Origin of the sequence: Thaumasiovibrio subtropicus (assembly GCF_019703835.1) — a bacterium.
In the GTDB taxonomy this organism is placed as follows: Bacteria; Pseudomonadota; Gammaproteobacteria; order Enterobacterales; family Vibrionaceae; genus Thaumasiovibrio; species Thaumasiovibrio subtropicus.
In genome coordinates this window covers 633,765-691,435 of the sequence record NZ_AP023054.1, presented here as the reverse complement: position 1 = coordinate 691,435, position 57,671 = coordinate 633,765, and the positions used below count along the sequence as shown (strand labels likewise).

The window sequence follows — 57,671 nt, the reverse complement described above, 5'->3', positions numbered from 1 at the left end:
CAAGTACTAAAAACCGATATCGCTAACCAAGAAGAAAACTATACGCGCTTTATCATCGTTGCTCGAAAAGCTGTGGATGTTACGCCATTGGTGCCTGCGAAAACGACACTCATAATGTCAACAGACCAAAAGCCGGGCTCTTTAGTCGAATGCTTGTTGGTGCTGCGCAATCAACATATCAATATGGCAAAACTGGAGTCTCGCCCGGTGATGGGCAACCCATGGGAAGAGATGTTCTATCTGGACGTTGAAGCTAACATCAAAGCCGACAACATGCAGCAAGCAATGGAAGAGTTAACCCGACTAACCCGAACTATCAAAGTGTTAGGCTGCTATCCTTCAGAAAACGTGAAACCCGTTGATCCACAAACGGGTGAGTTAATTGACAGCTAACAGAGTCAACGAACTATAAAAAAGCGGGCCTCGCTATGAGGCCCGCTTTTAATCACAACCCATTATCCACGATGAGTGGCATCATTCGCTTGCTTCAGTAATCCCTGACTCTCTTTTAAGAAGCGACCAGCAAAATCTCCAAACCACAACTCAACTTGATCAAACGCTTGCTTGAAGCCTGACTTGTCTTGTGACTCCAACAGCTTAATCGCTTCACCAAAACGTTGATGGAAACGTTTGATCATCGCTAGATTTTGCGGGGAAGACATAATGATGTCGCCGTACAACGTGCCGTCTTGTGCAAACAAGCGCCCAACCATCGCCAACTCTAAGCGATAGATAGGTGAACTCATTGCCAACAGTTGCTCAAGACGCGGATCTTCTTCTGCTAGGTGCACACCATAAACAAAAGAGGTGAAGTGACGTAGTGCTTGAATCAAGGTCATACCTTGATCGTGCTCGATCGCACTGATCCGCTCAATGGTTGCTCCCCAAATCTGGATCTGCTCTAACAACCATTGGTATGTTTCTGGCATTCGGCCATCACAGTAAATAACGACCTGCTTCGCTAAACTTGGGATATCCGGACCAAACATCGGGTGCAAACCAACCACAGGACCATTGTGTACTTCAAGCATGGCTTGCAATGGCTCACTTTTGATAGAGGTAAGATCAGCAAGAATACAATCGTCAGGCAGTGACGGTAGTTTTCGAATCACACTGTCAGTGAGATGGATCGGCACTGTAACCACCACCATGCCCGCATCTGCGACCATTTCTTCAGCTTTATCCCAGTCCTTGCTGCCTAGCACTCTGACTTGGTAGCCAGAGAGCTCAAACAGTCGTCGAAACAACCGCCCAAGTTGACCATGGCCACCCACGATAACGATCGGGCGCAATTCAGGATTCAGGCATTTAAAGCCAGAGTCATTTTCGCTAGCGTAAGACTCACGCATGGTGCGGCGCAGAATATCTTCAATCAAATCGGGTGGCACCCCTTGTAAAGAGGCTTCTTCACGCCGTGACGCTAACATCGCAGCTTCGCGATCGGGGGCGTAGATAGGCAAACCATGTTCACTCTTCACTTCCCCCACTTCTGCCACCAGCGCTAAACGCTCCGCTAGCAACGCCACCATCTGTTTGTCAACTGCGTCGATCTTGTCCCGTAGCTGTGATAACTCTGCAACCATGAAATGCTCAATCCTTTATGCTTTTATTCTTTCTTCTAAAAACGGCGTCAACTCTTGGTGGGTATGACGCAGTAATGCTTCCGTACTTTGCCAATTAATACAGGCATCTGTGATTGATACACCATATTGCATCTCATCGCGAGGAATATTCGACGGCTGATTTCCCTCATTGAGATGACTCTCTAACATCACACCTATGATTGAACGATTGCCTTCACGAATTTGGTGAAGTACATCCTCAGCCACTAACGGCTGACGGCGGTAGTCCTTGCGTGAATTTGCATGACTACAGTCAATCATCAACGCAGGATCTAAGCCTGACGCCTGCATTTCAGTCTCACATTCAGAAACAGAGACTGAATCATAATTGGTCTGCTTCCCGCCGCGCAGAATCACATGACCATCTGGGTTTCCTTGTGTACTGAGCAAGGCGACTTGCCCTTGACGGTTAATGCCCATAAAGCGGTGACCATTTGCCGCCGCCTGCATCGCATTAATTGCAGTACCTAAACTACCATCGGTACCATTTTTGAAACCCACAGGCATAGAGAGGCCGCTCGCCATTTCACGGTGAGTTTGTGACTCCGTTGTTCGCGCGCCAATCGCAGCCCAACTGAACAGATCCCCCAAGTATTGAGGACTTATCGGATCCAAGGCTTCTGTTGCCAATGGAATTTCCATTTCGGTCAAATCAATCAACAATTGACGTGCTTGATGCAGGCCTTCTTCAATCTCAAAGCTGCCATCAAGGTGCGGGTCGTTGATCAAACCTTTCCACCCCACAGTTGTGCGTGGTTTCTCAAAGTAAACCCGCATCACAATATAAAGTTGATCGCTGAGTTGATCAGACAGTGCTTTGAGTTTCTGCGCGTAGGCTTTCGCTGCATCAATATCATGAATGGAGCACGGGCCACACACAATCAATAACCGATGGTCACGTTTGTGGATAATATCGGCAATCTCTTTGCGAGACTGGCATATAAAGGCATTCCCTTTTTCACTCAAAGGCAATTTGTCTTTAAGTTGCTGAGGTGTAATAAGTACTTGCTCATCGCTAATGTGTACGTTGTTGAGTTGATCTCTCTGCATCAGTCTTCCTTGCGAATCTTTTCCACGCGCTGGCGTGATCTTGAGCACACCATATCAAGACTTTCCTACCCATCGCAATAGCCTGTAAATAAAAAAATCCATACGTAAATAAAAATTTACACAGCGTTGTTTTTTACTCCCTTTCGCTAGCGGCGTATGATGCAGCCATTACATCACGAACATGAGTACTGAGATGGATCTGATATTTTCACTATTGCAACAACTGAGTGTGTATCTGGTTATCGCCTACCTCCTCAGTAAAACCCCACTCTTTATGCCCTTAATGAGTGTGTCTGGCAGCGGCTCACAGCGACTGACCTGTTATGTCTTGTTTTCATTGTTCTGCGTGCTTGGCACTTACTTTGGCTTGCAAATTCAAGATGCCATTGCCAATACCCGGGCAATAGGGGCCGTCATGGGCGGCCTATTAGGCGGGCCAGTGGTAGGTTTTGCGGTCGGCTTTACGGGCGGAATGCACCGCTACAGCATGGGAGGTTTCACTGATGTCGCCTGCGCGATTTCAACGACGGTGGAAGGCCTCATGGGAGGCCTACTCCATATCTATCTTGTTCGTCGCGGCCGAGTAGAAGATATCTTCAAACCTGGGATCGTGTTTGCGATAACACTCGCCGCAGAAATTTGCCAAATGGCGATTATCTTGTTAGTAGCCAAACCTTTTGACCAAGCTTACGAACTGGTTAGTGCTATCGCATTACCCATGATCATTGCTAACTCGGTCGGTGCCGCGCTATTTATGAGCATCATTCAAGACCGAAAGGCGATCTACGAAAAATACTCCGCCGCTTTCACTAGCCGTGCGCTAAAAATTGCCCAGCGCAGCGTCGGAGTTTTCAGCGATGGCTTCAATCCCAAAAGTGCCGAACGCATCGCGCGGATCATTTATGAAGAGACAGGGGTTGGTGCTGTTTCGATCACCGATAGAGAAAAGATCCTCGCGTTTATTGGCATCGGTGACGACCATCACTTACCGGGAACGATGATTTCATCTCACTGCACACAACGCGCTATTCTTGGCAAAGAACTCATCTATGCCGATGGCTATGAAGAGCCTTACCAATGCTCCATCGATCCCAACTGTAAACTCGGATCGTCACTCGTCATTCCATTAAAAGGGGGGGACGATGACGTCATCGGTACCATTAAGCTCTATGAGCCTAAGCGAAAACTCTTTTCGACCATTAATCTGACGCTAGGGGAAGGCATCGCAAAACTGCTCTCCAATCAGATTCTCACTAGCCGCTTTTTACAACAAAAGTCCCTGCTCACCAAAGCAGAACTCAAGCTATTGCAGGCTCAAGTTAATCCACATTTTTTATTCAACGCTTTGAATACAATCAGTGCCGTTGTGCGTCGAGACCCAGACCGAGCACGAGATTTGATCCAACATTTATCACAATTTTTCCGTCGCAACCTGAAACAAAACAGCGACACCATTACGCTAAAAGAGGAGCTAGAGCACATACAGTCTTACATGAAGATTGAGCTCGCCCGCTTCTCTGACCGTCTCTCGTTAGATGTGCAGATAGAGCCGAGTTTACTCAACATCACAGTACCGACCTTCACACTGCAACCCTTGGTAGAAAATGCCATCAAACATGGCACCTCTCATCTGCTCGACAGTGGTCAAGTGACGGTGAGTGCGCAAATCACCGCGGAAGGCGTATTGCTGCAAGTTGAAGATAATGCAGGTAATTACAACCCTGAAACGCCCAGTAAAGGCGGTTTAGGGACAAGGATCGTCGATAAACGGATTAAAAACCTTTTTGGTGAGCAATATGGTCTGACATTGAGCAGCCAGCCTGAAAGCTGGACTCGTGCTTCTATTTTGCTGCCGCACTCAGTGAGAACCGATATATGATTACTGCCCTTGTCGTCGATGATGAGCTGTTCGCGCGAGAAGAGTTAATTGAGCTGCTTGAAGAAGCGGGTGACATTGAGATCATTGGTCAATGTAGTAATGCGATAGAAGCATTAAAGAAGATCCATCAAGATAAACCCGATGTTGTCTTTCTCGATATCCAAATGCCTCAGATCACCGGGATAGAGCTTTTGAGTATGATGGACCAAGACACCATGCCAAAAATTGTCTTTGTCACCGCCTATGATGAGTACGCGATTCAAGCTTTCGAAGAGAATGCGTTCGACTACTTACTCAAACCCCTAGAAGAGCATCGGTTACGCAAAACACTCGAAAAACTCAAACGTTCTACCGCACAAGATGTCACGCCATTGACACAAGAGACGTTAGAGCAGATACCGTGCTCTGGGCACAATCGTATTCTCATTGTGCCGACACATGAGATTGAGTTTGTCAGTAGCAGCCTAAGTGGCGTCACGGTGTACACGGCTGAACAGCAAGCGACAACACAGCTGACACTGAAAACCCTCGAAGACAAAACACCTCTTTTTCGATGCCATCGTCAATATCTGGTTAACCCGAAGCAAATCCGTGAAGTTCGTCTATTGGAGAATGGATTAGCGGAGGTGATTACCCCATCCAACCATCAAATTCCGATCAGTCGTCGCTACTTAAAACCGCTAAAAGACCTCTTAGGCCTGCACTATTGATATTTCCTCTCCGGGGTATTCCGCGTCAGCCCTTATCTGACGCGGCTTCATCCAATTTTTGAGCCAAGTCACACGCTGAACTGCCGCTGAACCACTTAATCCCTATATCGACCACTCGCACGGCTATACCTCCACTCGGCTATTCCGAACGCGCATTTCGAAAATAACGAAGTATCATGGCAAAAGTACTCAATTTAACCCTCAACTTGCAGAAGGATAACCGCGATGACTTGGTTCCTGCTTTGTGTTGCCGCTCTAATCGGTGGATATTTTATCTACGGCAGCTTTGTTGAACGCGTATTTGGCATCAACGAAAACCGTAAAACTCCCGCTCACACTAAAACTGACGGCGTTGACTACGTGCCAATGTCGAACAAAAAAGTGTATCTGGTTCAATTATTGAACATCGCTGGCGTAGGCCCCATTTTCGGTCCCATTCTCGGCGCACTATACGGGCCTTCTGCACTCCTTTGGATCGTGTTTGGTTGTATCTTCGCTGGTGCGACACACGACTACTTCTCAGGCATGCTATCCGTTCGCAACGGTGGTGCTTCTGTACCAACTTTGACCGGACGCTACTTGGGCAACGGCGCTAAACACTTTATGAACATCTTTGCGCTCGTGTTGTTGATCCTTGTCGGTGTTGTTTTCGTTTCTGCACCAGCAGGCATGATTACTAACCTCGTGAATGAGCAGAGCTCAATGACGGTCTCTATGGGTACCATGGTCGCCATCATCTTTGCTTACTACATCATCGCTACTATCGTTCCTGTCGATAAAATCATTGGCCGCTTCTACCCATTCTTCGGTGCATTGCTTATCTTCATGTCGGTTGGTCTGCTAGGTGCTATCGTTTTCTCTAGTGACTACACGCTACTCAATGGCTTCACTGCTGGCGATTTCATGAGTAACCTCAACCCGAACGACATGCCACTTTGGCCTGCGCTATTCATTACCATCGCTTGTGGCGCAATCTCAGGTTTCCACGCAACGCAATCACCCTTAATGGCACGTTGCATGGAAAACGAAAAGAATGGCCGTTTTGTCTTCTACGGAGCAATGATCGGTGAAGGGGTTATCGCACTAATCTGGTGTACCATCGCACTCACTTTCTTTGGTGACCTTGGTTCGCTTTCTGAAGCCGTGGCAGCGGGTGGCCCAGGTAACGTTGTTTACTCTGCATCATTCGGTCTACTGGGTGTGTTTGGTGGTATCATTGCCTTCCTTGGGGTTGTTATCCTCCCTATCACGTCTGGCGATACCGCTTTCCGTTCAAGCCGTCTCATTCTTGCTGAATACTTCAACATGGGTCAGAAGCAAATTAAGAACCGCCTGATTATTGCCGCACCGCTATTTGTCATCGGCGGCATCCTGACGCAAGTAGACTTCAACGTCATCTGGCGCTACTTCGGTTTCGCTAACCAGCTGACTGCGGTAATGATGCTTTGGACTGCGTCAGCATACTTACTCCGTCACAACAAGCTACACTGGATTACCTCGGTACCAGCCATGTTTATGACGACGGTTGTTACAACGTTCATTCTTAACAACGGCCAACTAGGCTTCGGTCTACCGATGACGATCTCTACAGCAGCAGGCGTTGTTGTGGCAGGCACCGTCATTACATTGCTTATTACGAAGTTCAAAGGTATTGGTGAGCCAGAGGAAGAAGAAGTAGAGCAAGCCAAAACCGCTTAATTCCTATCACAAGTTATATAACAATAAAGCCACTCATTGAGTGGCTTTATTCATTACATACCGATATTCATTTAAGTCGTTAATAAAATCAATCTTTGAAATTCGTTAATTTAAATGAGATTTCAAAAATATACTTTTACACAACCGACAAATTTCAATGTAATAGCGTAAATACTGCCTCTCGACAGAAAGTGTATTTCAAAATGTAACACAACAGAATAAGCAACCCATTTTATATATAAATACAGCACTCACCTAAATCCATTAAAACATTTTTAAAATCAAACCATTAACATTACAGCTTCATCTTCAGCTCGCTTAAAATCCAAGCTTAGAGGCAGTTCAAAAAAATATCTTAGATTAGCCTTGATAAAACCCCGCCAAACATTAGTCATTGTTTTTCATATAAAATATTTTGTTACATCGACTTAAAGCAGTACGAATTAATACCTCTTTGGGTTTGATATAAATAGCCTGTAAAACTAATCAGTGAGGCTACAATGAAAATCAAAACTCTAACCCTATTTGTCGGTGCTGCATTACTGGCGGGTTGTAATAGCTCGTCTACTAGCGAGTCTCCGGCACCAGTGGTAAACAATACTCTGACGGTAAAAACCGTTATGACTTCAACAACTGAAGATGTAAATGGTCATAACAAGCGCAACTTCGAGTGTGCCATTTCCGATTTTGAAGTACTCGTTCACGATGAAAACGGTGATTACGCGAAGACGTTGACTACAGACTCGAATGGTGAGATTTCATTCAAAGATGTGCCTGCACATCACTATGTCACTCTTAATCCATCCCAAGCTCACTACAAGTTAGCAGCAAATGAAACGATTTACTCTTTCCAAAAAGAGATCGTGACTGCTAATGCCGCTCTATACATCGATGATTACAAAGGCACTTCTCTCGAACATTGTGTTGAAATGATTGACGAGCCTGAAATCGAGCAGCTTCGTTACATTGACATCGCGTTTGCTCTACCTAACCTACCAGGGCTACACACCATCCCGGAACTAGACGAAGCGGGTCGACTAGAGCTAACTAATGACCTACCTGGCGTTATGGTTTACACCACAGTCTCAACTGACCGCTATGATGAACCGCGCCAAGCTGCATTCGTTTCTATTGACGAGTTACGTGACAAAGAGTTCTTCAAGTTTGACGCTGATCGCCTTCAAGATGTCGATGGTGTTACTTTGAATTCAGAAGCACTCGCAAATTGGGATTCTGCTTCTTACCGCGTAGATGGCTACACTTACTTCAGTAATGCCAATACTGCGATTGAAGATACTCAATCACCACTACAAACCCTTATTCCTTTCCCTCAAATTGAAGGCGGAATGGGTCAATTTGATGTTGCGAGCTCTGAACACCAAGATCACAACATGAATGTGTTTAGTTTTGGTTCGACATTGTTCTCTAACGAGCGCAATGTGACTGTACCGAATCGTTCAATCGACACCTTTTACGTAAGAAATAACTCACCGCAAGTTTTTGAGTTCGAACTTAATGATTTCAATGCTGATCTAGTAGAACTATTTGTAACCTATGCAAGTGGTGAAGAAGTCACATTATCACACGTTGTATTGGGTTCTGGTTACAACAGCACTATTGCAACGCCTGTTGTGCGCCCAACTCCAGAAATTGCAGATCAATACATCGGCAAATCTCTTTTCATTGCTAACTTTGAGCAAAACGGTAAGTACGCTGCGTTCTTCGATGGTGAGCTCGATCTAAACTTAGAGACTGTTTCAGATAATGTTGTTGATAGCGTTGAAGCACTACAAACAACAGATCGTCACTACATCTGGACTGGTAACCTTCCTCACTAACTCCCGTGGGAAAATGACTAGTAAAGAGCAGCCTTTGGCTGCTCTTATTTTAGCGACTCTACTTGCTATTTCTAAACCCACTCTTGGTAGTCAACAGCGTATAGCCTAATCTCCTACCCCACACTCTTCAGCCAAATAGCCCACTTTAAAGCTATAGATTGTAAAAATTCTCAGTCGCTATCTATATTAAACCACCCCGATAAAAGCACCTTTTAGCATCTAGAGCACCTAAAAGCTGCACGCTGTCACGAACATCACCAGTACATAGATTAAACTATTGATTTTTAAGTGATTTTTATAAGGTGCAGCTTTTCGAGTTTTTACCTACTGAAGTCCAAAAGCTAACAATGCTGTACATACCTAAAGGTTAAATAAGTAAGCTACTGTTTTAATTATTAAAAATGAGAATATCGCGATAGAACCTTTTGAGCACCTGCAGACCAAAAGCTACCCAAGCTGTACATGTAAAGCCAAGATATAAAAAAACCCGCCTCATTGAGGCGGGTCTCTATCTCACTAATTAATCGCGAACGATTACTTAGCCAGCTTCTCACGGATACGTGCTGATTTACCAGAACGCTCACGTAGGTAGTACAGCTTGGCACGACGAACTGCACCACGACGCTTAACAGTAATGCTGTCAACTAGTGGAGAGTGAGTTTGGAATGCACGCTCAACACCTTCACCGTTAGAGATCTTACGAACGGTAAATGCAGAGTGCAGACCACGGTTACGCTTAGCGATAACCACGCCTTCGAACGCCTGAAGACGCTCACGCTCACCTTCTTTTACTTTAACCTGAACAACAACTGTGTCACCAGGTGCAAAAGCAGGAATGTCTTGTTTCATTTGCTCTTGTTCGAGCTGTTTGATGATGTTACTCATTTCTATACCCTAGAATAAACTGATACTAGTTAAATTGATTATCTGCTCGGTATTCGCGAATAAATTCGCTGAGCAATAATTCCTGATCGTCAGTCAGAGCTAGGTTTTCCAGGAGCTCTGGTCTTCGTAGCCAAGTGCGGCCTAACGACTGCTTGAGTCGCCAGCGGCGAATGTCCTTATGGTTCCCTGAAAGTAAGACTGCAGGAACAGTTTCACCATCCAAGGTTTCAGGACGAGTATAGTGAGGATGATCAAGCAATCCGTTAGCAAAAGAGTCTTCTTCTGCTGAGGCCATGTCACCAAGGACACCGGGTACAAAACGTACTACAGCATCAACTAATGTCATGGCTGGTAGCTCGCCACCAGTCAGCACAAAATCCCCAATCGACCACTCTTCGTCAATCTCTTGCTGGATAATGCGCTCATCTATCCCTTCATATCGGCCACAGACAAGAATCAAATTCTCGTTCGCGGCGAGTTCCTCAACACCCGCTTGATCAAGCTTGCGTCCTTGAGGAGAAAGGTAGATCACTTTCGCCGTTTCGCCTACATGCTGTTTTGCTGTCTGAATGGCATCGCGCAGAGGCTGTACCATCATTAGCATTCCAGGTCCGCCACCATAAGGTTTATCATCAACCGTACGGTGTTTGTCATGGGTGAAATCACGAGGATTCCAAACATCCAATGACAAAAGGCCTTTTTTTACCGCCTGGCCCGTCACCCCAAAATTAGTAATGGTATCGAACATCTCCGGAAACAGGCTTACAACGCCAACCTTCATCTGTTCGTTCCTTTACTAGGGTTAGAATCCAGGATCCCAGTCAACTTCGATCCGTTGAGCAGCGCGATCAATCGACTTGATGACCTGCTCATCGAGGAACGGGATTAAGCGTTCCTTTTGGCCAAAAGCGTCTTTCAGGTTAGCTTTAACTACCAATACATCATTTGAGCCAGTTTCCAGTACATCGGTCACTTTGCCCAAGTCATAACCTTGTGAGGTTACCACCTTCATCCCAACCAACTCACGATGATAAAACTCATCATCAGATAGCGCAGGTAATGCATCCGCAGGAACAGCGATTTCAGCGTTAGTAAACACCTGAGCTTCTTCTCGAATCTCAATGTTATCCAACTTCACTATCCAGCCCTGATTGTGACGTTTCCAGCTTTCAACAGAAAACGTTTTCCACTCACCATGCACATGAATGAACCATGGTGTGTAGCTAAAAATGTTTTCGGCTTCTTCTGTGTAGGAAAAAATCTTGAGCCAGCCGCGGATACCATAAGTAGCACCTAGCTTGCCGACTACAACAAGTTCTTGCTTGCTCATATTTCCCATCTACCAATCAATTAAGCTTTAGCAGCGTCTTTGATTAGTTTAGCGGCACGGTCAGAAACCGTAGCACCTTCGCCAACCCAGTGGTTAACGCGGTCTAGGTCCAAACGTAAACGCTCTTCTTGGCCTTTAGCCAGTGGGTTGAAGAAACCAACGTTCTCGATGTAACGACCGTCACGCTTGAAACGTGAGTCAGCTACAACGATTTGATAAAATGGGCGTTTTTTCGCACCGTGACGTGCCAAACGAATGGTTACCATATCGTCCTCTTTGCATTACTGAAATTAAATTGGCCCCGATAAAACGGGGCCCGTGCCAAATTAAGCTCGGGAATTTTACTCTTTATCTCGGTGATTGCAACTGCTTTAGCTAATTTTTCGCCAGCAAAATGACTCACAGAGAATAAAAAGCTTAGCGGCCCGGGAACATACCACCGCCAGGCATCATGCCTTGCATGTTTCGCATCATATTGCGGATACCACCCTTCTGCATTTTCTTCATCATCTTTTGCATCTGGGTAAACTGTTTCAACAGTTTATTCACATCTTGTACCTGTGTCCCTGAACCCGCAGCAATACGCTTTTTACGCGAACCTTTAATCAGGTCAGGACGTTGACGCTCTTTCGGTGTCATGGAGTTGATGATCGCCTCCATCTGTTTAAACACCTTATCATCCACTTTATCTTTCACATTCGATGGCAAGTTAGACATACCGGGCAGTTTATCCATCATACCCATCATGCCGCCCATGTTGTTCATCTGCTGCAACTGATCGCGGAAGTCTTCAAGATCAAAACCTTTCTTCTCTTTAAACTTCTTCGCTAACTCTTGCGCTTTGTCTTTATCAACATTGCGCTCAAGGTCTTCGATCAACGATAGGACATCACCCATACCGAGAATGCGTGATGCGACACGGTCTGGATGGAATGCTTCAAGTGCGTCGGTCTTCTCACCAACACCTAAGAATTTGATTGGTTTACCGGTGATATGACGAACAGAGAGTGCCGCACCACCACGCGCATCACCATCTACCTTGGTCAATACAACACCGGTCAATGGCAGAGCATCGTTAAAGGCTTTTGCGGTGTTCGCCGCATCTTGACCCGTCATTGCATCGACAACGAACAGAGTTTCGACCGGGTTAATCGCGGCATGGACGTCTTTAATCTCGTCCATCATCGCTTCATCAACCGCAAGACGACCAGCGGTATCGACGATCACGACGTCATAAAACTTCAGTTTGCCGTGTGCAATCGCCTCTTTGGCAATCGCAACAGGTTTCTGATCGGCTGTTGATGGGAAGAAATCAACCCCAACATCGGTTGCCAAGGTCTCTAGCTGTTTAATCGCCGCAGGGCGATAGACATCCGCAGAAACCACCAGCACTTTTTTCTTGTGCTTCTCTTTTAGCAGTTTACCCAGTTTACCGACACTGGTGGTTTTACCCGCACCTTGAAGGCCCGCCATCAAAATCACAGCCGGGGGCTGTGCTGCTAAATCTAATGCTTCATTGGACTCACCCATCACAAGTTCAAGCTCAGCTTGAACAATCTTGATGAACTCTTGTCCTGGTGTCAGGCTTTTAGAAACCTCAACACCTACCGCACGCTCTTTGACGCGCTTGACGAAATCACGAACAACCGGCAAAGCAACGTCTGCTTCCAGCAGCGCCATGCGTACTTCACGCAGGGTATCCTTAATATTGTCGTCAGTTAGACGGCCACGCCCGCTGATATTTTTTAGCGTGCGCGACAGTCGGTCGGTTAAATTCTCAAACATAATGCAACTCGCTCAATACGCGACCAAAAGACAAAATATTGCTCAGTATACCTTAATCAAGGCGATGCGGATATCTACAGATAGCCACTCATCCAATCGCGCGGTATAATTCTTGGTCTATGTGCTTATTATCAACGAGTTGTTGACTATGGAAATCATGCTAGCTGTTCTTGCAGCCTGCTTTTATTGCTTAGCGTTAACCCAGGTCCTACCCGGCCTGACGAACAGTGATGGTATCCAATCTCGACGCGTTCTCAGTTTCGCGGCGTTGGCGCTACTCGCTCACATCATTTTATTGAAAGACCTGATCTTAGAAGGGCCAGGGCAAAATCTTAGCATTCTTAACGTCGCCTCTCTGATCAGTTTCATTATTTCAGCAATCACCACAATCACCGCAACCAAGATCCGAGTGTGGTTTCTATTACCTGTTGTCTATAGCTTTGCCGCCATTAATCTTTGCGCTGCGACGCTGTTGCCAGGGGCGTTTGTCACGCACTTAGAAGCGCATCCACAAGTGTTACTCCACATCTCATTGGCGTTATTCGCCTATTCAACCCTGATGATAGCTTGCCTTTATGCCATTCAACTGGCTTACCTTGACAACAAGTTACGCAGTAAAAAGAAACTCGCAATCAACCCAAACCTCCCACCGCTAATGATGGTAGAGCGTCAGTTATTCAAAGTGATCCTCATCGGTCATACCTTGTTAACGACAACACTGTTGACCGGGTTTTGGTTTGTTGGCGATATGTTTGCACAAGGAAAAGCCCATAAGGCGATCTTCTCCCTTCTCGCATGGGTTGTCTATACTGTGCTCTTATGGGGTCATTACCAGAAAGGTTGGCGAGGTCGCCCAGTGATTTGGTTCAGCATCATTGGCGCCTTCTTACTCACCTTGGCCTACTTTGGCAGCCGGTTTGTTAAAGAAGTCATTATCGGCGGGTAAATTATCATTTAGACCATAGAGTGATTGATTTTTTCGATAGAGTCGGTAAAAAGAAGTTTCAAATTCGTAACCATAGGACACCTTCTTGGACGACATATCCACGGGACTGTTATTTTCCCTACTGATATTACTTATCGTCATTTCCGGATACTTTTCCGGTTCTGAAACGGGCATGATGTCGCTGAATCGCTATAAGCTTCGCCATCTTGCTAATCATGGTCATAAAGGCGCCAAGCGTGTGGAAGCGCTCCTTTCTCGTCCTGACAGGCTGATAGGCCTGATCCTGATAGGTAACAACCTAGTCAATATTCTTGCGTCAGCCATTGCAACCATTTTGGGCATGCGTCTTTTTGGTGACATTGGCGTCGCCATCGCTACGGGTGTCCTTACCCTTGTCGTCCTTGTCTTTGCTGAAGTAACCCCTAAGACTCTGGCTGCGCTTTATCCTGAAAAGGTCTCTTATGCCAGCAGCATAGTGCTAAATATTTTGATGCGCCTGCTCTACCCTTTGGTTTGGCTAGTCAATGGCATCACGAATACCTTCCTAAAGATCATTGGCCTCAATGTTGATAAGTCTGATGATGGTCACCTCAGTTCGGAAGAACTCCGCACGATAGTGAATGAAGCAGGTGGGCTTATTCCTCGTCGGCACCAAGACATGCTGATCTCTATCTTAGATTTAGAGAACGTGACAGTCGAAGATATTATGGTGCCTCGTAGTGAAATCGCCGCTATCGACATCAACGACGATTGGAAGTCGATTGTGCGCCAACTGACACACTCTGCCCATGGCCGTATTGTGCTCTATCGAGACCAGATAGATGAAGTCGTCGGTATGTTGCGCGTTCGCGAAGCTTACCGGATCATGATGGAGAAAAATGAGTTCAGTAAAGAGACGCTACTCCGCGCCGCTGACGAAATCTACTTTATCCCAGAAGGCACGCCACTCAACACACAACTCCTCAAATTCCAACGCAATAAGCAACGTATTGGTTTAATTGTTGACGAGTATGGTGATATCCAAGGGCTTGTCACGATGGAAGACATTCTGGAAGAGATTGTTGGTGAGTTTACTACCTCAATGCAGCCAAGCCTGGCGGAAGAGATCACACCGCAAAGTGATGGCAGTTACTTAATCGATGGTAGCGCAAATATTCGCGACCTCAACAAGAGTCTCAACTGGAAGCTGCCTACCGATGGCCCTCGGACACTGAATGGTTTGATTCTTGAACATCTGCAAGATATTCCTGAAAGCCAACTGAGTGTCGCGGTTGAAGGTCATCATATGGAGATCATTGAAATCTCTGAGAACATGATTAAGCAAGTGAAAGTCGTACCAGAGAAGCAACAACGCGTTCTCGCTCGATAGACCATTTGTATAGAACGATTGCATAAAACGATCAAAAAGCCCGAGTTTTTGCTAACTCGGGCTTTTTCTATCTCGCTTCCTATGACGCATTCGTCATTACTTAACGCTTAACTCTTTTAACATGCTCTCAGGTAAAGCAAGGTCTTCGTTCTTGTTTACATTGATACCCGCATCAAGAATATTGGTCGCGATCGCTTTTGCTTCTTCTAACGAATGCATCTCTGCTGTACCACACTGATACTCGTTCAACTCAGGAATTTGCTCTTGAGACGCCACCTTCAACACGTCTTCCATTGCTGCAGTCCAAGCCGCAGCAACTTGTGCCTCTTGTGGTGTGCCAATCAAGCTCATGTAAAAACCAGTACGACAGCCCATAGGCGAGATATCGATAATCTCAATGTCGTCTGAGTTTAAATGGTTACGCATAAAGCCAGCGTATAAGTGCTCTAACGTGTGAATACCTCGCTCTGACAAGATATCTTCATTTGGGCGACAAAAACGAAGATCAAACACGGTAATGGTATCGCCCTTTGGCGTCTGCATCGTTTTAGCTACACGCACGGCTGGCGCATGCATACGCGTGTGATCGACGGTAAAACTGTCTAGTAACGGCATCTCTTTTCTCCTTGTATTGGTGGCAAAACTACCAAGGCCACCAACTGCTGTTTTTCTCTAGTTCCGAGCGGCATTGTTTAAGCTGCCACCCATAGTCCTTCGCTTGCTGCTCGACACGACGAGCAACCTTAATCAAATTTGGTTTGGCGTTATACGTTTTACGGCTATAACCCCCTCTGCCTTCATGATAGGCAAGATACTGGTTGTATGCATCCCATTTTGAGACCCCTAATTGACGCTGCGTCTCATGGGTATACCAACCAATAAACATCATTGCATCACTGAACTTAGTGCGACTGCCCCCATTGCCTGTGGCTTTTTGATAGTCACTCCACGCTGGGTCTTGCGCTTGAGCATATCCGTACGCGCTGCTCACATGGCCCCATGGGATAACCCACAACACTTTCTTTTTCGGTGGCCGCGCATCGTGACGAAAGCTACTCTCTTGCTTCACAAATGCCATGGCTACTTGGATAGGTGTCCCCCACTCCTCTTCCATCCGCTTGGCATCTTTATACCAACTTGGCTGTTCACGGAAAATTTCACAGATATTGCTTTGATTTTTGGGCGGTGGGGGTGCAGCACAGCCAACCAAACCTATGCTTAACAGAACAGTCAGAAGAGACTTATACATCCTTTCCCTCTATAAAAATGGCAGCCTAAGCTGCCATCATAACCGATTGAATTCACGGCTTCAGTGAAGATCTGCAAAGTAGTCTGCAAGAAATTGATCAAATGAGACCGAATCCGCAGCTTCCATTGCCGCTTGATCAGCAAACGATGCATGACGTTTGTCGACAAACTGCTGATAAGTAAACTGCTGGTAGTCCGCCTGATCAAAATTCATGGCATGCTGTTCGGCGAGTGCATAACCCACTGCGCTGATACTGGCTTTCTGTTTAATCGCTTCTAGTAGTCGAGCCGATAGCGTCATCTCAGGGTGCGTCACCCAAGATGATAACTTGTCGCAAGTTTCCACATAGGCATGCCCCCCTTTAGCGGCATCAATCGCTTCAGCGATCATGCGCAGTTGAGCAAAGAGGTCTGAAGCTAAATCTTGTAGCCCGTGTTGTGGTTCACCGCAGCCCATTTGGAGCTTAAGTTCAGGGTCTCGACCTTCAACAACAACACTACTCCAATTCTTACGCCAACAATCTAGCTCAGCATCTGACATATCCGCAGAAGGAGTGAGTGTCGCCCATGTCAGGAATAGGTCAAGAAAACGAATTTGGTCTGCATCAATCCCTTCGGGGCTAAATGGGTTCACATCGAGTGAACGTACTTCAATATATTCAACCCCACCACGCTGCAATGCATCTGAAGGTTTTTCACCACTTTTAGCCACACGCTTAGGACGTATAGGTGAGTAGAGCTCATTCTCAATTTGCAGCACGTTGCTGTTTAATTGGCGATACTCGCCATCCACTTTCACACCAATTTTCGCGAACTCTTCAGAAGGGGTACGAATCGCAGCCTGTAAGCCATCAACATACTGCTCAATACTATTAAAGCCAATACGCAAGACACTTTGCGCGCTGTTGGTATAACCCAGATCACTCAAGCGCAGCGAGGTGGCATAAGGCAGGTAGCAGGTCCCTTCGCCAATTTCTTTAAAGGGCAATGTAGAGGCAGAGGCTTTGATAAAGGAGCCACACAGCGCCGGTGATGCCCCAAACAGGTAGGGGATAATCCAGCCGTAGCGGTAGTAATTGCGGATTAAGCCAAAGTAAGCGCCAGAGATACTCTCTTGTCGAGCTTCATCACTTTGCTCACCAAACAATTGTTCCCAAAACACCTCAGGAAACGAGAAATTAAAATGCACGCCCGAGATAATTTGCATCACGCTGCCGTAGCGATGCTTTAATCCTTCCCGGTAAAGCGTCTTCATCTTGCCTGAGTTTGATTGGCCATATTGTGCCAAGGTAATCGCCGCTTCATTCTCAACAAAGCAAGGCATCGACATCGGCCACAGTTGTTCGCTGCCTAATTCACTGTAAGTAAACTTGTGAATGTCACTCAACTGAGAAAGTGTCGTATCGATATCAGTAGAAACAGGGGTAATGAACTCAAGTAGGGATTCAGCGAAGTCCGTTGTGATCCAGTCGTGAGTGAGCGCTTGTCCTAATCCTTCGGGATGCGGCTGATCAGATAAATTACCTTGCGGCGAAATGCGCAGTGCTTCTCGCTCTATACCACGTCCAAAATGAGTCAGTGCGTCGGGATTGGCAGCAACTTGTTGCAACCGTCGCGTAAAATCAGTCAAGGTATGTCTCGTTGGTTAATAAAAGTGAAATTGTCGTCAGAATAGCTGTCTTAAACACAGAATGCTATGTCGATCACGCTAGGGCGAGTAAAAAAGCGCCCATCTAATCATGGGCGCTATGAATGCTATCGCTTATATATCTATATTGAGGTCAAATATAGGAAGTTCAAGCTCTTCTAGCTGAGCGCGGATCAGCGCCGCATCTCCGACCACAATCATGTGGTAGTGCGATGGGTCGAACCACTTTTCAGCCAGCGCATTCAATGTCGCTTTGTCAACCTCCGCGACCACTTGGTTCTGCTCAGCGACAAAGGTTTCATCCATATCATAAATCTGCATCTGCGCTAACAGACCGGCCTTTTGACTAGGAGTTTCATACGACAGTGCTTCTTTTTGTCCAACCGCCAAACGCATGTAATCCATCTCGGCATCAGTAAAGCCTGATAGGGTCGCTTCATTCATCTCGTTGATAAACTCTCTCAATGCTGCTCCGGTGACGTCTGCACGCACCTGACCATAATAGGTCATATAGCCAATTTCACGACCATTGACGAGATACCCTCCTGCGCCATACGTGTACCCTTTATCTTCCCGCAGATTCTGATTAATCCGGCTGTTAAAGTTGCCTCCTAGATTAAAGTTAGCGAGCTGGGTTTGGTACATCTCACCAGCACCATCATACGGCAATGCAGGGCGAACTAAACGAATCACACTCTGCGGTGAATGCGGCCGATTCACCAACCAAATAGCGCCGCCTTCACGTTGCGGCAGTTCAAAAGAGACACGCGCTGGTTTAACACCCCCCTGCCACTTTCCGAAAGTTTCCAGGCTTTGCTTGATTGACGCCTCTTCCACATCACCGACAATCACCACCTTGACCTCATTGTGCGTGTAATGGTCCGCATAAAACTGCTTCACATCGTCCAAAGTCAATTGATTTAAGCTGGCGACAGTACCATCACCAGACAAGGCAAAGGGTGTCCCTTCAAACATCAGTTTTCTCGTTGCCTCTGACGCCAACCAAGCCGGACGTTGTTGTTCATACCTTAAGCCTTCTAATGCTTGTTTGCGTAAACGCTGGAAGTCAGTCTCATCAAAAGCGGGATGCCATAACTTCTCTGCCGCTATCTCTAATGTTTCGTCAAGGTGCTTCACCAAGGTCGTAATAGAGAGAGTGGTGGTGTAAGTGTTTGCGTTAAATGAAACACTACTACCGATTTTATCGAGTGCGGTTTGCAGTTCCTCGGCTGAACGCTTGGTTGAGCCTTCATTCATCATGGCGGCAGTGAGCCTTGCAATACCGGATGATGCGACCGTTTCATCACGACGACCTGCAGGTAAAGAGATGCGCAACTGTACGGTTGGCGTTTCGCTATTGACCGTACCGAGCACATCAATGCCATTCTCGAGTTCAAAGCGATACAAGTCAGGCAAGGTTACTTCCGAAGGTGCTGTTGGCTGCGGCATGAGACTACGATCAAAACTGTCTTCTGCACGACGATAGACTAGCTCAGGCGTTACATGTTCAGGTAGTTGTCGCTCCGCTGGCGTATAGTTAACTTCTCTCGCGGCTAAGTGATGCTGCCCTGCAGGGATGGTACTCAAAGATACCGAGTAGCGACCATCGACAAATTGAGCGAAGGCGGCTTCAACATCTTTCGGTTTAACCTGATAGAGCTTGTCTTTCTCAATGGCTAGGCGATCCGGCTTGCCAAAGAAAGTTTCGTTAGAGGCTAACTGTGTCACTTTCCCGCGCACACTCTGCAAACCAAAGATAGTGCCGGCCTCAACCATGCCAATCACTTCTTCAATGTCTTGCTCGTTAACACCTCGCTCTCTAAGCAGCCCAAGTACCTCCAGCACTTGCTCGCGAATCACGGTAAGGTCACCAGCGTCACCACTATTGCCCATCGCGTAGACGTAGAACGTACATGCTAATTCAGCACAATCGTGAAAAGCGCCCGCATCAAGCACCTTACCGGTCTTAACAAGTTCTTGATAAAGTAAACTATTACGACCACTTCCTAAAACACGCGCGAGCACATCGAGGGCAAACTCATTCTCGCTACCGAGGTATTCCGTCGGCCACGCCATCATCAACATGGGCTGTTGAATCTGATCCTCAAGCGTAATAAAACGATCGTTATCTAGCGTCACTGGCCACTTGTCAGCCGCATCAACTTCAGGGCCACGAGGAATGGAACCAAAGTACTTTTTCACCCATTCGAGCGTGGTTTGAGTATCAATATCACCACCCACAGTCAGCACTGCGTTGTTGGGACCATACCAGCGTAAAAAGAAGGCTTTCAAGTCATCGACATCAACGCGATTAAGGTCCTCTATATACCCAATCGTCTGCCAAGAGTAGGGATGCTCGCGAGGAAAAAGTGCCTCGCCCATTCGCTCATACATCAAGCCGTAAGGACGGTTTTCATACATTTGCGCACGTTCGTTTTTTACCGTATCACGCTGTATCTCAAATTTATGTTGTGAGACCGCATCTAACAAGAAACCCATACGATCGGCTTCTAACCACAGTATCTTTTCTAACTCATTCGCAGGCACGGTCTGAAAGTAGTTAGTACGATCGCGGTTAGTGGTGCCATTCAAGGTCCCGCCCGCTTCGGTGATCAAACGAAAGTGTTCTTGGTCACCAACATTTTCAGACCCTTGGAACATCATGTGTTCGAAGAAGTGGGCAAAGCCTGAATAACCCTGCTCTTCTCTTGCTGAGCCCACATGGTAAGTCATATCGACATGCACCAAGGGATCTGAGTGGTCATGATGAAGGACAAGCGTTAAGCCGTTGTCTAACTCGTACTTGTCATAAGCAATACCCACTTCGCCCTGAGCGACGCGATGAGACTCAACCAAAGTGATGCCTTCAGGCAAGGGGGTGGAAGTTTGAGATAGGTGGCCACAAGCCACCATCGTTAGACTCATCAGAGCCATAAGACTTTTGCGCACTCGTCTACTCCTAAAGAATGCCTTTGAAAATCATTGCCAATGCGGTGTAGCGAAGTGCTTTACCTATCAGAACGACGAAAAAACTGAGGGAATGGTTTAGCCGCAGCCACCCCGCGGCCAAGCAGAGGGGGTCGCCAATAACAGGCAACCAACTGAACAACAGTGCCCAGTATCCATGCTGCTTTAACCAATGCATGGCTTTATGACCGTGTTTCTCATCAGAAGTTTTATCCGGTAACAATCGCCCTAGCCAATAGTTTGTCATTCCACCCAAAGTGTTACCTATGGTTGCAACAACAATCAGCAACATCAAGCTGTTATCTCCTAGCCTCATGGCGGCAAGAAAGGCGGCTTCAGAGCCACCAGGCAAAAGCGTCGCACTTAAAAATCCAGTAACAAACAGCACCCACAGCCCACTCTCACCCACGAATAACGCGGTAAGAGCAGGCACTATACTCTCTAAACTCAACACTATGCCCCTGCTATTGCAAGCACTAGCTTACCGCGAGTACGTCCAGTCTCAATCGCGGTATGCGCCTCATCGCCTTCAGACAAAGCAAACTGCTCACTCACCGTTACCGTCACAGCTTCGTTCGCTAACATGCGAAATATTTCGCTACATAACTCATTATCTGGCTCCACTAACATACCGGATGCAGCCAGCCCCAGCTTCTCTGCGTGCTCTATGATAGATGCCGCTGTCACCGATGGAATGGTGACGACACGCCCGCCTTTTTTTACGCACCCCAGCGCTTTTTCGCCCACATGACCACCAACGAGATCAATCAAAAGATCCACACCATCAATATCGAGATCGCCTTGTGTATAATCTAATGCGTTCGCACCCAGCGCTTGAACAAATGCCACATTCTTTGAAGAGCACGACGCATACACTTGCGCACCATGTTCGTTGGCAAATTGAATAGCAAAGTGCCCGACACCGCCCGCTCCGGCCAAAATCAACACGCGATCATCTTCACTAAGGCCGCCTTTTTGTAACGCTTGCAATGCCGTCAACGCGGCTAAAGGCGTTGCTGCCGCCTCCTTCAGTGAAATATTTTCAGGCACTTCGACAAGCTTGTCTTCCTTTATCACCAAGTACTCAGCATAACAGCCACCGTCTAAAGTCAGACCTGCAACGCGCGCACCTTCCTGCCACTTCTGAGAGACACCTTCACCCACAGCTACGATTTCACCCGAAAAATCAAAACCCGGCGTCCAAGGTAGTGCATCTTTACAACGTTCAGCAGCCCAGCCTAACCCCGCACGTGTTTTAGCATCGACGGGATTCACACCGGCAAACGCCACTTTCACTAGGACGTCCCCCTCTGATAACGCGGTTAGTTCGCTTTGCGCTAGTGCCAACACTGAAGGCGCGCCAAACTCGATAATTTGTAGCTGTTGATTTTTCATCGCTTGCTCCCCAAATAGGCATAAAAAAACGGGCGACTTACGTCACCCGCTCTATCATATACCTTGTTTGCCATCAGTTGCATGGCGCTCAAGTCAGTTCTGCTGCTTTTTAGCAGATATCAGCTCTGCATCAAATATTGAGCCCAAGCGTACTGGATAACATAGATAGTTTAGCCACCTACAAGTGCAAGCAAAATCCCCGCCGCGACCGCCGAACCGAGTACACCAGCAACATTAGGCCCCATAGCGTGCATCAACAAGAAGTTTTGCGGGTTGGAATCCAAACCCACTTTGTTGACCACACGCGCTGCCATTGGCACTGCGGAAACACCTGCAGCACCGATCAACGGGTTAATCGGCTCATCCGAGTACTTCGCCAATATCTTGGCCATTAATACACCTGCTGCCGTACCGATACTGAATGCCACCGCACCCAACGCCAAGATACCCAGTGTTTCAACGTGCAAAAACTTATCCGCTTGCAACTTGGAGCCAACGCCTAGGCCCAAGAAGATAGTGACCACATTGATCAACTCATTTTGGGCTGTGCTGGAGAGGCGATCGACCACGCCAGATTCGCGCATCAGGTTACCTAGGCAGAACATACCGACTAATGGCGTTGCCGATGGCAGGAACAGAATCGTCATCATCAGTACAGCAAGTGGGAAGATTATCTTCTCTACCTTGCCGACGTGACGCAACTGCTTCATCTGAATCTTGCGCTCTTCTTCGGTCGTAAATGCCTTCATAATTGGCGGCTGAATGATCGGCACCAGCGCCATGTAACTATAGGCTGCTACAGCGATTGCGCCGAGTAAGTCAGGCGAGAGCTTACTGGCTAAGAAAATCGCCGTCGGGCCATCGGCGCCACCGATAATGGCAATGGACGAAGCATCCTGTAAGGTAAACTCCATACCCGGCACCAAGTTAAGTAAAATCGCGCCAAACAAAGTCGCAAAAATACCAAACTGAGCTGCCGCACCGAGCAGTAAGGTTTTCGGGTTGGCGATCAGAGCACCAAAGTCGGTCATCGCGCCAACACCCATGAAGATCAACAGTGGGAACACCCCTGTCGCAATACCTGCTTCATACACCATGTATAGCAAGCCGCCTTCATCGGTAAACCCGGCATTAGGAATGTTTGCCAAGATGGCACCGAATCCAATCGGCACCAACAGTAATGGCTCAAATCCTTTTTTGATGGCTAAAAACAGCAGACCACAGCCCACTAGGATCATGATCAGTTGTGTAAACTGAAAATGGGCGATCCCTGTGTTTAGCCACAGTGTTGTTAGTCCTTCCATGGCATCCTCTACTAAGCCAGACTGAGGATAGGAGCACCTACCGCTACAGTATCACCCTCTTTAACGTGAATCTGATCCACGACCCCACCGCGCGCTGCGCGTACTTCGGTTTCCATCTTCATCGCTTCAAGCACGACCAATACATCACCTTCAGAGACTTGAGCACCTGCTTGGACTTGAATCTTAAAGATGTTACCCGCCAATGGGGCAGGCACAGGCTCAGCATTCCCCGCAGGTGCTGCTGGTGCGGCTACTGGCGCATCTTTCGCCAAATTCACAGACGACACTTCACCTGCTGGGCCGACTTCCACATCGAAGACTTGACCGTTCACTTTCACACTGTAAGCCTCAATACCACCGGCCGCTGAAACCACTGGCGCTGCCGCTGGTTTTTCTTCAGCTACTTCCTTACCCGGTGCAGGTTCAAATGCATCTGGGTTGTTGCGGTTTTTGAGGAACTTGAGACCAACTTGTGGGAACAGAGCATAAGTTAGCACGTCATCCACTTGCTCATCCGCTAGGGCAATATTCTCCTCTTTCGCCTTCGCAACGAGGTCATCTGTTAAGGTGTGAAGTTCGTGCTCAATTAAGTCGGCAGGACGGCAGATAATCGCCTCAGCGCCATCTAATACACGCGCTTGAAGCTCAGCATTGACATCTGCTGGTGGTTTACCGTATTCGCCTTTCAATACACCGGCAGTCTCTTTGGTGATTGACTTATAGCGCTCACCCGTCAATACGTTAATTACCGATTGCGTACCCACAATCTGTGAGGTCGGCGTAACCAACGGGATATAGCCTAAATCCTTACGCACGCGAGGGATCTCTTCCAATACTTCATCGAGGCGATCCGCCGCGCCTTGCTCTTTCAGCTGGCCTTCCATGTTCGTCAACATACCACCCGGTACTTGGGCAATAAGAATACGGGAGTCGACGCCTTTAAGCTGACCTTCAAATTTCGCATACTTCTTACGTACTTCACGGAAATACGCGGCAATCGGCTCAAGTTGATCAAGTTTGAGGTTGGTATCACGTCCCGTGCCCTCAAGCATCGCGACAACGGTCTCAGTCGCAGTATGGCCGTATGTCTGACTCATCGACGAGATAGAGGTATCAAGAATATCAAGACCGGCTTCGACTGCCTTCACCGCTGTTGCAGGCGAAAGGCCTGTCGTCGCATGACAGTGCAATGCTAATGGGATGTCACAAGAGGCTTTAATACGCGAAATCACCTCTTCAGCTTCATAAGGCTTTAACAAGCCTGCCATATCTTTAAGACAGAGAGAATGACACCCTAAATCTTCAAGGCGCTTAGCAAGATCAACCCAAGTATCAGACGTATGGTAAGGGCTAGTGGTGTAAGAGAGTGTACCCTGCGCGTGAGCACCAACATTAACCGCCGCTTTTACCGCACGTTCGAAGTTACGTACGTCGTTCATCGCATCAAAAATACGGAAAACATCCATACCATTTTTGTGCGCACGTTCAACAAACTTATCGACAACATCATCGGCGTAGTGACGGTAGCCAAGTAGGTTTTGACCACGCAGTAACATCTGCATTGGCGTATTTGGCATTGCCGCCTTTAATAAGCGAAGACGCTCCCACGGATCTTCACCCAAGAAACGGATACAGGCATCAAATGTTGCCCCACCCCAAGTTTCCAGTGACCAGTAACCGACTTTATCTAGCTGCTCGGCAATCGGTAACATATCTTCGACACGCATACGTGTCGCGAATAACGATTGATGGGCATCGCGAAGTACCACATCGGTTAGTGCTAATGGTTTGGACATGCTCAACTCCTTTTAATCATATTGTCCGGCTTAAATCATGCGTTGCGCTGACGATGCTGCTTAATAGCAACGGCAATCGCCGCAACGACACTAGGCGACACACCGTTTGCCGTGTTTGAGGTTGTTGCTCGGGAAGGTATTTCGGGGGCTTCTGGCACTTCTTTCGGCAATCGACTTGCCAATGTCTGCACCAAAAAGATCAAGATACTTAAGAACACAAAGACAAACACCATGCCTGTCAGCATGAGTGTTGCCGCTTCGACTAGCAGATCACTGATATTTGACATCCTGCTTCCTTTCTACCATTTAAATCGCGACACCCCGTCGCATGGATAACTACGTTAACTCCACCTTAACGCGTAAAAACGCAAAAAATCTTAACATAAATCAACAATTATGACATTTAGTTGAATAGCTATTGACAAAAATGCGAAGAAAGCAGCATTAGTATGCGTTTAACAGACGCATATTTCGGTGGAAGTAAAATTAACAGCACAAATTTAGAGGTTTAAGAAGCTGTGCGGGATGATCTATTGAAAGCACAAAGGTATGTGTGAATAAGTCTGTGCATAGATTGTCTAAAAAGACAGGAAAACAGGGTATAAATATGAAGCGTTAAGGGACGTTATTCTCAGAGATGAGAAGATGGCGCGTCCGGGAGGATTCGAACCTCCGACCGCCTGGTTCGTAGCCAGGTACTCTATCCAGCTGAGCTACGGACGCGCATTAAGACGGTAATACTGCTCTCAAAAAGCAATATGAAATGATGGCGCGCTCGGGAGGATTCGAACCTCCGACCGCCTGGTTCGTAGCCAGGTACTCTATCCAGCTGAGCTACGAGCGCGCAGAAACGGGGTATCTCATGTTTATTGAAGAAGAACACAAGAAAAAATAGTGGCGCGTCCGGGAGGATTCGAACCTCCGACCGCCTGGTTCGTAGCCAGGTACTCTATCCAGCTGAGCTACGGACGCGCAGGCCACATAAATGATAGTCTTAATATCAAAGATGTGTTAATTGACTTCCATGGGAAAAGAATGGCGCGCTCGGGAGGATTCGAACCTCCGACCGCCTGGTTCGTAGCCAGGTACTCTATCCAGCTGAGCTACGAGCGCGCAGAAATCTTTTTACTCTTTGAAGGGAATCCGTTACCCAGGAGTGTAACAACAAAGTACTGAGCTTCATTGCTATAAATAATGGCGCGTCCGGGAGGATTCGAACCTCCGACCGCCTGGTTCGTAGCCAGGTACTCTATCCAGCTGAGCTACGGACGCGCAGGGGTCTAAATAACAGTGACAACAATTGTGTAGACACAATCACTGAAAAGGACTGATATTTATGAAGAATGGCGCGCTCGGGAGGATTCGAACCTCCGACCGCCTGGTTCGTAGCCAGGTACTCTATCCAGCTGAGCTACGAGCGCGCAGTACTGTTTTAACATAAACAGAAAAATGGCGGTGAAGGAGGGATTCGAACCCTCGATACGGCTACAAACCGTATACTCCCTTAGCAGGGGAGCGCCTTCAGCCTCTCGGCCACCTCACCACACAAACAGGTTTAACAAAGAATGGCGCGTCCGGGAGGATTCGAACCTCCGACCGCCTGGTTCGTAGCCAGGTACTCTATCCAGCTGAGCTACGGACGCACATTGTTTGTTATAGATGCCAGTTAACACTCACATCTTAAATGATGGCGCGCTCGGGAGGATTCGAACCTCCGACCGCCTGGTTCGTAGCCAGGTACTCTATCCAGCTGAGCTACGAGCGCGCAGTACTGTTTTGACATAAACAGAAAAAATGGCGGTGAAGGAGGGATTCGAACCCTCGATACGGCTACAAACCGTATACTCCCTTAGCAGGGGAGCGCCTTCAGCCTCTCGGCCACCTCACCGTCTTGCGGGGGCTCATATTACTTCGAAGCAAAAATATGTCAAACATTTTATCGCGAAAAATATCGAATTCATGCGCGCTTGGACACTTTGCAACCAAAGTGAACCTTAAAGCAACAATGTGACATTTTTTTCCACAAAATTAAATGAGTTAGATCTGAACAAATCCAGTATTGCACTGAATTGGAGGTAATAAAAAAGTCGGCCTAAGCCGACTCTTCTATCAGTAGCTGCTCGCTTTTTCAGCGCCAGCGCCTTTCTCTGCTTGGATGCGCAAATAAATTTCTTCACGGTGAACAGATACTTCTTTCGGTGCATTCACACCAATTCGAACCTGGTTACCTTTAACACCTAAAACAGTGACGGTAACTTCGTCACCAATCATTAACGTCTCACCTACGCGACGAGTCAAAATCAGCATTCGTGTGCTCCTTGAGTAATCTCTAATTATTCATTTTTAACAGCGAACTCGTCTTTCTATTAGGACACAGCCAAAAGTTCCGGCTCATGCTCTGAAAGACCAGCAACCACAAATTGCGCATGAAGCAGTTTCACCGCTCGCTTATGGTCAGATTCAGCTACCAATAAGCATAGACATTGCGGCAAATGTTGCACCTTGTGGACAACAATTCCTTCACCAGCCAGTGTCGCTAACATCGCCTGCTCGCACTCCGTTGCAGCATTTCCAACGACGGATAATGTCGCTACATTGTCAATATGATGTAGTTCGTCACTGTGCGCTAGCTTTAGCTGTGCCAGATCTGCATCTGACACCACAACATGTGAAGAATTTGTTTCATCCATCACATTATTCCATAACTGAGAAGCAATGCCACCACTTTGCCAAATCATTTTTTCGGCTTGTGAAGCAAGCGAAAACAAGTGTTGGTTTGCCAGTACAGCGATGCCTGCTATTGATGTCTGATTATCAGACTTCATCTGCACTAAAGTCCCTTGTGTTGTTCTATCATCTTCAAAAGAAGAGAGAACACGCAAAGGGACTTGATGCTGATACGCATACTCTACCGATTGGAGCTGCAAGACTTTGGCCCCCAAACGCGCCAATGTCGTCATGGTTTCAAAGTCCACCACATCTAGTCGACGTGCCTGCGGCTCAATGCGAGGGTCCGTGGTATAGACACCATCAACATCAGTAAAGATTTGACACTCATCGGCCTTTAACGCACTTGCTAATGCGACTGCACTAGCATCCGAGCCGCCGCGACCGAGAGTGGTAATGTTTCCTTGGTTATCGCGACCTTGAAAGCCAGCAACAATCACAATATGGCCATTATCTAACAGGGATTGAATACTCTCAGTAGAGATCTTATCTATCTCAGCGTTGTTAAAACCGCCTCGCGTCGTAATACCAACCTGATCCGCTGTCATTGACGTTGCGGCAAAACCCTGTTTGTTGATAGCCATGGCTAATAAAGCCATAGATACCTGCTCACCAGCAGACAGCAAAACATCGAGTTCACGCGCCATTGGCACTTCATCGATCTGCTTTGCTAATCCCAGGAGACGATTTGTCTCGCCTGACATTGCTGAAACGACAACCACTACCTGGTGTCCCTGCTGATGAGCATTAATCACTCGCCGAGCGACGGCCTCTATTCTGTCGATGGAACCCACAGAGGTTCCACCAAATTTCTGGACGATCAGTGCCACTTACTTATCTTCTCCTAAAAAAGCTTATAGCTTTTCAGTTAGCCATGGAGTCACAGATTCCAGTGCTGCAGGCAGTGCTGCAACGTCTGAACCACCGGCTTGAGCCATATCTGGACGGCCGCCACCTTTGCCTCCCACTTGCTGCGCAACGAGATTCACTAACTCGCCCGCTTTAACTTTACTGGTTAGGTCCTTAGTCACGCCGGCAATCAAACCTACTTTGTCGCCGCTTGCATTGCCAAGTACCACAACCCCACTACCGAGTTGGTTTTTAAGCTCATCAACCATGCCACGCAGTGCTTTGTTATCGGCACCTTCAAGTTTCGCCACCAGCACTTTGACACCATTAATGTCTTTCGCTTGATTCACAAGGCCTGCACTTTCTTGTGCAGCAAGCTTGTCTTTCAACTGCTGAATCTCTTTTTCCAGAGCTTTGCTGTGCGACACCAATGCGCCCACTTTCTCAACCACAGACCCTTGATCTGACTTGAGCAGAGATGCGGCATCAATGAGGTTTTGCTCTTGTGCATGAAGTGCGTTAATCGCGCCTTGACCAGTTACCGCCTCAATTCGGCGGATACCTGCCGCGATCCCGCCTTCCGACACAATTTTAAATAGGCCGATATCACCCGTATGCTTCGCATGAATACCACCACACAACTCGGTAGAGAATTCACCCATGCTCAACACGCGTACTTCATCGTCGTACTTCTCGCCAAACAGGGCCATTGCACCTTTTGCTTTTGCGGCTTCGATATCCATCACTTCAGTTTGGATAACGTGGTTGATACGAATCTGTTCATTAACCACGCGCTCTATCTCACGCAGCTCTTCCGGTTTCACTGCTTCTAGATGAGAGAAGTCAAAACGCAGTCCGTCGGCTTTTACCAACGAGCCTTTCTGCGCCACATGCTCACCAAGAAGATTTCGCAATGCCGCATGCAATAAGTGGGTGGCTGAGTGGTTTAAACTAATTGCCGCACGGCGCTCTGCATCAACTGATGCAGTAACGGTTTCGCCAACACTTAAAGCACCTTGGGCTTGCTGACCTTTGTGGCCAATCGCGCTACCAAATTTTTGTGTATCTTCGACTTTAAAGCCCGCAATGTCACCGGCATCACCACATTGACCACCTGATTCCGCGTAGAACGGCGTGTTATCCAGCACAACAAGACCGGACTCACCTTCATTCAAAGTATCAACAGCTTCGCCATCACGGAATAGAGCGACAACCTTAGCGTCACCTTGTGTCGCGTCGTAGCCACAGAAAGCACTCTCGCCGTCCACTTTAATCGCGTCGTTGTAATCAACGCCAAACTGACCTGCATCACGTGCACGTTGACGTTGCGCTTCCATTGCGACTTCAAATGCAGGTTCATCAATCGAGAAACCTCGCTCACGAGCGACATCATTGGTCAAATCCGCGGGGAAACCATAGGTGTCATAGAGTTTAAATACGGTTTCACCGTCAAGGACTTTACCGTCAAGTGCGTCTAACGCTTCAGTAAGAATCGCCATACCGCGATCAAGTGTACGTCCGAAATTCTCTTCTTCAATTTTCAGTACTTTCTCAACGACCGCTTGCTGCTTTTTCAGTTCTTCACCGGCGCTCCCCATGATTTCCGCCAGTGGACCAACGAGCTTGTAGAAAAAGGCACCTTGTGCACCAAGCTTGTTACCATGACGAACGGCACGACGAATAATACGGCGTAACACATAACCACGCCCCTCGTTTGATGGCATCACACCATCAACAATTAAGAAGGCACACGAGCGGATGTGGTCGGCAACAACGCGCAGTGACTGATTAGAAAGATCATCGTGACCGATAACTTTAGCCGCTTCTTTGATCAACGTTTGGAAAACATCAATTTCATAGTTAGAGTGCACGCCTTGCATGATCGCAGCAATACGCTCAATACCCATACCGGTATCGACTGAAGGCTTAGGCAGCGGCTCCATAGTACCGTCTGCTTGACGGTTAAACTGCATGAATACGTTGTTCCAGATCTCGATAAAACGGTCACCATCTTCTTCTGGTGTACCCGGGCGTCCACCCCAGATGTGGTCGCCATGATCATAGAATATTTCGGTACATGGACCACACGGGCCAGTATCACCCATCTGCCAGAAGTTGTCTGACTCGTAAGCTTTACCACCTTCTTTATCACCAATGCGAATAATACGATCGGCAGGAATACCCATCTCTTTGTTCCAGATCTCGAACGCTTCGTCATCCGTCTCATAGACTGTGACAAGTAAGCGGTCTTCTGGCAGCTTCAATGTTTCAGTGAGAAATTCCCAAGCATATTTGATCGCATCTTGCTTAAAGTAATCACCAAAACTGAAGTTCCCCAGCATCTCGAAGAAAGTGTGGTGGCGTGCAGTGAAACCGACATTTTCAAGGTCATTATGCTTACCACCAGCTCGAACACAGCGCTGCGCCGATGTTGCTCGGGTGTAATTACGTTTTTCTAATCCTAAGAAGGTATCTTTGAATTGGTTCATCCCGGCATTTGTAAACAACAAAGTTGGATCATCGGCTGGAACTAGCGATGAACTGTCTACAATTTGGTGTCCTTTGCTTTCGAAAAACGTAAGAAACGCGCGGCGTATCTCGTCTGTGCTCATGTACATAGGCATTTCCTGAAAAACGGCATATTTATTGATCAACAAAGCCGCGGGCGAATGTGCAAAATTCAACCGCGACGATAAGAATTAGCGCTATTGTAAAACAGCCAGCGTCAATATAGGAGGGAAAAAAACATCAATAGGCTAATTAATGCAGCTTTTCAGAGGCAATTTCGCCCAAGATTAATTAAAGTCGACATTGGCGAAAGCGTATCATCACTCCCATCGTAGTCTAGTCGCTATCACATTGGTGTTAACCTGCACATAGTAACATCGCAAATTGGCAGCCCCGAATGGCAAAATGAAGATAGTGGTGCACAACCCGCCGTTGCCACTTGAGTATCGAAAATCCAAGTGAAACGCGATGACTTAATGGGAAAAGTGGCGCTGAAAAGAAAATAGCGCTAAAGCGAGAGTTGCTCTAGTGCGTAGTTGGACTGTTCAAAGTCAAAGCCACGATATTGCAGAAAACGAAAGCGTTTTGCTTTCTCTTTCATTTCAACTTGACGATCTTTCGTCCGTTGGACCTGCGAGCCAAACTTGCGTTGCGCAGTGACTCTGGCTTGTTCAAACCAATCGATATCGAGATCTAAAAACATCTCTTGGATTCGGCTATCCGCAATACCTTTTTGCTTAAGAGATTGTTGAATACGTTGAGGCCCCCACCCTTTGTTAATGCCATTACGCAACATCAACTCACAGTAGCGACTATCATCGAGGTATCCATATTCTTTACAGCGGGTCAGAGCGTCAGTAACCTCTTCGAAGGCAAACCCTTTACTAAGCAATTTACTCCGTAGCTCTTTCTCGCCGTGGTCACGGCGGGACAATAGTCCCACCGCAGCCTCATAAGCTGATTGCTTCATGCTTAGAATGCTTGATCTTCAGCGGTATCGGCTTGCTCGCCATCAGCGTCTTCCTGAAGTTCTGGTTTTTGCAGCAGCAAGTCACGCAATTTCTTATCGATCTCTTGTGCAATCGCAGTATTCTCAGCAAGAAACTTACACGCATTCGCTTTACCTTGGCCAATCTTATCGCCATTGTAGCTATACCATGCACCCGCTTTTTCAACCATTTTATGCTTAACCCCAAGGTCAACCAACTCACCTAGTAAGTTAATGCCTTGGCCATAAAGAATCTGGAAGTCTGCTTGCTTAAATGGCGCTGCCACTTTGTTCTTCACTACTTTCACGCGCGTTTCGTTACCTACAACCTCGTCACCATCTTTGATGGCACCAGTACGGCGAATATCAAGACGCACAGACGCGTAGAACTTCAGTGCATTACCACCGGTTGTTGTTTCAGGATTACCAAACATGACACCGATCTTCATTCGGATCTGGTTGATGAAGATCATCAAGGTGTTTGAGTTTTTGATGTTACCGGTCAGCTTACGCATCGCTTGCGACAACATTCGTGCCTGAAGACCCATGTGAGAATCACCCATCTCGCCTTCAATCTCAGCTTTTGGCGTCAATGCGGCAACGGAGTCAACAATGATCACGTCAACAGCACCAGAGCGTGTCAACGCATCTGCGATTTCAAGTGCTTGCTCACCAGTATCTGGTTGAGAGACCAGCAGGTTATCGATATCAACATTCAGCTTGCGCGCATAGACGGGATCAAGCGCGTGCTCAGCATCGATAAATGCACAGGTTTTACCTTGTTTTTGCGCTTCGGCGATCACTTGCAGTGTGAGTGTCGTTTTACCCGAAGATTCTGGACCGTAAATTTCAACGATACGGCCGTATGGAAGACCACCAACACCCAGTGCGATATCTAACGACAACGAACCGGTAGAAACGGTTTCAATGTCCATGGTACGATCATCACCCAGACGCATGATCGACCCTTTACCAAATTGCTTTTCGATTTGACCCAGCGCCGCAGCCAGTGCCTTCTGTTTGTTGTCGTCCATTCGACTCTCCACACTACGTTCTTGTTTAATGCTGATCATTATACTGTCTATTCATACAGTGTCTACTGGTGATTGCGGATTTTCTGCACCAATAGTACAAGATGTTGATTTTAAATCATTTTAATCAGGCTTTTTAACGCATACTCAATCGCTTCAGTCCTAACCTGTGCCCGATCACCAGCAAATATACAGGTAGTGACTGTACTTTCACCCTGTCGGGTTGCAAAACCAAAGCACACCGTTCCAACCGGCTTTTCGTCTGAACCTCCACCGGGTCCCGCTATACCGCTTATTGCGACACTGATATCTGCGTGAGAGCGCGACAAAGCGCCCTGTGACATCTCTTCGACAACAGGCTCACTCACTGCTCCAAACTGAATGAGCGTGTCAGCCTTTACACCTAGCATTTCCATTTTTGCTTCATTGCTGTAAGTCACAAAGGCGCGATCAAACCACGCTGAACTCCCAGCAATGTCAGTGACAGCTGTCGCTACCCCACCGCCAGTGCAAGATTCAGCTGTCGCCAGTACCCAACCTCTGTCAGCTAAGGCTTTGCCGAGTTGTTGACTCAATCTCTTATGAACCATCCTTGCTCCTATTAAAAAGCGCTCAGAAAACGGTATTCTGAGCGCTCATCGTATGAATCGCAATCCCTAACCAGATTTAAACCCTACTCAGCCTCAATAATGTATTCACCTCGTTGTGACTCCGCAAAATACTGCGCTATTTTTCCCTCTGCACGCAATGTCGCTAAACCTCGATTGAACTTCTCCACTAACAAGGCACCATCTGCCACTTTCTTAGAAATCATCAGATACATATCAGGGTTTTGAACATGCTTGGGATGATAGGTCACACGGTCCACTTCCTCAGGATGGGTAAGATGAAGTGCATAAAAACCTTGGTCTATTGTTGTCAGCACAATATCCAATCGGTTGCCTCGCAACAGCTTTGTCATATTTTGTGCATGAGACAACACGCGTTCGGTGGTGATGTCACCATTTTGGTCTGCCTGATCAAACTCATCACTGTAGGCATACCCTTGCATTGCGCCTATTCGATATCCAGCAAGATCAGCCATCGATGACCAATCAAAAGGACGCGATTTTAAATGAAAGAACACCCGCGTTTTCTGAAAAACAGGCTCTGAGTAGTAAAAGTGCGCTAACCGCTCCGCTTTTTTAGTTGCGTATCCCACCCCATCTAGTTCACCACGTAAAATATAGCCATAAGCCCGTTTCCAAGACATAAAGTGAAATTTCACGTCAATCCCTTCCAAAGCAAATGCTTCAACAACAATTCTCGAGACAACGCCATAGTGCTTGAGGTTTTCTGCTTGATAAGGGGGATAGTTCCCCGCGGTTAAATTCACCACCCGCCTATTTTCCGCCAAAGCGAACGTTGTCATTAGGCAAAACAACGTAAACGTCATCACTCTCAGCATGTCGACACCCGAATTGATCACATAGTCAATTAAGCGTAGTGACTCAGATGCCACATCAATGCTTCTAATTTGGGACAAACAAAAAAGCAGCGGCCAATTGACCACTGCTTTTTACTGACGATTCACTAGGCTCAAGCAACCTCAAAATACTTGAGCACAAGCACCTTAATCACTGATGGTTTGTTGCAACGCTAGCTTAAGCTCTTTCTCTGCTTCAGCAATCACACGCTGGGCATGCTCTCGCTTCTCACGCCCTTCTTTCACTCTCGACAAGGTATTGTTCAATGTTTCAATGGTTAACTGGTTCACGGTTTGTAATGAGTCGAGATCAAGCACACCACGTTGATAGTTTTCGGCAATTTGCTCTTCCAGTACTTTCAGCTTTTCCGCGTTCTGTACGTACTGCTGATTGGTGTAATCTTTCACCGCACGCGTTACCTTCAATGCCTTCTCTTTCTCAAAGTTTGAGATAGCAATCAAGAACTGTCGTTTCCACATAGGTAAGGTGTTATGGACGATATCCTGAATATCTTCCATCATGATCTGATTACCCTCTTGAGATAAACGGATCTGTGGCGCGGTCTGAATTGCTGCCATACGTGAAAGCTCTAGGTTGTGAACGCGTTTTTCTAAACGTGCAACGACCTGCTGCGCGTCACGGTGAGCCTGTGCCTCCAAGGCGTCACCAGACTCTTGCGCCGCTTTCAGCAGCACAGGTAGATGCGCTTCTTTGAGTTGATGAATTTTCCAACGCCCCGCTTCGATGTATTCTTCTAACCCTTTCAACAAAGCCAAGTTTTCATCATATAGTGTGTCCAACTGACGCACATCATGGGCTAAACGCACCGACTGCGCTTCCAGCGACTTGGTTAACTCCTCAAGGTGACTCTTCACTGAATCAAAGCCTTGCGCAAATTTCTTAAATCCGCAAAAGAGCTCACCAATTAAAGGTAAACGAGACAAGAACGTCGACTTATTAACCTCATCAAACTGAGAGCCATCCATTGTCGCAATCATCGACTGCAACATTTCACCTGCATCTCCTGCATCTCGAAGCCGAACGTTTTCTAACACCGAATCGGTAAAGTCTGTCAAACTTTGCTGAGCTTCTTTACCGAAAGTGATGGTCGAGACACTATCATAAGGGTCGAAGGCATCCGCAATCGCAACAATGGCATCCGCGGGCAGCGCCATTGGCATATGCTCTTCTTTGTGTTCTTCCTGTGGGACAGGTTGTTGGATATCTTCCATGCCAGGCTCCTTACTGAGCTTGTTAAATTAGTTATATTGCGGGAAGCGCTCCCAAAGCGTTTCGAATCTTGCCAAATACTTGCCCACGAAGCGGGGGTCATCGGTCAAGGTAATATCTTCTTGATTATATTTTGACGCGCTTCTCGTCCAGTTAAAGCTGCCATTAATCATTCGCTGACCATCAAAAATCGCGAACTTATGGTGCATATGGTAGTTGGTATCATCGATCTTAATCGGGACACCTTTGCGGGCGAGATAGTCGATATCGCTACCTCGGTCATGGAGCTTCTCGGCATCGGTCACTAATCGAACTTTCACGCCACGCTCATGAGCGCGCAAGATTTCTTTGCTGAGATCATCATCTGCGATAGTAAAAACACAGATATCAATGCTGTGTCGAGCGCTACGCAAATGCTGAGTGATACCATTTGCGCACGCCCGCCCCGGAGAGAACCAACTCTCAGCAATGACAGGTTCTGCACTCGGTCTTGAGTTGTCTAACACCTTAACAATCCGCTCTAGCCAACGCACTATCATCGCAGGATCCCCGCCTTCGCCGAGTGCTTGCTGCGCCAACCTAAAGGTGTGATTACGAATAAAGCCGCGATCTTCATCGGCCATATCCAGATCACTGAGTGTAGCGCTCAACTCTCGCCGCTCACTGTCATCCAATTTAAAGTCGTCTAATGATGTTGTGATCCACTCAGCTAACTGATGTTTGTTCATCCTTGAGTCCTCTAGCAAAAATGCCCACAGCTTTCACTGTGGGCAAAGGGTTAGCACGCTATTCGCCACGACGCATCGCAGCAAACTGCTGATTAAGCGCAGCCAATTGCTGCACCACCTGACCGGCTCTGTCTTCTTCATCTCCCAACATTTGGCGACGTTGATAACCATCTCTGATTTCTTGCCAACGCTGTTGTTGATCGTCTGACATCGCTCCGCGCAGTTCAGCCAGTTTGAGGAGGTTATCCTCAGTGCCGCTCGTCAACGTTTGCGCTTCACCTTGGTAGTGATCTTGTAGTAACGTCTGCAATTCGTCATCCGTCATCACTGACGAGATCTTTTCAGCCAGCTTATTCATGTTTCGGTAAGAACCTTGAAGCTTAAACGGTGGTTCAACCCGATACTCATCAGCGGTTGCTGCAGAGGCAATATACTGCTGATTTACCTTCAACACCGTTTGTTGCACGGTGATCAGACGTTGCAATGTCGCAACGATATCACCAGCCTCAATGGCGGAATAAGCATGACTCATTTCGCTCAAGGCAATGTTGTCGCCTCCCGCCATGTTCACGAAACGATAGAGATCATCAAGATCACGTGTCGCCAACGGTGCAAGAACAGGATTTGACGTCAATGAGTTCTCAATAAAGCTGAGTTCAAAGGCGGTTTTCTGGTCAGAGAGCATATCACCAAGGTTGTAGATATCCGCGCGGTTAGCCAGCATGTCAGGGATACGGAACATCTCTCCAGATTCGGTATAGGGGTTACCCGCCATCACCACGGCAAACTTCTTACCACGCATGTCGTACGTTTTTGTCTGTCCGTTCCACGTACCTTCAATACGACGGGTACCATCACACAAAGAGATAAACTTCTGTAAGAACTCAGGGTGTGTATGCTGAATATCATCGAGATAGAGTAATACGTTGTTCCCCATTTCGAAGGCGAGGTTGATCTTTTCGACTTCACGCGCCGCATTTTGATCAGGCGCATCGGCCGGATCTAGCGATGTCACCTGATGGCCTATAGACGGGCCATTGATCTTCATGAAGACCAAGCCCAGCTTCTGAGCAACATATTCGATCAGGGTTGTCTTACCATACCCAGGTGGGGAGATAAGCAATAACATCCCCATCAAGTCGGTACGTTTACTGTCGCCTAATGCACCCATCTGCTTGGCAAAGTTATCGCCTATCAGGGGTAAGTAGCTGTCACTGATCAACTTGTTACGCACAAATGAAGTGAGCGGGCGCGGCTTAAACTCTTCCAAACGGAATTGAGATTTTGCCTCATTGAGCATATCGGCGCGCGTTTTTAAGTAGGCTTCAAAACCCGGTAATGTCACACGATTATGATGCTCGCCGCGCTTCAAGAAATCGTCTAACACTAGGGTTAGCTTGCCACCATCAAGACGGCGATGATCACCCAACAACCCTTCAATATGCACTGATAGTGAGAAATCAACCGTGCGCATCGCAATGCTTGAGCTGGCTTTCCAGGTCGCGATCGCAGCAGCTTCAACCACAAAACCTTGTCCAGTGCCTTCACGCTCACTGTAAGCAGAAAGCCATTGTAGATGGTCAGCAAACGCTGCTTGAGGAGGCAACTCACTTGGACGCCATCCCAAACTTCGTCGGAACTGCAAATAGTCTTCACTCAGATTATGGGCATCTAAACCGACCGCGATATCTTGCAGAGGTTTTGCGAGTAGCTGAATGAGGTAGTCTGACACATCACTCGCCGTCACACCGTCTGGTAGCGTAATCTGTTTTTCGAGATCTTGCTGCAGTGCCTCATAGGCCTCGCCCGCGTGCAGGTATTCTTTAAGTTGCTGCGCATTGTTTGCAGCTTGCTGCCACTGCGCTAACTCCGCGTCATTCAGCCCTAACAACCAAAGGAGTGCGGCAGCTCGTTCGCCTTGCCCGAAACGCAACAAGCCCGCTTGTTCATAAATGGGCAGCAGGGCTTCCAACATTTTCGCGGCATCATGGTCATGAATCCCCTTAACATAGCCTTCTTGATAACGTGGCGCCGCGACTTGTTGTACCAGGTTAAGTAATTGGCCTTCTTTACTCGCAACAAGTAGTTGAGGTAGGCCATACTTTTCAGGCTCCGCCTCAATCAGAGTAAACATCAAATACGCAAGGTATTCACCGCGATACAAACTCGGTGTTTCAGAGGCAACGTCTAACTGTGAAAGGCTCTGCAGTTGCAGGAAGGTTTCGTCGGTGATCGGTTGATAAAAGTCGGTGCCCGAAATATGCAGCGACAATTGGTTGTTGTTGTCAATCAATGACAGATCGAGCGATTGCTGATTCACACTGAATCGATGCTTACCAAGACGCAGTACCTTGCCGCCTTGTTCAAAGATATCTTGATTGTCGCGCAATGCGCGCAATGACTGATCTTTTAGCGACTTCAGTTTACTTTCAACACTGTCCGCTTTAACGCTATCTCCCAACTCTCGAATCGACTCCGCGAGCTGATTTACTTTAATCACCATCGCATCGGTTGAGAAGTAGCTATTAAGGCCGGCGACATCTTCAAAACGCGAAACACGTTTTTCTACGCTGTTGAGCGTGACGTTCGCAGCTTGGAGCAAGTTTTGTACTCGGCGCTGCTGTGCGGCAACGAGCTGTTGCTTATGGTTTTCAAGTGTCGATTGAATTTCATCGCGTTTGGTATAGATTTCACCGAGAAATTCATCAAAATCCGCAAAACGGGATTCGAGCTTCTCTAACTGACCTATCAATTTCGCTAATTGGTTATCACACTCCTCAGGCGATGTCGCTTGCTCCATCGCACTGCTAACAGATTGTGACAGCAACTTAAATTGCGCGCTAAACTCTGCTTTTACTTCGTCGTTTTGCAAGCTTTCATGTCGGATACGCAGTTTCGCAGAAACTGTGTTCAACATGGTCGTCACTTCCGTAGTGAGATCGAGGATCCGTGTTGCTTGTGTCGGATCGTCGGTTTCTATCTCAGTCACTTCTTCTGAGACAAGGGCAAGCTCATCACGAAGTTTTTCAACTTCCTCTTGCAATGCTTGCAGTTCAGCGGTTTTATCCACCTCAACCAGTTGGTCTTCAATCTTAGTGATGGCAACCTTAAAAGGCTGGTAAGCCTCTTCTTTTTGCAACAGAGAAAGCAGCAGCTCATTGAGGTATTGACGATGCTCATCAAGTTCGGCCAACAGCGTATCAACAGCCTCAACATCAACATAATGCTGTTGCTGCAAGACCATGGTGCTCCCCGTCTGTTGCTTTAACTCAGCAAGCAAGGTTAGCAGCGCTTTCGCATCATACTTAGGGGCCAGTTTGATCTTGCCTGTAAGCTGATGAACCGCCGCAGACTCTGTTTCCAGAGCTTCCAATGCATGCGCTTGCATCTGCAACACTTTGGCAAACTCATCAATGATCTTATGCGATGTATCCATCACAGCGTGAATCGCATCACCAATGCCATTGGCATAGTCATGATTTAGCCAATGATAGTGATCTAACGTCGCTTGTGATTGCTTCAGCAAGGCTTCATAAGCCGCTTGTGTGACCTCTTCTGTCTGCGCTAAATGGCATACCGAGAGCACGGAAGACAGCGCTCGAACCAGTTCAGCATTACCGAGATTAAACAGCGGACTGGTTTTATCGCCCGCACTTTGGTGCGATGTGTAGTAATCCTGCGTTGAGAACGGCGTCTCCCAGATCCGTAGCGGATGGATAGTAGAGGCTTCAGCGTTATCTGAAACTTGAAACACCAACATGCGGCCATCGGAGTAGAGACTCAAGCCGTGACTATCAAGCGGCGCAGAAAAGCGCTTCTCAATCATGTTATAGGTGTAAATAACATAGTAACCATCACGAATATTGAAGAAGACATAAAGCATATCTTCACCATTGGGTGACGCGATGCGTTGGAAGAAGCGTAAGTTCTCCCAATCCATGTCTAGCTGCTTACTTTCGCCGTTAGTGAGCACATAACCGTGTGAATAGAGAATACCGTGATCTTCAGGTAGTGATTTCGCTGACACCTGTAATGCATCGACACGAATCACTTTTTGCGTCAACGGATTAAAAATGAAGTAACGGTACTCTTTTTCTCGGTTTGGTAGGATCTTTAAGGCAATCAAATCGCCAATAAACGCATACTCAATGTCCGCATCAGCCACACTTTGGTGAAGATCTTCAACCGGCTCGTTGTAGATCCCTTTTCCGTCTTCCGTATTATCTTCCACTTTAATGGTAAGATCGCCGCCGACACACTCAACAAAGAGCTTATCTTTGATCGAGACGTGCGGGTGAGTCCCTAACAGGTGATCGGCTCGCGTTGTTGGTGTCCACTCAAAGTCATGTTGCTGCGCACCTTGCAATGTCTGGTGGCCATTGGCATCGAGGTACTCAACCGAGTTTTTATTTAATTGGAATCGGAAAACCTTCCTGTCTTCCGCGCGCATACCGATTTGGAATGCAATGTAGAGAACATTTTCTTGTCGCGCGATCTGCGACAATTTGGCATCACTGTAATATGTAAACAGTTCATTCAATTCATGTAAGAAACGTTCGTCGGCAAGAAAACTCTTATCGACTGGCAAAGGTTCTACCCGGAACATGCCTTCGTTTTCATGAAGTTGATAAAGACCGAATACATCAGAAAGCGATGGGCTCGCTTTCATGCCAACGGTAACTTGATAACCAAACAACAGCTGCCCATTCACTTGCGCCATATCGACAGGGATACAACGCGCTTCAGTCTGGACATTGGCTTTACCGATAAGGTCTAGCTCTTGGCCACCAAAGACCTCTTGGCGATCCTGGTTAAACTGTTGGGCAATGGATTTTAGATGGCTGCCTTGTTGAAGAAGGCGATTCTTGAGGACTTCATATGCGCCGCCTTCGGTGACAGCCTGAGAAGTGGTTTCTGACATGCTGATACCTTTATACCCACCCCGCGAAAACGGGGTGGGTAATTAGCAATGGGAATAACGAATTAAGATTTAGCGTCTGAAGCGCCGCTGCTCATTGAGCTTTGAATTTTCTTCAACAACTCCGTTGCGCCACCTTCTGCGTTTAGCAAACTCGCTAGCGCGACATTGCTAAGGTCGCTGCTCTTCATTTCGGTATTTTCCAAGATATCTTTGATGTCTTGAGGCAAGCTACGCTCGCCGCTCATGTACTCAGAAACCAATGGGTTAAGCACTTTCGACTCATTGAACTTGTTATCCATAGCCGCAGCATCGATAACAGTACGGCGCATTTGCTCCATGCCTTCGCCACCAAAGAGTTTGATATCTGCAGATGCCAATGCCTCTGCCAACGCACGGGCGCTTTCACCAGAAATATCACGCTGCGCTTCGATACGTGCAAACTCCAGCTCTTTCTCTTGTTGCAGTTGTAGTACCCATTTGTCGTGCTCGCGTGTGTGTTCGTCCGACTTCTGAGTCGCTTCCAGACGCGCCGTTTGCGCTTCTGCTTCCGCAAGGCCTTTCGCACGTAGCGCTTCCGCTTCCGCTTCACCTGTGCTCTGAAGCGCAAAGGCTTCCGCTTCACCCGTCTCGCGAATCGCAATCGCGCGCTCACGATCCACCTCGACTTGCGCTAGACCTGTCGCACTGATGTGCTCACGTTCAGCTTGAGCCATGCGCTCTTTACCCGCAGCATCACGCTCTTGCTTGATGTAAGCCGCTTCTGCTTCTTTCTGAGAGGCATCCAGTTCAGCTTCCGCTTGCTTCAAGCGGGCAACCTGCTCGGCTTCCGCTGCTTTTTCAGTTGCAATGGCTTCCGCTTCCGCTTGCTTAACGGTGACCACTTGCGCCGCTTCTGCTTCACGACTCTTCACCGCTAGCTCATTTTCCGCTTCACGTGTACGCGCTTTCAGCTCTGCATCTTTCTCAATCAATAGACGCTCAGAACGTTCTTTGGCCGCTTCTTTCTCAGCACGTGTTGCGACAAGCAGCTCCAACTGTTTCGCTTCAGCCAGTGCTTCAGCCTCTACCATGCTGACGCGTTTCTTACGGTTCACTTGTTCGTTAACACGTAAGTTCTCGGTTTCTTCCTCTTCACGCGCAATTTTACGCTCGATTTCCACACGCTGAGAGCGCATCTCAGCAACTGACTTCATCGCTTCTTCAACGGTAGTGTCTTTTTCCATTTCACGCTGAGCGACGTCCGCGGCAGTGCGCACTTTCTCTGTTTCTACAGAGCGATTAAGCTCTTCTTGCTGAATCGCAACTTGACGCTGGTTAGCGATGCGCGTCATTTCAACTTCCATCTCTACGCTTTCACGTTTCTTAGAGACTTCTTCTTCCGTTTCTAGACGAGCAACGGACATCACGCGCTCATATTCTTGGCGCTTCTCTTCCGACAACGCTTGCTCTTGGGCGCGGATAATGTCAATTTCACGCTTGATACGCGCTTGGCTTTCTTGCTCTTGCTTATCCAGTTGCAGACGGTTCGCTTCAGCTTCAACGTCTTTCTTCTTACGCGTCGTCATCTCATCTTGGCGAATTGCATTGGTTTGCGTGTTCTTCTCGGCAGTGATAGCCGAGATCTTACGAATACCCTCGACATCCAAGATGTTGTTTTCGTTATGCGCATCCAATGCGGTTTGGTCAATTTTATCGATAACCACATCATAGATTTTAAACCCATCCATTTCGCTGCCGATCACTTCGACCACGGCATCACGGAACGCACGACGATTCGTTAACAGTTCCTCGAACTCAAACTGCTTAACTGCCGTTTTTAATGCTTCAGAGAACTTGGGTTGGAAGTGCTCTTTTAAACGCTCAAGATCTGAAGCGCCATCCGCAGTAAAGAGTTTTGCAACACGAACAATGTCGTCTTCTTCGTGGTTAACGCCTATATAGAAATCAACTTTAATATCGGTACGGATATTATCGCGACAGTGAAGGCCTTCATATTCTTCGCCTTCTTGATCTTTGCGGCCGCTTCGCACAACCGAAATCTTCTTACGAGTAATATCCATATACTCGTATCGGTTAACGACTGGCCACACAAAGGTACCCGTTAGCGATGCACGTGTACGATTCACGCCGTTAACGATCAGTGATTCACCTTCGTTACGTACTTTTTTATATCTAGATGTCAAAAATATCAGGACAATTAATAGAACTAATACGCCAACAAATAAGAATATCATCCCGGGCGATAGTTGCATCCCGCTTTGGTATGACATGTAGAGCTCCTTTTTCTAATTTTTCATTTTAAATTTTGGTAACGACATAGTTTTTCGAGTCTTCAACTTTCGAGAGAATGACAACTTCATCCCCGTAAGCCATTGGGGCAGAGGTCTCTGCAACAACATCCAGCAAATATTCATTGCCTTGATGTGTCACCACCACTTCTCCGCGCTCTTGAGTCACTGTGCTGCTATGCACGCGCGCTCTCATACCAATGTAATTTACGGTAGCGAAAGTTTTCTCCTTATCAAACAGCGGCTGCAAAGGCTTAAGCAGCCATGATGCCACGTGCAAAGACGCGATTGCGCTAACCGGAACAGTAGCAATTTTTGCAGCAGTGGCAACGACACCCTCTAAATGCACAAGCGCCAAGGTGTCCACGTAGTAGCTCATTACCGTACCAACAAAGAAAGTGACACATAAAGCTACCGCTAATGGGACATGAGAGAGCACAGGAGGGATCAGTAAACTACCGCCGGTTTCCGCGTCAAAATCAAAAAAATCAAGCTCTCCAAATGCAGCATCGGCAAAATCAAAAACCATGTCGATGGCCATAACAAAAAAGAGTATGACGAACGGAACAAAAAAGATATTTGTCGGAAAGGACGTTAGAACTGATAGGAATGAAGCTGTATCCATCTCATGCCTCTATAGTGATTGAAGCACCGAGTAAGTGCTGTTTGAACCAAGATGAAAATACATCTAAAAACTAAAATGCCAACTAGGACGAACTAATATAACGACTGACTTCAAATAAAATCATCCGTATTCTATGTTACTAACACTCTTTAAAATAATAAATTGACATCTGTCACGATATTAATGTAACTGACAAACATGTTATTAACAGTAAGATTTCGCAATTCAATAAATCAGCACCATAAAAACCTTGAAACAGCTGCAACAAATGGCCTTATCACTACTTTTTCATACTTTTAAAATAAACAAACCTGACATTTTTCCACTGCCGTTTTTTGGCCCCAATTCAGCGCTTCATTGAGAAGGCATTATTTATTACTTCACACCAACAATTCATCAACATCTTACCGCTTAGCCGCGCGCTAATCTAACCACTCCACTTTCACTCCCAGCTCTCGGATTACCTTTGCTCGGACTAGCCGATTCACGTATCCTTAGCCCCAATAAGAACGCAGCAACAGGCCAAACTTGTGACCGCAAAATCGAATGAAAAACACACCCCGATGATGCAACAGTACCTCCGGATAAAATCTGAAAACCCGGAGGTTTTGCTGTTTTATCGCATGGGCGATTTTTACGAACTCTTTTTTGATGATGCCAAACGTGCATCTCAGCTACTCGATATCTCGCTCACCAAAAGGGGCAGCTCTAATGGTCAGCCAATTCCGATGGCTGGCGTTCCATTTCATGCGGTTGAAGGCTACCTTGCCAAACTTGTCCAGTTGGGAGAGTCTGTTGCTATCTGCGAGCAAATCGGCGACCCCGCAACAAGTAAGGGGCCAGTAGAGCGACAAGTGGTTCGCATTGTGACGCCGGGTACAGTGAGTGATGAAGCTTTACTGAGTGAGCGTCAAGATAACTTGATCGCCGCTCTCTATCATCACAATGATCGCTTTGGCTATGCCACTCTCGATATAACATCAGGGCGCTTCTTGTTAAGCGAACCCGAAACAGAAGAGACCTTACTGGCCGAGTTGCAACGAACCCAACCCGCCGAGTTACTGTACCCTGAAGATTTCGCATTTCTCTCGCTTATCGAGGAGCAACGCGGTTTGCGGCGCAGACCGGTCTGGGAGTTTGATTTAGACACATCACGTACCCAGTTAAATAAACAGTTTGGCACCCGTGACCTTGTCGGTTTTGGTGTTGAGAATGCTAGCCATGGCCTTTGTGCTGCAGGCTGTTTGCTACAGTATGTTAAAGATACCCAACGAACCGCATTACCGCATATCCGCAGTTTATCGATGGAGCGCAGGGACGACGCAGTGATCCTAGATGCGGCAACGCGACGTAATCTTGAAATTACCCACAATCTATCTGGCGGCACGGACAACACTCTCGCAGAGGTGCTTGACCATACAGCGACCCCAATGGGAAGCCGCCTTTTGAAACGCTGGCTACATCAACCAATCCGAAAGCAGCAAGTACTCAACGCGCGTTTAGATGCTATCACCGAATTAAAAGAGAGTGCATTATTTGCCGAGCTAGCACCTCAGTTGCGTACCATAGGTGACTTAGAACGTATTCTTGCACGATTGGCGCTGCGTTCAGCGCGACCGCGCGACCTTGCAAGAATGCGCAATGCGCTTCAACAGTTACCTGAGCTTGCCATCACTCTCGAGAGCCTGCAAACACCGCACTTGCAAGCATTGACTCAGCTCGCCCAACCACAACCAGCACTTGCCGAATTATTGCAAAACGCTATTAAAGAAAATCCGCCCGTGGTTATTCGAGAGGGCGGGGTCATCGCTGAAGGATATGATGCCGAACTTGATGAATGGCGAGCATTAGCGCAAGGCGCAACCGACTATCTTGAAAAACTCGAAGCCGATGAACGTGAGCGACACGATATCGATACGCTTAAAGTCGGCTACAACAATGTCCATGGCTTCTACATCCAAGTTAGCCGAGGCCAAAGCGACCGAGTACCAAGCCACTACATTCGTCGCCAAACACTAAAGAATGCTGAACGTTACATCATTCCTGAACTAAAAGAGCATGAAGACAAAGTCCTCAGCTCAAAGTCAAAAGCATTGGCACTCGAGAAGAAATTGTGGGAAGCATTATTTGATCAACTGCTGCCACACCTTGAAGCACTGCAAAACCTCGCAGCGTCTTTAGCAGAACTGGATGTATTGAGTAACTTAGCGGAGCGCGCAGATAGCCTCAACTACTGTCGGCCTCAGTTGACAGAAAACAGCGGCATCCAGATTACAGCAGGCCGACACCCAGTGGTTGAGCAGGTCTTAGATGAGCCTTTCATTGCTAACCCAATCGCACTCAATCCTAATCGACGTATGCTAGTCATTACCGGACCCAATATGGGTGGTAAATCGACTTACATGCGCCAAACTGCTTTGATTGCATTGCTTGCGCATGTTGGCAGCTTCGTTCCAGCGGAAAGTGCTGAGATAGGTCCTCTAGACCGTATCTTTACCCGTATTGGTGCATCTGATGACCTTGCGTCTGGGCGTTCAACTTTCATGGTCGAGATGACTGAAACTGCAAATATTTTGCATAATGCGACGCAAAATAGCTTAGTGTTGATGGATGAGATAGGGCGAGGAACGAGCACCTACGATGGTCTCTCTCTTGCTTGGGCCAGTGCGGAATGGCTAGCCGATAAGATCAAAGCAATGACACTATTTGCGACGCACTATTTCGAACTAACAGAGTTACCAAATTTGTTACAAGGGTTGGCCAATGTTCACCTTGATGCGGTTGAGCATGGTGATGAGATTGCCTTTATGCATGCGGTCCAGGAAGGGGCAGCGAGCAAATCCTATGGTTTAGCGGTCGCTGGGCTTGCTGGCGTCCCTAAATCTGTCATCAAGAATGCTAAAGCCAAACTGCGTGAGCTTGAGACCCATCAAGCACCACAAGCGCACACTGCTCCACGCCAGGAGACTCAGCTCTCTTTGTTGCCTGAACCAAGTGAAGTGGAACTGTTGCTATCTAAGATTGATCCTGACAACCTCACACCACGCCAAGCGTTAGACGAACTTTACCGCTTAAAGAAGTTGCTTTAACCGCACGTTAAGTTCCATGGAACGTAACACTGATATCATCGCGATCAAAAAAGGCACCGCATCGGTGCCTTTTTAATGCGCTAAACCACCTTCTACTGAAGGTTTTCAGCGGTAAAGAGTGACTCGATATTGAGCCCTTGGTGCGTCAGCATGTCGCGCAAACGACGTAGCCCTTCTACTTGGATCTGACGAACACGCTCACGTGTTAAACCAATTTCGCGCCCGACATCTTCAAGTGTAGAAGCTTCATAGCCAAGTAACCCAAAACGACGTGCTAATACTTCGCGCTGCTTAGGGTTGAGCTCCTGCAACCACCCAACAATTGAGTGCTTCATATCATCTTCTTGAGTCGAGCCTTCAGGGCCACCACTCTTCTCATCTGGGATGATATCCAATAACGCTTTCTCGCTGTCTCCACCAATAGGATTATCAACCGAGCCTACGCGCTCGTTCAGGCGCAGCATACGGTTAACATCGTCGACAGGCTTATCAAGTTTCTGTGCGATTTCTTCAGCTGTTGGCTCATGGTCCAGCTTCTGTGCTAGCTCTCGTGCAGTACGCAAGTACACGTTCAGCTCTTTGACGACATGAATCGGCAAACGGATTGTCCGCGTTTGATTCATGATGGCACGTTCAATTGTTTGACGAATCCACCAAGTCGCATAGGTTGAGAAACGGAATCCCCTTTCTGGATCGAACTTCTCGACGGCTCGAATTAGGCCGAGATTGCCTTCTTCAACCAAATCCAATAGAGCAAGACCGCGATTACTATAACGGCGAGATATTTTCACCACTAAACGGAGATTACTTTCAATCATTCGCTTACGGGCAGCTTCATCACCGCGAAGGGCGCGACGAGCATATAGGACTTCTTCTTGAGCGGTTAAAAGAGGTGAGAATCCGATTTCACTCAGATAAAGTTGAGTCGCATCAAGGGCTTTTTGTGTCGCAGCAAAGTTTTGCTCTTCTGCATCTTCCGCTGCTTGCTCTAGCTGAGCATCTTGCTCCATTTGCAATTCAACATCATCGTTATCGTTGAGGGATTCTTCTTCAAAGATCTCTTCTTTCGGTAGCGTATTACTTTTAGTCATAGCGCGCCTCCCGTGTGGCGAATAGCAACACATTACAGCGAACCAAGCTGTAATGACGACCTAGTTGAGGTATTTCATCGGATCAACCGACTTACCTTTAAAACGGATCTCAAAATGCAGCTTCACACTTTGAGCCCCCGAACTGCCCATAGTTGCAATTTTTTGACCTGCTTTAACCGTCTGGTTTTCTTTGACGAAAAGCTGATCGTTGTGGGCGTATGCGCTTAGAAAATCATCATTGTGTTTCACTATAATGAGATTTCCATAACCGCGTAGCGCATTTCCAGCGTAAACCACCGTACCGGCGGCTGTTGCATTGATAGGCTGACCTCTCTGTCCAGCAATATCTATGCCTTTATTGCCATTGGTTGCACTGGAAAATTTGCTTATTACTCTTCCTTTCGTTGGCCACAACCAGCTCGTTACTTTATCAGATGCCTCAGTTGGCTTAGCTTGACTCGGTGTACTTGCCGTCTGTGTTTCCGTCGGTTTCACGGTTGCCGGAGGAGTGTTTTTTGTAACAGTTTGTTTACTTTCCTGTTGAGAGTACTCTGACGGTTTCACAGGATCAACTGTTTTAGGGTCGGTTTTATGTGCGCTAGGTATAACTTTTGTCTGTTCAGTTGTTGCACTATTTGCAGCAGGATTGGAAGACACCGCACTTGTTGAAGGGGTTGTTGAGGGAATCGTTGCCGCGACAGCCACCACTGGTGCGGCTTCGGCCGATTGGCCATAGGCTGGCGCAACGTATTTCGGGCGCCAAAGTTTAAGCTTTTGCCCTGGATGAATGATATAGGGCGCTTCTAAACCATTGTATGCGATTAGTTCATCGACACTTTTATCAGTAATATAAGCAATAAAGTAGAGCGTATCGCCTTTTTCAACTTCATAGAAACTACCACGATAGCTGCCTCTTTCCAGCACATCGTAATCTTTTGAAGTCGGTTTTTCCGATATCTGAGGGTAATATGCACAGCCAGCCATGAGGCTTAAACAAAGCCCTGCTGCTAACTGCTTGATGTAATTATGCCGCTTCCCTGTCGCTCTCATATTTAAATCAAACAGTTTCTCCGGCCACCAGCGGCACAAAGTTAACTGCTTCGATATCCTCACTGATAAAATTATCGCCCTGACGAATAATCCGTTTCAGCACTTGCTGATCGTCACCTACGGGAATGACCAATCTACCGCCATCCGCAAGTTGCTCTAACAGCGCTTGCGGCGTACCTATAGCAGCAGCTGTGACGATAATCGCGTCAAACGGGCCTTTATTATGCCAACCTTGCCATCCATCTGCATGTTTTGTCGAGATATTATGCAGATCTAGTTGCTTAAATCGGCGCTTTGCTTGCCACTGTAACGCTTTAATGCGTTCAACGGAATAGACATGCTCCACTAACTGAGCCAATACCGCCGTTTGAAAGCCAGAACCAGTACCAATTTCAAGTACACGGCTCTTGTAATCTAACGCCAGCAACTCTGTCATTTTCGCCACAATATATGGTTGAGATATGGTTTGTCCACAGCCTATCGGTAAGGCGTTATTTTCATATGCCTTGTGAGCCATCGCTTCATCGATAAAGTGCTCTCGCGGCAGCGTCGCCATCGCTTCGAGTATCTTTGCATTCGCGACACCTAGTGAGCTCAACGTTGTGTATAGGTGATTTCTATCACTCAACGTAGCCTTCTCCCTTTTGTTATTTCTGTAACCACTGTTCGACAGCTTGCATTGAATTGTGGGCGGTTAGATCGACTTGTAATGGCGTAATTGAGACATATTGGTGCTCAACCGCGTAAAAGTCTGTGCCTGGCCCTGCATCCTGACAAGGTCCTGGAGGGCCCAGCCAGTAAATTTCGTGACCTCGAGGGTCAGTGTCTTGAATCATGGCTTCGGCACGATGACGAGCACCCAAACGAGTAATTTGCCAACCCTTTAACGCATCATATTCACAGTCAGGTACATTAATGTTTAACAATCGTTGATCAGGGACGGGGGAGTTCATCATACGCTCAATGACCTCTTTAGCCACACGAGCAGCGGTGTCAAAGTGTGTTTTACCAACCAAAGAAATCGCCATTGAAGGCACATCAAGAAAGTGCCCCTCTGTCGCCGCCGCAACAGTACCTGAGTACAGCACGTCATCGCCTAAGTTAGCGCCATGATTAATACCCGCGATCACAAGGTCGGGTTTAAAGTCGAGCAATGCATTCAAGGCGAGGTGCACACAATCTGTTGGCGTACCTTGTACAGACACTCGTTTCTCTTGGTGTGTATGTAACCGTAAAGGGGTGTCCAGTGTCAAAGAGTTGGATGCGCCACTACGATTGCGATCTGGAGCGACAATATAGATATCGCCTATGTCACTCAGTACCTCTGCTAAGACATTAATACCTTCGGCCCAAACACCATCATCATTACTAATTAGAATACGCATATTAACCGTCGATATCACCTTGGACGATAAGTTCGCGCATGACTGCCGTCGCGAAACTTCCCGCAGCTAATGTAAATGCGATCGTCAATCGATCACCATCGCGCTCCCAGCGCATAGCTTCTGGTTTCAACATTAACGGGCGGCGATCATGACGCATACGATTGTCACGAATAACTTTCAATAACAAAGGCTCCTGCTCTGCTATTTGGTTTTCCAACACCGCGACATCACCCGCTGTAGGAAACGCATTATCACCCGTTAGAGGGCCTGTAATCCCAGCCAGACCCGCGTCAACGTCTGCTTGACTTGATAAAGATTCAACCAACACCTCTCGGCCATCCTGATAAGCGAGGATATCGCCTACCGACACGCTTGAGGCTGTCGACTGAGTCAGACGATGAGACAGCAGTAAATTGAAAATCCAACTACGCGCAGCCGACAGGTAGAAGCTGCGCTTGCTCTTATCCCGAACACGAAACTCATCATTGCCCCAGGCTCTTGCTGAAACTAAGTTGTTTCCCTCACGGCCAAAGCGTTGTTCACCAAAGTAATTTGGTACGCCATGCATCGCAATCTGCTGCAACTTTTGCTCTAACTCAGTTTCAGCATTAAGCTCAGTCACTACGATTTCAAATTGATTCGCGGAGAGATCGCCCGGACGCAGTTTTTTATCGTGCCGAGCTGTAGCCAGAACTTCAACACCCGGATGTGTGGCGACAAACTCTTCGAGACAAGGATCTTCTTTACCCGGTAAGTGAACACTGAGCCATTGCTCAGTCACTGCATGTCTGTCCTTCAATCCAGCCCAACTCACATCGCGAGACTTCACGCCACATGCCTTTGCCAACTCATTGACAACATACTTTGTGTTTTCGCCTCGCTTGCGGATCTGCACCATAAAGTGTTCACCTTGGCCTGCAAACTCAAAGCCTAGCACCTCTTTCACAACAAAGTGTTCTGGTTCAACTTTTAATCGTCCTGTTGTGAGAGGTTGGCCGTAGCCGTATGCCAAGCTGTTCATCAGTTCACTCATTATTCCGCCTTGGTGATTAGTACTACCGCTTCGCAAGCTATGCCTTCTTTGCGACCGGTAAAGCCCAAACGCTCTGTAGTCGTGGCTTTAACATTAATATTAGTTACATCAGTTTCTAAATCTGCTGCAATAGTTTGGCACATTGCGTCAATATGTGGCGCCATCTTCGGTGCTTGCGCCATAATGGTGACATCGAGGTTACCTAGCACATAGCCCGCTTCTTTTACGCGGCGATAGACATCTCTTAGCAAAGCTCGGCTATCCGCCCCTTTCCACTTATCATCTGTATCCGGGAAGTGCCGACCAATATCCCCAGCCGCTATCGAACCAAGTAATGCATCGGATACCGCATGCAGCGCTACATCGCCGTCAGAATGCGCGACCAATCCAAATTCATAAGGAATATGAACACCGCCAATGATAACAGGGCCTTCACCACCAAACTTGTGTACATCAAATCCATGGCCAATACGAATCATGACGACTCCTTTTCTCGTTGAGTTAAATAAAAGTTTGCTAGCGCGAGGTCTTCTGGGCGTGTCACTTTAATATTGTCGCTCCTCCCAGAGACAACCCGCGGTGTCAGCCCACAAAACTCCAAAGCTGATGCTTCATCAGTGATTGTTGCACCGCCTGCTATCGCTTCAGCCAATGCTGTTTTTAATTGTTCTGTTCTAAACATCTGGGGCGTAAGCGCATGCCATAATGCCTCACGACAAACTGTGTGCGTTATACCGCTAGACTCACCCACTCGCTTCATTGTATCGCGCACTGGCATCGCGAGAATGGCTCCAGCATCTGATTGAATCGCAACCTCTATCAAGGCATCAATGTCCGATAACGTGACACAAGGTCTCGCCGCATCATGCACCATCACCCACTCATCCGTGATACCTTCTAATCCGGCGACTACAGAGTCAACACGCTCAGCGCCACCATCAACGCGCATCACTCGTTTATCTGACGCAATCGTTAGTAAAGGAAAGTAGGGGTCATCCGCGCTCGTCGCCACGACGACTTTTGAAATAGCCGAGTGAGATAGCAGCAAAGAAATGGTGTGTTCGATAATTGTCTTATCATTTAGCTCTAGGTATTGCTTAGGACGGTCAGCTGCCATGCGTTTTCCCACTCCAGCAGCGGGAACCACAGCAACTATTTGCGGGGATTTCAACGTCAAAACTCAATCCAGTGACTTTGGTTATTGATCAGTGTCGATAATACGGAAAAAGGTTTCACCCTTTTTGATCATGCCCAACTCATTTCGGGCACGCTCTTCAATTGCATCAACACCGCGATTCAGGTCGGCAATTTCTGCATACATTTGCTCATTACGCAGTGACAGCTCATGATTTGTCTCTTGCTGCGCAATGACGTAATCACGGATCTCAAAATAGTCAAACAGACCATTTTTGCCGTACCAGAGCGTCCACTGTAAACCAGCAAGAACAATAAGTAGCGAGAGGGTTAGTAATCGCATGTTAGCCTTCAGCACCGATGTGATTTGGCTGAATAATCCCATAAACGCAGCCAATAGACCAGCTATCCCAACAGGAAAAGCGCTCTTTTCTTACTGGCATAAAAAAACCTCGCCGAAACGAGGTTTTTTACATATATCAGGTCAGCTTAAGAATTAAGCTTGGCCTTTTACTTCTTTAAGACCGTTGTAAGGTGCTTTCTCACCTAGCGCTTCCTCGATACGGATTAGCTGGTTGCCCTAACAAGGCATGGCAGCAACACGGTCAGGACGGCTCATCGCTCTTGCCGTAAACCAAATTGACAAGCATAAAAAAACCCCACCTAAGCGAGGTTTTTACAATGAATCAGGTCAGCTTAAAAATTAAGCTTGGCCTTTTACTTCTTTAAGACCGTTGTAAGGTGCTTTCTCACCTAGCGCTTCCTCGATACGGATTAGCTGGTTGCCCTAACAAGGCATGGCAACAACACGGTCAGAACGGCTCATCGCTCTTGCCGTAAACCAAACTGACAAGCATAAAAAAACCCCGCCGAAGCGAGGTTTTTACATATATCAGGTCAGCTTAAGAATTAAGCTTGGCCTTTTACTTCTTTAAGACCGTTGTAAGGTGCTTTCTCACCTAGCGCTTCCTCGATACGGATTAGCTGGTTGTACTTAGCAACACGGTCAGAACGGCTCATAGAACCCGTCTTGATTTGACCTGCAGCTGTACCTACCGCTAGATCAGCGATAGTTGCATCTTCAGTTTCACCAGAACGGTGAGAGATAACTGCAGTGTAACCTGCGTCTTTAGCCATCTTGATTGCAGCTAGAGTCTCAGTTAGAGAACCGATTTGGTTGAACTTGATAAGGATAGAGTTAGCTACGCCTTTCTCGATACCTTCAGCTAGGATCTTAGTGTTAGTAACGAATAGGTCGTCACCTACTAGTTGAAGCTTGTCACCTAGTAGTTCAGTTTGGTGCTTGAAGCCATCCCAATCAGACTCGTCTAGACCGTCTTCGATAGAAACGATTGGGAACTTGCCAGCTAGCTCAGCTAGGTAGTGGTTGAACTCTTCAGAAGAGAAAGTCTTACCTTCGCCTTTCATGTTGTAGATGCCAGCTTCTTTGTCGAAGAACTCAGATGCAGCACAGTCCATCGCTAGAGTAACGTCTTTACCTAGCTCGTAACCAGCAGCTGCAACAGCTTCTGCGATTACTTCTAGCGCTTCAGCGTTAGACTTAAGGTTAGGCGCGAAACCACCTTCGTCACCAACTGCAGTGCTGTAGCCTTTAGACTTAAGTACTTTAGCTAGGTTGTGGAATACTTCTGCACCGATACGTAGACCTTCTTTAAGAGTCTTAGCGCCAACTGGTTGGATCATGAACTCTTGAATGTCAACGTTGTTGTCTGCGTGCTCACCACCGTTGATGATGTTCATCATTGGTAGAGGCATAGAGAACTGACCAGCAGTACCGTTTAGCTCAGCGATGTGCTCGTATAGAGGCATGCCTTTCGCTGCAGCCGCGGCTTTCGCGTTTGCTAGAGAAACTGCTAGGATTGCGTTAGCACCGAACTTAGATTTGTTGTCAGTACCGTCTAGATCGATCATTACTGCGTCGATTGCAGCTTGATCTTTCGCGTCTTTACCCGTTAGAGCGGTAGCAATTTCGCCGTTTACAGCTTCAACCGCTTTAAGAACGCCTTTACCTAGGAAGCGTGCTTTGTCGCCGTCACGTAGTTCTAGAGCCTCACGAGAACCAGTAGATGCACCAGATGGCGCAGCTGCCATACCTACGAAACCACCTTCTAGGTGAACTTCCGCTTCAACAGTTGGGTTACCACGTGAGTCGATGATTTCACGACCCAGAACTTTAACGATCTTAGACATTAGTCTTTCCTCTTGCTTTAACAATTTAAAAAGCGAACCAAAACCGCAGCCCTCATGGCTGCGGTCTTTCCATTTGATTACTTCTCTAACTCGCCACGCTGATTAACAGCTGCAGCAGCCACAAAACCTTCGAACAGCGGGTGGCCGTCACGAGGTGTTGAGGTGAACTCTGGGTGGAACTGCGCAGCAACAAACCAAGGGTGGTTTGGTACTTCGATGATCTCAACCAGCCTCTTATCTGCCGACAGACCTGAAATGCGAAGACCCGCTTTCTTCAGTTCTGGCAACAGGGTGTTATTCACTTCAAAACGATGGCGATGGCGCTCATGAATCGTTGGATTACCGTACATTTCACGCGCTTTTGAGCCTTCTTCTAGGTGACAAAGCTGAGAACCAAGGCGCATGGTACCGCCTAGATCTGACTGCTCAGTACGCTCTTCAACTTTACCTTCGCCGTCAACCCACTCAGTGATCAGGCCAACAACTGGGTGCTGAGAGTCTTTGTTGAACTCAGTAGAGTGCGCATCTGTCATGCCCGCCACATTACGTGCGAACTCGATCAATGCCACTTGCATACCAAGACAGATACCTAGGTAAGGGATCTTATTCTCACGTGCATATTTTGCCGTCAGAATCTTACCTTCAACACCACGACCGCCAAAGCCGCCTGGTACTAGAATCGCATCTAAGCCTTGCAGCGCTTCATCACCTTTGCTCTCAACATCTTGAGAGTCAACATACTTGATGTTTACTGTGACACGGTTCTTCAAACCCGCGTGTTTCAGTGCTTCATTCACTGATTTGTAAGCATCAGGTAGTTCAATATACTTACCAACCATACCAATGGTGATTTCACCAGTAGGGTTAGCTTCTTCGTAGATAACTTGTTCCCACTCACTTAAATCTGCCTCTGGCGCTGTAATGCCAAAGCGATTACACACGAGATCATCAAGACCTTGAGATTTGATTAGCTGTGGGATTTTGTAGATAGAATCTACATCTTTCATTGAGATAACAGCTTTCTCAGATACGTTACAGAACAGTGCAATCTTCGCACGCTCATTCGCAGGGATAACACGATCACTACGACACACTAACACATCTGGCTGAATACCAATTGAAAGCAACTCTTTTACAGAGTGCTGAGTAGGTTTGGTTTTTACTTCACCGGCAGCGGCGAGGTAAGGGACAAGCGTGAGGTGCATGAACATTGCACGTTCACGGCCAAGTTCAACCGCTAACTGACGGATTGCTTCCATGAACGGGAGTGATTCGATATCACCAACCGTACCACCCACTTCAACGATAGCCACATCGTGACCTTCTGCGCCCGCTTTAACCCGGTCTTTGATTTCGTTGGTGATGTGAGGGATAACCTGGATTGTTGCACCAAGGTAGTCGCCACGACGCTCTTTACGCAATACGTCGGCGTAGATACGACCCGCAGTGAAGTTGTTGCGCTTCGTCATCTTAGTACGAATGAAGCGCTCATAGTGACCCAAGTCTAGGTCGGTCTCTGCACCGTCTTCCGTAACAAATACTTCACCGTGTTGAGTTGGGCTCATTGTGCCTGGGTCAACGTTGATGTATGGATCGAGCTTCATCATTGTGACGTTTAAGCCACGCGCTTCAAGAATAGCAGCTAGAGATGCAGCAGCAATACCTTTACCTAGAGAGGATACTACCCCGCCAGTAACAAAAATGTAGTTTGTTGTCATGCTTAACCTGGAAGTTGGTTTAGAGGAATTAAAATGTATCTGGACGGGACGCTACTATACCAGAGCCACTTTATTGCCACAACGTGAAAAGTATCACACTCATCGGCGATTTTTCTTGTCTCAAATCAA

Annotated in this window: 46 protein-coding genes and 10 tRNA genes (1 of these 56 only partly in view); 8 read left to right on the top strand and 48 right to left on the bottom strand. The window is 47.3% G+C overall.

The genetic code is table 11. The features are described 5' to 3' along the window. A protein-coding gene (pheA, locus tag TSUB_RS03310) for a prephenate dehydratase (protein ID WP_087019087.1) crosses the window boundary here: on the top strand, nt 1–393 show its final stretch. The gene continues 795 nt to the left of window position 1, outside the view; only the last 393 of its 1,188 coding nucleotides appear in the window; its start codon lies beyond the left edge, outside the window; the stop codon is at nt 391–393. Between the two features lie 62 nt (nt 394–455). On the opposite strand, the gene tyrA is transcribed toward pheA, so the two are convergent. After that, nucleotides 456–1,583 carry a bifunctional chorismate mutase/prephenate dehydrogenase gene (gene tyrA, locus TSUB_RS03305; RefSeq protein ID WP_087019089.1) on the bottom strand — a complete coding sequence of 376 codons (1,128 nt, stop codon included), beginning with the start codon at nt 1,581–1,583 and terminating at the stop codon, nt 456–458. 15 nt (nt 1,584–1,598) lie between these two features. Beyond that, entirely contained in the window at nt 1,599–2,672 is a 1,074-nt protein-coding gene (locus TSUB_RS03300) for a 3-deoxy-7-phosphoheptulonate synthase (RefSeq protein ID WP_087019091.1), read from the bottom strand. 193 nt (nt 2,673–2,865) lie between these two features. On the opposite strand from TSUB_RS03300, the gene TSUB_RS03295 reads away from it, so the two are divergent. From TSUB_RS03295 to TSUB_RS03280, 4 genes are all read left to right on the top strand, one after another. Then, entirely contained in the window at nt 2,866–4,551 is a 1,686-nt protein-coding gene (locus TSUB_RS03295; protein WP_087019093.1) for a sensor histidine kinase, read from the top strand. Continuing rightward, nucleotides 4,548–5,261, top strand: a complete 714-nt coding sequence (btsR, locus tag TSUB_RS03290) for a two-component system response regulator BtsR (protein ID WP_087019095.1) — start codon at nt 4,548–4,550, stop codon at nt 5,259–5,261. Before TSUB_RS03295 ends, btsR begins: the two co-directional genes overlap by 4 nt. Before the next feature lie 225 nt (nt 5,262–5,486). Continuing rightward, entirely contained in the window at nt 5,487–6,959 is a 1,473-nt protein-coding gene (locus tag TSUB_RS03285; RefSeq protein WP_087019097.1) for a carbon starvation CstA family protein, read from the top strand. A gap of 500 nt (nt 6,960–7,459) precedes the next feature. After that, nucleotides 7,460–8,797, top strand: coding sequence for a hypothetical protein (locus TSUB_RS03280; protein WP_087018088.1), 1,338 nt, complete (start codon nt 7,460–7,462; stop codon nt 8,795–8,797). A 534-nt stretch (nt 8,798–9,331) separates the two neighbouring features. Here the strand turns inward: TSUB_RS03280 and rplS are convergent. The 5 genes from rplS to ffh form a co-directional block, all read right to left on the bottom strand. Then, a complete protein-coding gene (gene rplS / locus TSUB_RS03275) occupies nt 9,332–9,682 on the bottom strand; it encodes a 50S ribosomal protein L19 (protein ID WP_087018089.1) in 351 nt (116 codons plus the stop codon). A gap of 25 nt (nt 9,683–9,707) precedes the next feature. Then, complete coding sequence (trmD, locus tag TSUB_RS03270; RefSeq protein ID WP_087018091.1) at nt 9,708–10,463, bottom strand: tRNA (guanosine(37)-N1)-methyltransferase TrmD; 756 nt, start codon at nt 10,461–10,463, stop codon at nt 9,708–9,710. 21 nt (nt 10,464–10,484) lie between these two features. Next, a complete protein-coding gene (rimM, locus tag TSUB_RS03265; protein ID WP_087018135.1) occupies nt 10,485–11,012 on the bottom strand; it encodes a ribosome maturation factor RimM in 528 nt (175 codons plus the stop codon). 20 nt (nt 11,013–11,032) lie between these two features. Next, nucleotides 11,033–11,278: a 30S ribosomal protein S16 gene (gene rpsP, locus TSUB_RS03260; RefSeq protein WP_087018093.1), complete on the bottom strand. Its 246-nt coding sequence runs from the start codon at nt 11,276–11,278 to the stop codon at nt 11,033–11,035. Between the two features lie 151 nt (nt 11,279–11,429). After that, complete coding sequence (gene ffh, locus TSUB_RS03255) at nt 11,430–12,797, bottom strand: signal recognition particle protein (protein WP_087018095.1); 1,368 nt, start codon at nt 12,795–12,797, stop codon at nt 11,430–11,432. 148 nt (nt 12,798–12,945) lie between these two features. Between ffh and TSUB_RS03250 the strand changes: the two genes are divergently transcribed. Next, nucleotides 12,946–13,743 carry a cytochrome C assembly family protein gene (locus tag TSUB_RS03250; protein ID WP_087018097.1) on the top strand — a complete coding sequence of 266 codons (798 nt, stop codon included), beginning with the start codon at nt 12,946–12,948 and terminating at the stop codon, nt 13,741–13,743. Between the two features lie 85 nt (nt 13,744–13,828). Beyond that, complete coding sequence (locus tag TSUB_RS03245; protein WP_087018099.1) at nt 13,829–15,112, top strand: HlyC/CorC family transporter; 1,284 nt, start codon at nt 13,829–13,831, stop codon at nt 15,110–15,112. Between the two features lie 96 nt (nt 15,113–15,208). On the opposite strand, the gene luxS is transcribed toward TSUB_RS03245, so the two are convergent. The 31 genes from luxS to TSUB_RS03090 all read right to left on the bottom strand — a co-directional run bounded on the left by luxS (nt 15,209) and on the right by TSUB_RS03090 (nt 44,831). Next, a complete protein-coding gene (gene luxS / locus TSUB_RS03240; protein WP_087018100.1) occupies nt 15,209–15,727 on the bottom strand; it encodes an S-ribosylhomocysteine lyase in 519 nt (172 codons plus the stop codon). Nucleotides 15,728–15,755: 28 nt separating this feature from the next. After that, nucleotides 15,756–16,361, bottom strand: coding sequence for a transglycosylase SLT domain-containing protein (locus TSUB_RS03235; RefSeq protein WP_087018102.1), 606 nt, complete (start codon nt 16,359–16,361; stop codon nt 15,756–15,758). A 60-nt stretch (nt 16,362–16,421) separates the two neighbouring features. Continuing rightward, the gene (gene gshA / locus TSUB_RS03230; protein ID WP_087018104.1) at nt 16,422–17,990 is read right to left on the bottom strand and encodes a glutamate--cysteine ligase; all 1,569 of its coding nucleotides are present in this window, start codon (nt 17,988–17,990) and stop codon (nt 16,422–16,424) included. Nucleotides 17,991–18,122: 132 nt separating this feature from the next. After that, a complete protein-coding gene (locus TSUB_RS03225; RefSeq protein WP_087018106.1) occupies nt 18,123–20,957 on the bottom strand; it encodes a M16 family metallopeptidase in 2,835 nt (944 codons plus the stop codon). A 10-nt stretch (nt 20,958–20,967) separates the two neighbouring features. Continuing rightward, the gene (locus TSUB_RS03220) at nt 20,968–21,429 is read right to left on the bottom strand and encodes a YqaA family protein (RefSeq protein WP_192867827.1); all 462 of its coding nucleotides are present in this window, start codon (nt 21,427–21,429) and stop codon (nt 20,968–20,970) included. After that, the gene (locus tag TSUB_RS03215; RefSeq protein WP_087018108.1) at nt 21,429–22,370 is read right to left on the bottom strand and encodes an NADP-dependent oxidoreductase; all 942 of its coding nucleotides are present in this window, start codon (nt 22,368–22,370) and stop codon (nt 21,429–21,431) included. The genes TSUB_RS03220 and TSUB_RS03215 overlap by 1 nt, the downstream gene beginning before the upstream one ends. Nucleotides 22,371–22,540: 170 nt before the next feature. Continuing rightward, nucleotides 22,541–23,674: a sodium ion-translocating decarboxylase subunit beta gene (locus TSUB_RS03210; RefSeq protein ID WP_087018109.1), complete on the bottom strand. Its 1,134-nt coding sequence runs from the start codon at nt 23,672–23,674 to the stop codon at nt 22,541–22,543. A gap of 11 nt (nt 23,675–23,685) precedes the next feature. Next, a complete protein-coding gene (gene oadA / locus TSUB_RS03205; RefSeq protein WP_087018111.1) occupies nt 23,686–25,470 on the bottom strand; it encodes a sodium-extruding oxaloacetate decarboxylase subunit alpha in 1,785 nt (594 codons plus the stop codon). A 35-nt stretch (nt 25,471–25,505) separates the two neighbouring features. Then, nucleotides 25,506–25,757, bottom strand: coding sequence for an oxaloacetate decarboxylase subunit gamma (locus TSUB_RS03200; RefSeq protein ID WP_087018113.1), 252 nt, complete (start codon nt 25,755–25,757; stop codon nt 25,506–25,508). Between the two features lie 359 nt (nt 25,758–26,116). Beyond that, nucleotides 26,117–26,193: transfer RNA gene (locus TSUB_RS03195), tRNA-Arg, on the bottom strand. 44 nt (nt 26,194–26,237) lie between these two features. Further along, a tRNA-Arg gene (locus TSUB_RS03190) sits at nt 26,238–26,314 on the bottom strand. A 51-nt stretch (nt 26,315–26,365) separates the two neighbouring features. Next, nucleotides 26,366–26,442, bottom strand: a tRNA-Arg gene (locus tag TSUB_RS03185). A 64-nt stretch (nt 26,443–26,506) separates the two neighbouring features. Then, nucleotides 26,507–26,583: transfer RNA gene (locus TSUB_RS03180), tRNA-Arg, on the bottom strand. A gap of 82 nt (nt 26,584–26,665) precedes the next feature. Continuing rightward, a tRNA-Arg gene (locus tag TSUB_RS03175) sits at nt 26,666–26,742 on the bottom strand. Nucleotides 26,743–26,814: 72 nt separating this feature from the next. After that, nucleotides 26,815–26,891 (bottom strand) — tRNA-Arg (locus TSUB_RS03170). Between the two features lie 29 nt (nt 26,892–26,920). Continuing rightward, nucleotides 26,921–27,013: transfer RNA gene (locus tag TSUB_RS03165), tRNA-Ser, on the bottom strand. 23 nt (nt 27,014–27,036) lie between these two features. After that, nucleotides 27,037–27,113 (bottom strand) — tRNA-Arg (locus TSUB_RS03160). Between the two features lie 45 nt (nt 27,114–27,158). Further along, nucleotides 27,159–27,235 (bottom strand) — tRNA-Arg (locus TSUB_RS03155). A 30-nt stretch (nt 27,236–27,265) separates the two neighbouring features. After that, nucleotides 27,266–27,358 (bottom strand) — tRNA-Ser (locus tag TSUB_RS03150). A 221-nt stretch (nt 27,359–27,579) separates the two neighbouring features. Beyond that, nucleotides 27,580–27,777: a carbon storage regulator CsrA gene (csrA, locus tag TSUB_RS03145; RefSeq protein WP_087018115.1), complete on the bottom strand. Its 198-nt coding sequence runs from the start codon at nt 27,775–27,777 to the stop codon at nt 27,580–27,582. 59 nt (nt 27,778–27,836) lie between these two features. Next, nucleotides 27,837–29,027, bottom strand: coding sequence for an aspartate kinase (locus TSUB_RS03140; RefSeq protein WP_087018117.1), 1,191 nt, complete (start codon nt 29,025–29,027; stop codon nt 27,837–27,839). A gap of 24 nt (nt 29,028–29,051) precedes the next feature. Next, nucleotides 29,052–31,664: an alanine--tRNA ligase gene (alaS, locus tag TSUB_RS03135; protein ID WP_087018119.1), complete on the bottom strand. Its 2,613-nt coding sequence runs from the start codon at nt 31,662–31,664 to the stop codon at nt 29,052–29,054. 398 nt (nt 31,665–32,062) lie between these two features. Beyond that, nucleotides 32,063–32,524 carry a regulatory protein RecX gene (locus TSUB_RS03130; RefSeq protein ID WP_087018121.1) on the bottom strand — a complete coding sequence of 154 codons (462 nt, stop codon included), beginning with the start codon at nt 32,522–32,524 and terminating at the stop codon, nt 32,063–32,065. A 2-nt stretch (nt 32,525–32,526) separates the two neighbouring features. After that, nucleotides 32,527–33,576, bottom strand: coding sequence for a recombinase RecA (gene recA / locus TSUB_RS03125; RefSeq protein ID WP_087018123.1), 1,050 nt, complete (start codon nt 33,574–33,576; stop codon nt 32,527–32,529). 110 nt (nt 33,577–33,686) lie between these two features. Continuing rightward, nucleotides 33,687–34,163, bottom strand: coding sequence for a nicotinamide-nucleotide amidase (gene pncC, locus TSUB_RS03120; protein ID WP_087018125.1), 477 nt, complete (start codon nt 34,161–34,163; stop codon nt 33,687–33,689). A gap of 83 nt (nt 34,164–34,246) precedes the next feature. Beyond that, a complete protein-coding gene (locus TSUB_RS03115; protein ID WP_087018127.1) occupies nt 34,247–35,074 on the bottom strand; it encodes a substrate-binding periplasmic protein in 828 nt (275 codons plus the stop codon). A 111-nt stretch (nt 35,075–35,185) separates the two neighbouring features. Continuing rightward, nucleotides 35,186–36,220 (bottom strand): toxic anion resistance protein, encoded by a 1,035-nt coding sequence (locus tag TSUB_RS03110; RefSeq protein WP_087018139.1) that lies wholly within the window; start codon nt 36,218–36,220, stop codon nt 35,186–35,188. Nucleotides 36,221–36,298: 78 nt separating this feature from the next. Then, nucleotides 36,299–36,997: a phospholipase D-like domain-containing protein gene (locus TSUB_RS03105; protein WP_087018129.1), complete on the bottom strand. Its 699-nt coding sequence runs from the start codon at nt 36,995–36,997 to the stop codon at nt 36,299–36,301. A 58-nt stretch (nt 36,998–37,055) separates the two neighbouring features. Continuing rightward, entirely contained in the window at nt 37,056–41,918 is a 4,863-nt protein-coding gene (locus tag TSUB_RS03100) for a DNA repair ATPase (protein ID WP_087018131.1), read from the bottom strand. Between the two features lie 62 nt (nt 41,919–41,980). Then, nucleotides 41,981–44,170 carry a flotillin family protein gene (locus TSUB_RS03095; protein ID WP_087018141.1) on the bottom strand — a complete coding sequence of 730 codons (2,190 nt, stop codon included), beginning with the start codon at nt 44,168–44,170 and terminating at the stop codon, nt 41,981–41,983. Between the two features lie 46 nt (nt 44,171–44,216). Then, entirely contained in the window at nt 44,217–44,831 is a 615-nt protein-coding gene (locus tag TSUB_RS03090; protein WP_087018133.1) for a DUF1449 domain-containing protein, read from the bottom strand. Between the two features lie 563 nt (nt 44,832–45,394). Between TSUB_RS03090 and mutS the strand changes: the two genes are divergently transcribed. After that, a complete protein-coding gene (gene mutS / locus TSUB_RS03085; RefSeq protein ID WP_087023761.1) occupies nt 45,395–47,920 on the top strand; it encodes a DNA mismatch repair protein MutS in 2,526 nt (841 codons plus the stop codon). Nucleotides 47,921–48,012: 92 nt separating this feature from the next. On the opposite strand, the gene rpoS is transcribed toward mutS, so the two are convergent. From rpoS to TSUB_RS03035, 10 genes are all read right to left on the bottom strand, one after another. Further along, a complete protein-coding gene (gene rpoS, locus TSUB_RS03080; protein ID WP_087023763.1) occupies nt 48,013–49,011 on the bottom strand; it encodes an RNA polymerase sigma factor RpoS in 999 nt (332 codons plus the stop codon). A gap of 60 nt (nt 49,012–49,071) precedes the next feature. Beyond that, complete coding sequence (locus TSUB_RS03075; RefSeq protein WP_087023935.1) at nt 49,072–49,995, bottom strand: peptidoglycan DD-metalloendopeptidase family protein; 924 nt, start codon at nt 49,993–49,995, stop codon at nt 49,072–49,074. Between the two features lie 73 nt (nt 49,996–50,068). Beyond that, entirely contained in the window at nt 50,069–50,659 is a 591-nt protein-coding gene (locus tag TSUB_RS03070) for a protein-L-isoaspartate(D-aspartate) O-methyltransferase (protein ID WP_414718371.1), read from the bottom strand. Nucleotides 50,660–50,708: 49 nt separating this feature from the next. Further along, the gene (gene surE, locus TSUB_RS03065) at nt 50,709–51,446 is read right to left on the bottom strand and encodes a 5'/3'-nucleotidase SurE (RefSeq protein WP_087023767.1); all 738 of its coding nucleotides are present in this window, start codon (nt 51,444–51,446) and stop codon (nt 50,709–50,711) included. Nucleotide 51,447: 1 nt separating this feature from the next. After that, entirely contained in the window at nt 51,448–52,479 is a 1,032-nt protein-coding gene (gene truD / locus TSUB_RS03060) for a tRNA pseudouridine(13) synthase TruD (RefSeq protein ID WP_087023769.1), read from the bottom strand. Then, nucleotides 52,479–52,958, bottom strand: a complete 480-nt coding sequence (gene ispF / locus TSUB_RS03055; protein ID WP_087023771.1) for a 2-C-methyl-D-erythritol 2,4-cyclodiphosphate synthase — start codon at nt 52,956–52,958, stop codon at nt 52,479–52,481. The genes truD and ispF overlap by 1 nt, the downstream gene beginning before the upstream one ends. Next, nucleotides 52,955–53,656, bottom strand: coding sequence for a 2-C-methyl-D-erythritol 4-phosphate cytidylyltransferase (gene ispD, locus TSUB_RS03050; RefSeq protein ID WP_087023773.1), 702 nt, complete (start codon nt 53,654–53,656; stop codon nt 52,955–52,957). The genes ispF and ispD overlap by 4 nt, the downstream gene beginning before the upstream one ends. Nucleotides 53,657–53,677: 21 nt before the next feature. Then, nucleotides 53,678–53,956 carry a cell division protein FtsB gene (gene ftsB / locus TSUB_RS03045; protein WP_087023937.1) on the bottom strand — a complete coding sequence of 93 codons (279 nt, stop codon included), beginning with the start codon at nt 53,954–53,956 and terminating at the stop codon, nt 53,678–53,680. Nucleotides 53,957–54,522: 566 nt separating this feature from the next. After that, nucleotides 54,523–55,824 (bottom strand): phosphopyruvate hydratase, encoded by a 1,302-nt coding sequence (eno, locus tag TSUB_RS03040; protein ID WP_087023775.1) that lies wholly within the window; start codon nt 55,822–55,824, stop codon nt 54,523–54,525. 77 nt (nt 55,825–55,901) lie between these two features. After that, entirely contained in the window at nt 55,902–57,542 is a 1,641-nt protein-coding gene (locus TSUB_RS03035; protein ID WP_087023777.1) for a CTP synthase, read from the bottom strand. Nucleotides 57,543–57,671: the final 129 nt, after the last annotated feature.

What these genes read in the sequence shown, in the direction of transcription:
- tyrA (WP_087019089.1), bottom strand. Translation starts at nt 1,583, where the DNA reads ATGGTTGCAGAGTTATCACAGCTACGGGACAAGATCGACGCAGTTGAC.
- TSUB_RS03300 (WP_087019091.1), bottom strand. Translation starts at nt 2,672, where the DNA reads ATGCAGAGAGATCAACTCAACAACGTACACATTAGCGATGAGCAAGTA.
- TSUB_RS03295 (WP_087019093.1), top strand. Translation starts at nt 2,866, where the DNA reads ATGGATCTGATATTTTCACTATTGCAACAACTGAGTGTGTATCTGGTT.
- btsR (WP_087019095.1), top strand. Translation starts at nt 4,548, where the DNA reads ATGATTACTGCCCTTGTCGTCGATGATGAGCTGTTCGCGCGAGAAGAG.
- TSUB_RS03285 (WP_087019097.1), top strand. Translation starts at nt 5,487, where the DNA reads ATGACTTGGTTCCTGCTTTGTGTTGCCGCTCTAATCGGTGGATATTTT.
- TSUB_RS03280 (WP_087018088.1), top strand. Translation starts at nt 7,460, where the DNA reads ATGAAAATCAAAACTCTAACCCTATTTGTCGGTGCTGCATTACTGGCG.
- rplS (WP_087018089.1), bottom strand. Translation starts at nt 9,682, where the DNA reads ATGAGTAACATCATCAAACAGCTCGAACAAGAGCAAATGAAACAAGAC.
- trmD (WP_087018091.1), bottom strand. Translation starts at nt 10,463, where the DNA reads ATGAAGGTTGGCGTTGTAAGCCTGTTTCCGGAGATGTTCGATACCATT.
- rimM (WP_087018135.1), bottom strand. Translation starts at nt 11,012, where the DNA reads ATGAGCAAGCAAGAACTTGTTGTAGTCGGCAAGCTAGGTGCTACTTAT.
- rpsP (WP_087018093.1), bottom strand. Translation starts at nt 11,278, where the DNA reads ATGGTAACCATTCGTTTGGCACGTCACGGTGCGAAAAAACGCCCATTT.
- ffh (WP_087018095.1), bottom strand. Translation starts at nt 12,797, where the DNA reads ATGTTTGAGAATTTAACCGACCGACTGTCGCGCACGCTAAAAAATATC.
- TSUB_RS03250 (WP_087018097.1), top strand. Translation starts at nt 12,946, where the DNA reads ATGGAAATCATGCTAGCTGTTCTTGCAGCCTGCTTTTATTGCTTAGCG.
- luxS (WP_087018100.1), bottom strand. Translation starts at nt 15,727, where the DNA reads ATGCCGTTACTAGACAGTTTTACCGTCGATCACACGCGTATGCATGCG.
- TSUB_RS03235 (WP_087018102.1), bottom strand. Translation starts at nt 16,361, where the DNA reads ATGTATAAGTCTCTTCTGACTGTTCTGTTAAGCATAGGTTTGGTTGGC.
- TSUB_RS03215 (WP_087018108.1), bottom strand. Translation starts at nt 22,370, where the DNA reads ATGAAAAATCAACAGCTACAAATTATCGAGTTTGGCGCGCCTTCAGTG.
- TSUB_RS03210 (WP_087018109.1), bottom strand. Translation starts at nt 23,674, where the DNA reads ATGGAAGGACTAACAACACTGTGGCTAAACACAGGGATCGCCCATTTT.
- oadA (WP_087018111.1), bottom strand. Translation starts at nt 25,470, where the DNA reads ATGTCCAAACCATTAGCACTAACCGATGTGGTACTTCGCGATGCCCAT.
- TSUB_RS03200 (WP_087018113.1), bottom strand. Translation starts at nt 25,757, where the DNA reads ATGTCAAATATCAGTGATCTGCTAGTCGAAGCGGCAACACTCATGCTG.
- csrA (WP_087018115.1), bottom strand. Translation starts at nt 27,777, where the DNA reads ATGCTGATTTTGACTCGTCGCGTAGGTGAGACGTTAATGATTGGTGAC.
- alaS (WP_087018119.1), bottom strand. Translation starts at nt 31,664, where the DNA reads ATGTACATGAGCACAGACGAGATACGCCGCGCGTTTCTTACGTTTTTC.
- TSUB_RS03130 (WP_087018121.1), bottom strand. Translation starts at nt 32,524, where the DNA reads ATGAAGCAATCAGCTTATGAGGCTGCGGTGGGACTATTGTCCCGCCGT.
- recA (WP_087018123.1), bottom strand. Translation starts at nt 33,576, where the DNA reads ATGGACGACAACAAACAGAAGGCACTGGCTGCGGCGCTGGGTCAAATC.
- pncC (WP_087018125.1), bottom strand. Translation starts at nt 34,163, where the DNA reads ATGGTTCATAAGAGATTGAGTCAACAACTCGGCAAAGCCTTAGCTGAC.
- TSUB_RS03110 (WP_087018139.1), bottom strand. Translation starts at nt 36,220, where the DNA reads ATGCCAATGGCGCTGCCCGCGGATGCCATTGTTGCGATTGCGGATGCC.
- TSUB_RS03105 (WP_087018129.1), bottom strand. Translation starts at nt 36,997, where the DNA reads ATGAACAAACATCAGTTAGCTGAGTGGATCACAACATCATTAGACGAC.
- TSUB_RS03100 (WP_087018131.1), bottom strand. Translation starts at nt 41,918, where the DNA reads ATGTCAGAAACCACTTCTCAGGCTGTCACCGAAGGCGGCGCATATGAA.
- TSUB_RS03095 (WP_087018141.1), bottom strand. Translation starts at nt 44,170, where the DNA reads ATGCAACTATCGCCCGGGATGATATTCTTATTTGTTGGCGTATTAGTT.
- TSUB_RS03090 (WP_087018133.1), bottom strand. Translation starts at nt 44,831, where the DNA reads ATGGATACAGCTTCATTCCTATCAGTTCTAACGTCCTTTCCGACAAAT.
- mutS (WP_087023761.1), top strand. Translation starts at nt 45,395, where the DNA reads ATGATGCAACAGTACCTCCGGATAAAATCTGAAAACCCGGAGGTTTTG.
- rpoS (WP_087023763.1), bottom strand. Translation starts at nt 49,011, where the DNA reads ATGACTAAAAGTAATACGCTACCGAAAGAAGAGATCTTTGAAGAAGAA.
- TSUB_RS03075 (WP_087023935.1), bottom strand. Translation starts at nt 49,995, where the DNA reads ATGGCTGGCTGTGCATATTACCCTCAGATATCGGAAAAACCGACTTCA.
- surE (WP_087023767.1), bottom strand. Translation starts at nt 51,446, where the DNA reads ATGCGTATTCTAATTAGTAATGATGATGGTGTTTGGGCCGAAGGTATT.
- truD (WP_087023769.1), bottom strand. Translation starts at nt 52,479, where the DNA reads ATGAGTGAACTGATGAACAGCTTGGCATACGGCTACGGCCAACCTCTC.
- ispF (WP_087023771.1), bottom strand. Translation starts at nt 52,958, where the DNA reads ATGATTCGTATTGGCCATGGATTTGATGTACACAAGTTTGGTGGTGAA.
- ftsB (WP_087023937.1), bottom strand. Translation starts at nt 53,956, where the DNA reads ATGCGATTACTAACCCTCTCGCTACTTATTGTTCTTGCTGGTTTACAG.
- eno (WP_087023775.1), bottom strand. Translation starts at nt 55,824, where the DNA reads ATGTCTAAGATCGTTAAAGTTCTGGGTCGTGAAATCATCGACTCACGT.
- TSUB_RS03035 (WP_087023777.1), bottom strand. Translation starts at nt 57,542, where the DNA reads ATGACAACAAACTACATTTTTGTTACTGGCGGGGTAGTATCCTCTCTA.